The organism is Noviherbaspirillum sp. (assembly GCF_035944575.1).
Taxonomy (GTDB): domain Bacteria; phylum Pseudomonadota; class Gammaproteobacteria; order Burkholderiales; family Burkholderiaceae_D; genus Noviherbaspirillum.
In genome coordinates, this window is the sequence record NZ_DASZBA010000235.1 from 1 (window position 1) to 56,162 (window position 56,162).

The window sequence follows — 56,162 nt, forward strand, 5'->3', positions numbered from 1 at the left end:
GTAATCCGCAGGAGACCAACATGTCATCACTACCATCCCTGCGCCACCACGAACGCGGCTTCACCCTGGTCGAAATGGCCATCGTGCTGGTCATCATCGGCCTGATCCTCGGCGCGCTGTCGATCGGCAAGGACGTGCAGCGCAACGCCGAGTACCAGAAGGTCGGCAACAAATTCGTTTTTGAATGGAAGAAGGCTTACGACGGCTACTACCAGCGCACCGGCACGCTGCTCGGCGACAGCCAGGTCGCACCGACCGGCATGATCAACGGTAACGAAGCCACGATCGGCGGCGCAACCGCTTCCGCCGGCAACCTGGACGGCGCATTGCCCGGCGTACCGGCAAGCTATGCCAATACCGGGCTGCGTATCTGCAGCGGCCAGGGCTTCGCACAGAATGCCGTCGGCGCAGGCGATCCGAAGCTGGCCGCGCAAAACCTGCGCCAGCTCATGCAGCGCATCGGCATCCGCATGCCGCCCGGCCGCGGCGAAGGCAAGGAAGACCGTTACCAGTACACCGACTCCAACGGCAACATCGCCGAGCTGCAGGTGTGCTTCCAGTGGAATCCGCCGGGCACCATCAGCGGCGCCGGCAACGTGCTGGTGGTACGCGGCCTGACGCCGGATCTTGCCCGCTATCTCGACCAGATGGTGGATGGCAAACCGGACGCGCTCGAAGGACGCTTCCGCATGCAAAACAGCGCAAACAACTCCAGCGAGCCGTCGAACAACCGGCCCGGCACCGAGTGGGCTGCAAACAATACTTACGCCTCCACCGAGACCAGCGCAACGGCGACAGGCACCGGCCAGAACCGCGATGAAAACCAGGTCATGCTGGTCACCGCGCACTGGGTGATGGATCAGTGATGTCTGCGACGCTCACACATCGCGCCGGCAACGTGCTGCTGATCATCGCGGTCTGCGTGCTTGCCGCCGGCGCAGTGGCCTTCGCGTATGCCCGCTCGGCGCATGACAGTGCGCAGCGGGCGGTGCTGGCGGCCGATGCGGAGATGGCGCAGACGCGGTTGCGCCAGGCAAGGGCAGATACGAATCGCGCACTGCTTACCGCCGCCGAGAAGCTCAAGCAGCAGGCCGACGCAGCCGGCACGTCGCCGCAGGGCTGGAGCGAGCGCCATGTCAATGTGCGCCAACAGAACCTGCTGCGTACCGAAGTCAACCAGATCCTGGCCGGCACCGCGCGCCACGCCGGCCAGGTCATGAAGCTGGAGGAATTCGAGCTGTCGGTTACGCAGCCAGATGAAGGCTTGTTCGATATGCCGAAGACCACACGCCAGCCGGTGCTGCTGACACTGCGCGGCATGATGTATTTCCGCCTGGGGCAATAGGACGTATGAAACAGGATCTGATTCTTTCGCTGGACGGTCGCTGGATCAGCCGCCTCGGCGGCAACTGGCAGGCTGCCGCAACCGCGCCTTCGCTGTCCGCACCAAGCCGCATCCTCGGCGATTTCGGCGGCGTCATCGCCGGCGTGGCCGCGGTCGACGTCAAGGCCGAGTTCGCCGGTCCGGTGATCGAGAAGCGGCTGCGTTCCGAAGGCATGCTCGACGCCGAAGCACGCATCCTGCTGCATCGCATCGTCGCCTCCGGAGGCGGAAGCCGCGTGTTCTATAGCGCGATTCCGCTGTCGGCATGGCAATCCGCCTTCACCTGGCTGAAAGGCGAAGCGGCGCTGGCATTGATGTACACGCCGGAGTCGGCAATGCTGCACGCGGCGCGCAGCCACGACATCGTGGTCTTTGCCGCCGGGCGGCAGCTGCGGCTGCTGGTGTCGAACGCCGATGCGCTGATCTACCTGGCGGTGACCGCCTACTCCGAAGACGAAGACGATATGCGGACGGCGCTGGACAATCTTGCCGCCCAGCTCGCGAAGCAGTGGCCTGACCGGCCGTTGCAGCCCACGCTGCTGTGGTGCGACGTGATGGCATCGTCGGCATCCGATGTGTCGGCCCGGACCCTGGCCGCCGCGCTGAATGCGCAACTGACCCGCATGCCGGTGGAGCACGTCCAGGCGGGCGGAGATGACATATACACCGCCGCGCCGGCACTGCTGGCTTCCCTGCCGGTGACGGCGGCGCTCAATCCGCCGGTCGAGCGCGCGGCGTTTTTCGCCGAACAGGCGAAGAAGCCGCTGGCGGCCGTGATCGGCGTCGCCGGCATCGCGCTGCTTGCCGCCGCGGGCTATCTCGGCGCGGAAACCGCGCGGATGAATAACCGCGCATTCGAAACCGCCGCCCGCGCAACCACGCTGGAACAACATGCCGCCGGACTGGATGTGCCGGCGGGACAACTGCTGGTGAAGTACAACCCGACATTGAACCTGCTCGACGGCATGGCCGCCGCGCTGCGCAGCCCGGATGTGCTTAGCCTGCTCGATACGCTGCGCGGCGCCGCCGATCAGCGCGTGCGCATCATGCGTGTGCGGATGGTGGCAACCGACGGCGTTTACCGGGTCGACGGCGTGCCGGTCAGCGGTGCTTCCGGCCAGGCGCTGGCAGGCTTTGTCGCCGCCATGCGCACCGCCGGCTATCGCATCGATGCGGAAGACACCGGCGGGCAAGGCCAGCAGCCGGGTTTCTTTTCCTACCTGGTGCGGCGCGCCGAAGGAGCTCCGCAATGATCAAGTATCTCGCCGTCCTGCTGAACCTGACCGCTCTGCTGGTGCTGGGCGCGGTGGCCGTGCTGGTCGCCAGGCCGCAGCCGCAGGTGCGGCCGATGGTTGCCGAGTCTGCCGCGCCGGCGACCGACACTGCGGCTTCGTCCGCCATGACCCGCCTGCGCGACCTGCAAAACACGCTCGACCAGCTCAACCGGCTGGCATCGTCCGCCGCGCTCCCGGGCGCGCCGCTGGCGCTCGGCGTGGAACCGCCGCCGGCGCCGGTGGCCGCCGCGCCGTCCGTAGCGCGGACCGCGCCGCAAGCGGACGCCGAACCGGCGGTATCGCTCATTTATCTGTCGCAGGACATGCGCAGGGCGGTCATCAACGGCGATATGGTCGGTGTCGGCGACGAACTGTCGAATGGCATGCGCGTCGTCTCCATCGACGCCGAGCGGGTGGTGATTGAAAACCGCGGCCGCCGCATCACGCTGCAGGCCCTGCCGACCCGTCCCGTGGGCGGCGTGACGCGGCAACGGCAGGAAGGCGCAAAGTGAAGAACTGGATCGTCGCGGGCATCGCGGTATTGGTCGTGCTGGTTGCCGCGCTGGTGCTGATGCCGGACCCGCGCCAGCCCGGCATTCCCGGCGTATCCGCGCCGGCGCCGGGCCAGGGCGGTGTCCCGGCCGCGACAGACAAGGCCGGCGGCACCGGCATTTATCCCGGCAGCCAGCCGCCGACGCCACAGGCCGGCACCGGCCCGGCGGCGCCATCGGTCAACACGCCCGCTCCATGGATGAACAATTCGCAGGCATCGGGCGCGACCGTGCCGGCAGGCGGGCAGGAAAAGCAAAAACGCCTGGCTGAACTGCAGGCGCTGCAGGCCGACATCCTGCGGCAGACGCAGCAAGGCCGGCAGCCCGATGCGAAACAGGTGGACGCGACCCTGGCCAAGCTGCAGGAAATCGAAGGCGCGCCGATCGTGGCGGGTGTCAATATTCCGGCAGTGCGCAGCAACCTCGACAAGGCGCAGCAGCTGCAGCAGCTGGCGCAGGAGATGGAGCGCGAAGCCAGGAAGCCGGGTGGCCCCGACATGAACAAGCTGAAGGCACAGATGGCGCAGCTGCAGCAGCTTCAGGGACAGTTGCGCAACGATGTATCGGTCAATCAGCCCGGCATGCCGGCACCTGTGGCTGCGCCGGATGCGGGCGGAACGAAAAAATGAAGCGCTCCGGCAGTCAAGGCACATCCGCGCGCGGCTTCACCGTCACCGAAATGGCATTGACGATCGCGGTCATCGGCCTGATGGCGGCAACCGGCGCGGCCGCCTATGCGCGGCTGGCCGACCGGGCGAACCAGCAGATATCCGTGCAGGCAAGCGCGACGGTGCTGACGGAGGCGGCGATCGCCTTCGCCGCAAGCCGTTTCCGCCTGCCGTGTCCGAGCATGGACAACAGCGGCCATGAAGGCACCGGCGGCGTCTGCGCGGCCACCGATCAGGTCGGCATGTTTCCCTACCTGTCGGTCGGCTTGCCGATGCCGGCGCCCGGATCGCGTGCGCTGTACGGCGTCTATCGCAACGCCGCGGCTGACCTGGCTGCCGCGCGGGAATTTACCGGCGACCCGGCGGGTACTCCCGGCCATGCCGCACGGTCCGATTTCCTGCATGCACTGCGCACCGCGGCCACGCACGGATTATCGGATTCGCATCCTTACCTGACCGGCGACGGCGCCGCGAACGGTGCCGAAAATTGCAGCGGCGGCGCGCGCAGCAATCCGGCGTTCGTGGTTACGCTGCCCGGCGCCGATCGAGACGGCGACGGCCGCGGCTTCGACGGCATCCATCAATCATTGCCCGGCACCGGACGCTGCTTCTCAGCGCCGACCAGGGCGGCGGACAGCGGCTTTGACGACACGACCGAAGCCTTCGGCTTCTATGCGCTCCTGGCGCGACTGAATCACTAAAACACGGCGGACTTGTGGAAAATTCAATGAAAAACAACACGGTTTCTCTGACCCGGTCGGCGCTGTGCGCCATGATCGGCATGGCCCTGCTCGGCGCATGCACCACGCCCACCCAGCGCAGCCTGGAAAACATTGCGGATACCGACCGCAGGACGCTGCAGGCCATGACCGACAACCTTGCCCTGGAATCGGCGAAGCTGGCCGCCGCGCGCGAGGCATGGCTGCAGCAGATCGAGAAGCGCGACGTCGCGCCGGTCCCGGAAGCGGTGCCGCCGCAGTACGATCCGCTGGAAGACATCGTCGTCACCATCAAGCTGCAGAACGCCACGCTGCCGGCAATCCTGCATGTGCTGTCGGAGCAGTCCAAGACCAATATCCTGATCGATCCGGAAGTCATGGCGATCGACAAGCGCGCCAGCTTCTACCTGAACCGGGTGACGGCGCGGGAACTGTACCGCCACATCCTCGAAACCTTCGACCTTGCCGGCACCACCGACGGTAAAACGATCAAGATCAGCCTGCTGGAAGAGCGTTTCTTCAACATCGATTTTCTCAACTCACGCCTGAATGTCGACATCTCCGCCGGCGGCAACGTGTTCGGCTCCACGTCGTCGGCCGGCGGCGCGGGCGGCGGTGGCGGCGACGTCCTGCGCAGCAACATCTCGGTCGGCGGCGGTACCGGCAAGCAGGTCGAGCCCTATGACCAGCTCGAAGCCAGCCTCAAGGGCATCCTGTCCGCGGGCCAGCCTGGCCAGGCGGAGAAGGGCGACAAGGCGGACGCCGACGGCGGCACCGGCCGCAGCAGCTATACGCTCAACCGCTCGTCCGGCACGCTGTATGTGAAGGCGAGGCCGGCGCAGGTCAGGTCGATCGAAAAGTTGATCGACCGCAACAAGACCGCGTTGCGCCGCCAGGTGCTGATCGAAGCGCAATTGCTTGACGTGGAACTGAGCGATGCGTTCCAGTTCGGCGTCGACTGGACACTGCTGCGCAACCATGTCGCGGCGACGGTTGGCGCCGTGCCGGCCACCGCATCCGCCATGTCCGCCATCATCCCGGGCAACAGCGGCCTGCCGGCGCGGGCGATCAATTTCCCGACCCAGCCGGTCGGTTCGCCGGCCGGCCGGTCGACCGGCGTCGCCTACAGCGACAGGAATGTGTTCGCGGCGCTCAACCTGCTGCGCACCTTCGGCAATGTCAAGGTGCTGTCCAACCCGAGCATCCGGGTGCGCAACAACAGCCCCGCGCTGCTGTCGGTCGGCACCAGCAACCGCTTCATCTCGAAGTCGTCGGTGACCGTCACCAACCCCGGCGGCGGCGCGGCCACCACCACCGCCGACGTGCAGACCGATTCGGTATTCGCCGGCATCGTGGTCGGCGTGGTGCCGTTCATCAGCGATCGCGGCAACGTCGATCTGATGATCCATCCGATGCAGACCGAAGTCGATGCGGCGAGCCTGCAATTGCTCGACGTCGGCGGCGGCAATCGCGTGACCCTGCCGAAAGTGAGCTACAAGGGCATGACGACCACGCTGAATATCAAGGATGGCGACACCGTCATCCTCGGCGGCCTGATCGACCAGAATACCTCCAGCACCGACAGCGGCATGCCGGGACTGTCCGATGTGCCGGTGGTAGGTCGCGCATTCGGCGCCCAGGGGACGGCGAATCGCAGTCGCGAACTTATCATGGTGCTGAAGGTGAAACTGCTGTGAGCCTGATGCATTCCGCCATCGCGGCGCTGGACGACCAGTCGCGCGGCCCGAAGGCCACGCCACAGGCGGCAGCGCAAGCGAGCCAGCCACCCTGCATGCGCGAGGCCCGCTGGCCCTGGCTGATCGTGGTCGCGAGCACCGCGATGGCAGTGTGCGGCGCAGGCGCGGTATGGATCTCCCATACGCAAGCGAAATCCGGTCCCGTCGACGCTGCGCCGGTGTTGCCCGCGCAGTCCGCGCCCCGTTCCACAGCCCTGCAGCCGGATGTTACGCTGGCTGCGCTGACGCCGCCGGCCGTCCTTTATCCGGCGCCGGTCGAGCTGCCTGCTCCGGTGCGGGAAAACGTGCCGGTAACGGCAGCGGTGGTCGCCACGGTTGCAAAGCCGGCGGTCCAGGCCGTCACGGCGCCGGCGACGCCGCCTGCCGCACCGACTGCAGGCGCCGACGACAAGGCAGCGGCTGTCGACAGCGCCCCCGCGCAAGCCAGCCCGAAGCCGGTGGAGCGGGTGCCGGCCGGCGCAATCCAGGTCAGTGCCGCCACCGCTCCGGCCGTGGAGAATGTCGATCGCATCGCCGCCGACATACGTCAGGCCATCGACGCCGAACGCTATGACGATGCGACCCGCCTGCTGCAGCAATTGGGCAAGCAGTTGCCGCCCGAAAGTATCACCCTGCTGCGCCTGCGGGCATGGCATGCATTGCGCTCCGGCGATGCGAAGACGTCGCTCCCGCTGTATCGCAGCATCGCCGAGCGCCTGCCGGACGATGAATCGGCATCGATCAACATGGCGCTGTCGCACTGGATGCTCGGGCAAAAGGATGAAGCGCGCCGCATCGTTGCCGGACTGGCCGAGCGCCTGCCCGAATCCGACGCGGTGCGCCAGGCGTTGGCGCGGTTCGGAGACCGTTCATGAGCGCCGGCCTCGCTCCCCAGTTGCGCGCACTCGGCTTCGTGCGCAATCCCTTTCCGCAGACGCCGGATGCGGATTGCTATTTCCGCACGCCGGACATCGAGCGGCAGTTCGCCGAAGTCGAGCATTGCCTGGTCACCGGCAAGGGATTCGTGCTGCTGACGGGCGAAATCGGCACCGGCAAAAGCACCTTCCTGCGCAGCCTGATCGACAAGCTGCTCGATGCCGATTGCCGGCTCGCCTATGTGTTCAATACTTTCCTCAAGGGGCGCGACCTCCTGCTCGCGATCAACCGCGACTTCGGCCTGGAACCCGGTGTCGACATGGCCGACGATCTCGACCGGCTGAACCGATTTCTGATTGAAGCGAACGGGCGCGGGCAGGCCTGCGTGGTGCTGATCGACGACGCGCAGAACTTTGATATCGCCACGCTGGAACTCGTGCGCCTGCTGTCGAACCTGGAAACCCGCCAGCACAAGCTGCTGCAGATCGTCCTGTCCGGCCAGCCTGAACTGGCGCAGCTTCTCGCCCAGCCGTCGATCCGGCAACTCGCCAGCCGCATCGTGCAGCACGTGCAGCTCGCCCCCTTGTCGCAACAGGACTGCACGCGCTACATCGAATTCCGCATCACGCATTGTCTCGGCGACGCATCGGCCCCGATCACGATCGATGACGCCGCCTGCCGTGCCCTGTACCGGCATGCTAACGGCAATCCGCGCCGCATGCACCTGATTCTCGACCGTTGCCTGTACGGCGTCATGACACGCACCGAACGCAGCATCGATGCCGCCCTGATCGACACCGCCGCCGCCGAGGCGGGCATGTTCCCGCATCCGTCCGCACCACCGGTGCCGGTCATGCAGAGCAGGACCGTCCGTCCGTCGATGCGCACGCTGATCGCCACCGCGGTCGCCGGTTGCAGCGTGGCGCTGACAGCCTGGGCGGTGGTGCAGGCGAAGCCATCAGGCTTGAACGCACCGGCCATGCCGGCAACGGTAGCCATCGCCGGCGATAACGAAAAGTCCGCGCTGCGGGGCTGTCTCGATGCGCTCGATGCATCCGCCTGGGTGCCGGTGCTGGAAGCCGGTATCGATGGCGGCATGCAGCCCGCAACGCGCGACGCATTGCCGCACGCTCTGGCGGCACACGGACTGGCGATTGCCGCCGCACCGTCCGGAAACCGGTTAGCCACACCCCATTGCGCCTGGCGCGACCAGGCCGGCGCCTGGGTTCTCTGGCGGCCGAAGCACACGCCCTACGCATTGCAGGACGGTGCGCCGGATGCCACGCGCATGTTGCAGGCCCGACTTGCCGCAGCCGGGTTTTATCGCGATGAACTGGACGGCATGCCGGGACCACGGTCGCGCGATGCGTTGAGCCGCTACCGCGCGCACCACGGATTGCCCGCGACGCCGCTGCTCGACGGCGCGACGCTGTTGCTGCTGGAACAGGAAACGGCATCGGCGGCGAATGGCAAGGATGAATCAAGGATGACCACACGATGAACGCTCCATTAAAGCTTGATGCCATGCCGGAAGAGCAATCGCCGATGATGCTGGGCGAACGCCTCGTCGCACAGGGCAAGCTGTCCGCCGTACAACTTGAATACGCGCTGCAAAAACAGGAGGTCGAAGGCGGCCGGCTCGGGCAATTGCTGATCGCGCACGGCCTGCTGACCGAGCGCGATCTTGCGATCAACCTGGCCGAGCAGCGCGGCATCGACTTCCTGGCCGCCGACCTGGCGCAGGTTCCCGATCCGCAGCTGATGTCACTGTTCAACCGCGAGCTCTGTCTCACGCGCGGCTTCATGCCGCTGGCGCGGCGCAACGGCGCCGTCGATATCCTGCTCGGCAGCGGCGATCCCGCCGATGTGGCCGAACTGGTGCAACGCCGCTGCGGCGTGCGCGCCCACTTCTTCCAGGGCGAGTTCACCTCGGTGGCGCAGATGGTGCGGCAGGAATTCTATTTCGCCCAGCATCCGGTGCAGTCGCTGATTACCCGCGAGGTGGCGCTGCTGGCCGACGATGCCGACCGCACCCGCGGACCGGAAAAGCTGCTGGAGCACGTGCTGACGCTCGCCGTCCGCGAGCGCGCGACCGATATCCATATTGACCCTTCCGGCAGCAGCTTCCATGTGCTGTTCCGCATCGACGGCGTGCTGCGTCCGAAGTTTGCGATGCCGCAGGCACTGTCGAGGCTGCTGGTGTACATCAAGCTCACCGCCGAGATGGATATCTCGGAACAGCGCCGACCGCAGGACGGCAGCCTGCATACCACCGTGTTCGAGACGCCGTTCACGGTGCGGGTATCGTCGCTGGTATCGGAATACGGCGAACGGCTGGTGCTGCGCCTGCTGCCCGAGCGCACCGATCTCGCACGCCTCGACCAGCTCGGCTTCCGCGAGCAGGACATCGCGCTGCTGCAGAAAATCTTCGCCAAGCCGTCCGGCATGGTGCTCCTCACCGGACCGACCGGGTCGGGCAAGAGCACCACGCTGCACGCCGCCCTGCGGCTGCAGGCATTGATCGAACGGAACATCCTGACCGTCGAGGACCCGATCGAATACCGGCTGCCGACCATCTGCCAGACGCAGGTGAACCGCCGCGCCGGGTATGAATTCAGCACCGCCCTGCGGCATTTCCTGCGCCACGATCCCGACGTCATGCTGGTGGGCGAGATCCGCGACGCGGAAACCGCGCAGGCTACCGTTACCGCATCGGCCACTGGCCATCTCGTGCTGTCGACGCTGCACGTCGCAAGCGTATTCGGCGTGGTGCCGCGCCTGCTGCCGCTCGGCCTGGAAGCGCAGACCATCGCGGAAAACCTGGTGGCCGTCATCAACCAGCGCCTGGTGCGCCGCAATTGCCCCTTCTGCATCGAGCAGGTGCCCGTCACGGAAGCGCAGCAGCGCTGGCTCGGCGCGCATGCGGCCAGCCATGTCGGCAAATCCTGCGGCTGCGCGCGGTGCGGCAATACCGGCTATCTCGGGCGCCTGCCGGTGTATGAAATCCTGGTTGCCGACGATGCGCTGTGCAACGCCATCGCCGCCGGAGCATCACGGGCGGCGTTGCGCGAAGCAGCGCTGGCTTCCGGATTTGCACCGATCGCGGAAATGGCGAAGTGGCGCATCGCGCAAGGCCAGACCACCTTCGACGAAGTGGCGCGGGTGATCGGTGAAGAACCGCAACCGGGAGACGCGGCCCGATGAATACTTACGCCTACCGGGTTCTGCTGGCCAACGGCCGGGTGCGCAGCGGCGTGCTGCGCCTGATGGTGGAACGCGATCTGTCGGCCAAGCTCTGGCTGGAGCGGCATTTCAATGCCACGGTGCTGAAGCTGTACCGCTTGCCCGGCTGGTCGACCAGCGTGGCATCCGCGTTGAGCAGCTTCACCCGGCGTCGCCTCCCGGCCGCCGAGCTGAGCGGCCTGTTGCGCGACCTCGCGGTCATGACGCGCGCCGGCGTGCCGATCGTCAATGCATTGAAATCGATCGCCGAGGAAAGCGACGCCGCGCATCGGCCGGCGGCCGCGACGGCCCGCATGCTTGCCGCCGACCTTGATTCCGGCGCCTCGGTATCGGAAACCTTTGCCCGCCATCCCGACCTGTTCCCCGAATCGGTGCGCAACCTTCTCGTGATCGGCGAGGAAACCGGCACGGTGGACCGCATGCTGCTGGAAGCCGCCGAGCATATCGAGCGGCTGTCGGCGCTCAAGCGCGATGTGCGGCAGGCGCTGATCTATCCGTCGTTCGCGTTTGCATCGATCTTCCTGGTCGCGATCTTCTGGATCTACTACGTCATTCCCAACCTGGCTGAACTGTTCACCCAGATGCGGCTGAAGCTGCCAGCGCTGACGGTAATGATCCTGCAGGGATCGCGCTGGCTGCAGGCGCATGCGGCGGTGTCGCTGACGCTCCTGGTGTGCGTATTCCTCGGGATCTTTCTGCTGGTGAAACTGCATCCGCGCTCTCGCCAGGTGGCCTACAGCCTGGCACACCGGCTGCCGATCGCCCGCGTGCTGATCACCGCATCCGGCATGGCGTTCATCACCGAATACCTGTCTCTGCTCATCACCGCCGGCATCGACATTGCCCGCAGTCTCGGCGTGCTGGAGCGCTCCCTGTCGGATGAGTACTACCGCCATCGCATCGCGCAGGTGCGCATCGCCGTGGACAGGGGCGACATGCTGGGTGACGCGATGCGCCAGGTGGGCGGCTTTCCGCCGATGGCGCTGCGCATGATCAAGGTGGGCGAGGAGAGCGGTTCGCTCGACGCGCAACTCGCGCATCTGGCGGGCGAATACCGGCAGCGGCTCGCGCGCCTGATCGCTTCCTTGTCCGAAATCATCAAGCCCCTGGTGATTCTTGCCGCCGGCGCGTTCTTCATCCTGCTGGTGGTGGCGCTGCTGCTGCCGATGTATGAGCTGGTGCGCGAAGCATCGCTGGCGCCGATGCGCTAGAAGAGATGAACGGAAAACGATGCCTGCAATGATGCCGCCACGTCCGATGCTTCGTCCGCCGCAGCGCCGCGCCGGCGGTTTCTCGCTGCTGGAGCTGAGTGCCGCGATCGGATTGCTCGGCATCCTGCTGGTGGCGGGTTATCTGTTCCTCGGCGCGACGCATACCCGCGGCTTCGATGTCGACCGGCGAGCGCAACTCGCTGCCGCCGAACGGGCAGTGGCCGGGTTCGTCGAACTGCACGGCCGCCTGCCATGCCCCGATACGGCCGGCAACGGCTTTGAAAACTGCAGCGCCGGGGTGCAGAAAGGCTGGCTGCCGCATGCATCCCTGGCGCACGCCACTCCCGGACAAGCATCGCTCGGACTGGACGCGAGCGCGCCCGCGCGCGGCGCGGTGCGCATGCGCTACGTGGTGTACCGCGGTACCGGGGCCGACCTCGCGACGAGTACCGACCGGTTCAATCCGGCCAAATGGGACGGCGAGCGCCATGCATTCGGCGCGACGAACGGACTGGATTTCTGCAGCAGCCTGTCGGGCGCCGCGGCGGCAGCGGCAGACGCCGGTGCGGCCCAGATCGTGTCGGGCGGGTTTACCAACATTGCATTTGCCATCGTCGAGCACGGCCAGGATGCCGATGGCGACGGTGATCCTTTCGACGGCGCGCTGAATGGCGGAGCGACCGCGCGTGTCGAGTCGCCGGCCCGGCCGGCGGACGGCGGCTACGACGACATGGTACTGGCGCGCGGACTGGGCGAACTGTCGTCACTGCTGGCCTGCCCGGAAACCGTGCGCAGCGTCGAAACCCTGTCGCGCGCCGCCGATGTGGCTGCCGAAGTGCGTGACCAGCAGATCTGGGCGGCGGTGCTGGCAGGCGTCAACACCGGCGTATCCGCCGTCAAGTCCGGCATCTCGGCGCTGAAGATGGGTCTGGCGATCGCCGCCACCGTGACCGCTGCCGCGACCCTGTCGGCGGCGATCACTGCGTTGTCGGCGGCCATCGCCGCCTGCGCGGTGATCGTCGGCTGCGCGCTGGTGCCCAGCCTGTCGGCCGCGGTAGCGACAGGCGCCGCGGCGGTTGCGGCGGCAGCCACCTCCATCGTGCTCAACGGCGCGGCGCTTGCGGCCAATCTCACCGCGACCGGGATGAGCATCGCGGTGACCGCGAAGGCGGGCATCGCCGCCACGCCGACCACCACCGACCTGGCGAAATACCTCGCCGACATGCAGGCCGCCGCCGCGCAGGCCGACGCGAAAGCGCTCACCGCGCAGTCGGAAGCCACCACGGCACGCGCCGCGGCCAACACCGCGAAGACGGCCTACGACAACAATGTGACGACCTTGTACAACACCGCGCACAGCTACGACCGCGCCGGCAATCCGCGCGATACGTATCTCGATACCGCGCTGGCCGACTACCGTGCCTACCTGGATGCGCGGGCGACTTACGAAGCGCTCAAGGGCGCTGCCGACAATGCCCGCAAGGAAGCCAACGATACCGCCGCCGCGCTCAATGCGCCGGCATTCGAATTACCCGCCGGGCTGCCGGCGGACGTGAATACCCAGGTCACCTCGGGCGACCAGTTCAAGCAGATCCAGCAGGACATGCAGGCCAGCCTGCGTACCAAGGCGGCGGAGCTTGCCGCGGCGGCAACCGCCGCCGAACAGCGGGCCAGCGCCGCGCTCACCACGTCGAATACCGCATGGACCAAGTACAGCGCGTCGCGCGACACGGCGATCAATGCCTACAAGTACAGTTACAGCACCACGGTGGATAACAAGACCACCACGACGAATGTCGACGGCAGCGCACAGGTACGCACCGCGCTCGATAACACGACCAAGGCGTATGAGACCTATCTCGCGAGCGACCGCGCCGCCACCGAAAAGGAACGTGCCGCGACATCCACCCGCACCAGTGCGAACAATCTGCAGGCTTCGGTGACGAATTTCCAGAACGAGCTCAACAAGGTGCCCGCCGGCGGGACGACGCCTTCCGCCATTTCGGTATGGCAGGGCGCGGAAGCAATCCTGCGCCAGGCGGACCAGTCAGGAACGGTCAAATGACGCAGCAACGACATCCTCCGCGACACATGAAATACGCGATGCGCGGCCACACGCTGGTCGAACTGGCGCTGGCCATGATGATCGCCGGCCTGATCGGCCTTGCGCTCTGGCAGCTTGTGCCGCGTGTCAAAAGCCTGCCTGCGGTCGCGCGCCTGACCGCCACGCCGCTCCAGACAGCCGAACAGGCATTGCAGGGATATGTCCTCATCCACGGTCGCCTGCCGCTGCCGGCCAGCACGCCGGGCGGCGCTGAAGACGCAACGTTCGCGGGCACCACCGGCTGGCTGCCGGTGCAAACCCTCGGCATCACTCTGCGCGCACCGATCCGGTATGGCGTTTATCGCGCACCGTCAAACCTTATCCCCGAAGACGCCGACCTCGCAACGGCGAAGAACCGTTACGTGCAAATGCTGCCGCCGGGCGCTGTGTCGGCAGGGATCAACGGACTCGATTTCTGCGCGGCGCTGATCAACGCGCAACGCACGCCGGGCGCGTCGCTCACCGCCGGCACGCCCGCCGCGCCGATCGCCTACGGACTTGCCGTTGCCGGCAGCGACGGACAGTTCGCCGGCCTGAACACGACGGCGGGCCGGTTCGAAGCCGGCGGCACGCCGAAGAATGCCGCCTACGACAACGAAACCGTGACCGTGGGCGCGCCGGAATTGTTCGGCAAGCTCGGCTGCGTGAGCCGCATCGCCGCTGCCAACAGTGCCGCGCGTGCCGCCTACGCGGCGTATGACAGCGACCGGGTTGCGGCAATGATCCTGCGCTTCCGCACGTTTGCGATATCGGTGCGCGAACTCAACCTGACGCTTGCCGGTGTCGGCGTGGCGCTCGCGACGGTGGACCTGATCGATGCGGTGGCGACCACCGCGACCGCCATCGCACTCGCGGTCGAAACCGCAGGCGGACTGGCCGGCGCCATCGCCGGCGGCGCGCTTGCGATCGCTGCCGCCACCGCCTCCGAGGCCGCCGCGATCGCATCGACCGTCACCGCTACGCAGGCGCTGCAAAAGGCAAGGGAACAAGAGCTCGCGGCCCAACAGTACAAGGCGGTGAGCAGCGCCGAGGCGGCGGCTGCCGCCGCGCGGGCAACCGGCCAGGATGCGAAAGGATTGCTGCCATGAGCAATGCACCCGATATGCAGCGTGCGCGCGGATACACGCTGATCGAACTGTCGATCGGCATTGGCCTGCTGGGCCTCGTGCTGATCCTCATCTGGCGTTTCGGCTTCGTTGCCAACCAGCGCATCGCCGAAGCGGAAGCGCCGCCGGCGCTGGCCGCCGCCGAGCAGGCGTTGATGGGTTACGTCGCCGCGAATAACAGGCTGCCTTGCCCCGACATCAATAACGACGGCGTGGAGGATTGTGGCCTTATTGTTGCAGGCGAACCATGCCCGGACCTGAATGGCGACGGCGTGGCGGACTGTACCGGCCTTGCAAACCGGCTGCCGGTAGTGACGCTTGGACTTGCACGCGCCGATCTGGCGGCAGTGCGATACGGCGTCTACCGATCCTATTCAGCGAGTGCCCGATCCGATGCCGATCTTGCCGCGTCGCGCGACCGCTTCTGGCCGCTGCTGGCAGGCGGCACGCCGGTAGCGGCGGTCACCACGCCCCTCGGCCGTAGTGGCGGCATCGATTTCTGCACCGCACTGGCCAATGCCGGCGGAGCGGTCCGGAACCCCGGCCTGCTTGCCATCCGCGATGGCGGTGGCAACGTCGTGCGCAACGTCGCTTATGCGCTGGCCTTGCCCGGCACGCGTGACGCCGACGGCGACGGCAATCCGTTCGACGGCGGCAATACTGTCGCCGCCTCTTTCGCGGCGCCTTCGACAACCGTCACCGGCAACTATGACGACACCGTACGCGTCGCGGATTTCGCCCAGGTGTTCGAGCGGATCGGTTGCGCCGGCATGCTTGCCGCCGCCGGCCATGCCCATCCGAATGCAGCCAGCAGCGCCGCCATTCTGGACACCAGCATGGGCGATTACCATTACCAGCTCGAACTCGCCGCCGAAATGGCCGGTGCCAAGGTGGCCAGCGCCACCGCAGGCGTCGCCTCGGCCGCGGCCGGCGTATCCACCGCAGCGGCCACCATGCTCATCGCCGTGTCTCAGACATTGGTGTCGCAAGGTGCGCTGGCCGGCATCATCGCCGCCGGTGCGGCCGCGGTGGCGGCGAACGCGGTCGCCACCGCGGCGTCGGCGGCGACACTTGCCGTGGCAATCGCGGCCAAGGTGATCGCCGATGACCGGGTGAAGGAATTCCAGCCCATCCGTACCGAAGCGTCCGCGCTGGCGACCGAGTTGCGCACGAACGCGATCAACGCCGACCGCGCCGACATGTTCCGCTGATCACCATGTATTCCATTCGCTCATAGCGCATCCATTCCCGGACACCAAGCCATGCCATTTCTTCATCTGTCATCCGCACCAGCATCGCGCCGCCAGCGCGGTTTCACCATTGTCGAATTGTCAGTGGTACTGGTCATCATCGGGCTCATCCTGGGAACCGTCTCGATCGCGAAAGACGTGCAGCGCAATGCCGTCTACCAGCGCATCGCGAGCGACTTCGTGCAGGGCTGGGCCATCGCCTACGACCGCTTCTATGACGGCAACGGCATTGCGCCCGGAGATACCGCCGCCGCGCCGACCGGACGTGTTGCAGGCGCGGCGAATACCGCTTTGTGCGGGGCAAACCTGATTGCTACAATGCAGGCCGCCGGTATCGCCATGCCGGAAGGACGTACCGCCGGTACGCCCGACCGCTATGCTTATCTGGACAGCAACGGCAATCCGCAGGAGTTGCAGGTCTGCTTCCAGAATGTGCGCTGGAGCGAGCCGGGCGCGGCACCCGGCACCTTCGTGGTACGCCAGCGCAATGTGATGGAGCTGCGCAATCTCACACCCGCGCTGGCCAACATGCTCGACAGCCAGTTCGATACCGTGGTCGATGCGCGCTTCGGCCGCCTGCGCGAGCAGGTCCAGGCCGCGGGTACCGGCGCGGCCGGCATCGCCTGGGCCGTCGATGAACGCACGGCATTCGGTGCCGCCTTGCCTACCGCGCTGGATGAATCGCAAGTGGCGGTCATGCAGGCGTTTCTGCTGATGAGCCGCTGAGCGTTCCGGCCGCGTAGTCCGTATTGCAATAGGAATTTTTCATGACCACCGTATTGATCGTCGACGACCATCCCCTGGTACGCGGCGCACTCATGCAGCAGATCACCTCGCTGCTTCCCATGGCCAACGTGATTGCCGCCGGCAGCGCCGATCAGGCCCGCACTGCGGCACGCCAGGCAGCGAAGCTCGATCTGGTCCTGCTCGACTTCAACCTCCCCGACTCGGACGGACTGGCGCTGCTCAACGAATGGCGCACCACCCTGCCGGGCGTGCCGGTCATCGTCGTCACCGGCGAATCGCATGTCGCGCAGGCCGTACAGGATGCCGGTGCGGCGGCCTTCGTGCCGAAAAGCGCGTCCGAATCCACCTTGCGCGACGCCATCGCGCAGGCATTGCGCATTCCCGGCGCCGACGGTGCGACGAGGACGGCGCTGGACATGCTGACGCCGCGCCAGCAGGAAGTGCTGCGCGCGCTGGTGGCGGGCAAGAGCAATCTGGATATTGCAAATCACCTCGATATATCGGAACCCACCGTCAAGGTGCACCTGACGGCGATTTTCAAACTGCTCGGGGTGGTCAGCCGGACGCAGGCGGTGCTGTCGGCGCGTGCTGCGGGCTGGTAGTGGATGGAACTTCGGTAACGAGGATTGTCAATTTCTTTGCTCACGTCCTTTCCGGCCTATTGACTGCGGAAGTGTTCGATGTGGTTTCATCGCATGAGGGATGTCCCGAGCCGCTTTCGATTCGGAAACTGTGGCTGTTGAAGTGCTCTTAACCGAACCTTTTTGTCCTCGAAGCCAGGTGGCGGTCATGAAAAACAAAAAGAAAAACATCTTTTCGCTTGACCGCGACGGCGGACGGGAAAAGATCAATCGGGCGCTTTATTCCCCGCAACAGTACCGGCATGAAAACTCGCACGGACAAAAGGGGCGAGGTTGGAGCTTCATCCTTGCCGTCATTATCGGCGTGGTCCTGGGATGGGTTTTCTATCTGATTGCGTAAGGAAATGCGTACGCCGATTCTGGAGCGGTATTGGCTGCATCAGGCGGAACCTCGGTGGCTGAGATGAAAGACGGGACGATGTTCGCTTTTGTCCTGCGACGTTTATGTCCTTTCGTTTACATTTCCATCCAGACTCATCACCGGCTCCGCGAACAGCGTCGCCAGATGCGATGCCAGCAGCGCCGGCTGCAAGGGCTTGTGCAACACCAGGAGCCCGCTCGAATACGCATGCCGCAGTTGCCGGGTATCGGTTTCCCCGGTCACCAGGATCGCCGGTATGTTTTCGGCAAACTCGTCGCGCAGGCGGCTGATGGCTGCGATGCCGTCGATGACGGCTTCATGCGCGAGCTTTCCCTGCAGATGGAAATCGCTGATGATCAGATCCGGACAACGGGTGAATGTCGCCGCTTCCTCCAGCAACTCGTCGTAAGTATGGCCGCCGTGTACCTGCGCACCCCATGACGCCAACAGGGTCGTCAGCGCCCGCACGATCACCGGATCGTCATCCAGCACCACGACCAGCCTGCCACTAAGCGACAGTTCGGTTATCGCCCCCGATGCATGCGCCGACGGCAGGGCAGGCGCATCGCACAATGCCATTTCGACACTGAAGCGTGTGCCATGGCCGACGCGCGAGCTTACGTTGATGCGGTATTGGAGCAGATCGCCCAGACGTCGCACGATCGACAATCCAAGTCCCAGGCCCTGGCGGCGCACAAGGGACTGCGGCGCGAGCTGCACGAATTCCTGGAAGATGTCGCACAGCAGATGATCCGGAATGCCGGGCCCGGTATCGATCACATCGATGACAAGCCTGTCGCCGCGTTGCCGCAACGCGAACAGCACGCTGCCGCTTTCGGTATAACGGATCGCGTTCTGCAGCAGATTGCGCAGCACGCGCTCCAGAAGGGGCGCATCGGTATGCACGTAGGCTTGTTCCAGCCGGGGCGACAGGTGAAAACGCAATGCCAGTCCCTTGCCGCGTGCGATGAATTGATGCTCCGTCACGATACGGCGCGCGAAGGGTGCCAGCGCGAACGTTGTCGGCTCGGGCTGAATGACGCCTGCGTCCAGCCGCGAGATATCGAGGATCGATGAAAAAAGATCATTGGTGGAAGCCACGCAGGACTCCATGTCGGCCACGGTCTGCAAGGCCGGTGCCGGCAGCGGCATCCGGTTCAGGGACGCGAGGAACAGGCCGAGCGCATGCACCGGCTGGCGCAGGTCATGACTGGCCGCCGCCAGGAAGCGCGACTTGGCGATATTGGCCTGCTCGGCCTGCTGGGATTTCTGGCCGAGCGCCTCGGCCAGGGCCGCGTTCTGGTATTTCAGGATGATGGCGTTATTGAGCGAGCGCGACAGAATGCGGGCGAACATTAGCGCGGTGACGCCGTACAGGGCGGAAGTGAACATCAGGTAGCCACGCCACTCCAGGTCCGGCAGCGTGGACAGGCCGATGAATCCGCCGATCATGATCGGCGCGGCATAGACGACGAAGGTACGCAGGTGGATCGCATAGGAGTAGATGCCGGCGGTGACCATGCCGAGCAGCAGCAGGTCGAGCATCATGTGATGCCGGATGCTGTCCGGGACGAACATCAATATGCCGCCGAGGCCCCAGCCGCAGCCGGCGGCGAATGCGGAGATCTGGAACCACCGCATCCAGCGCGGATCGCTTTTCTGCTCTGCAGGGCAGCGCGCGAAACGCCACGACAGTACGCCGCGCGCCATTGCCACCAGCACTGTTACGCCGATCCACAACAACGACAGGTAATCCGGCACGCGGTCCCGCAGCACGGCCGCGGTCGCCAGAGTGGCGATGACCGTGCCGATGTAACCAATCGGCGCAGTCGCGTAAAGCTGGCTGATCTGGTCGGTGCGTAGCGAATTGGCAATGTCGACGTCGTTCGTATCGGTCTGCGGGGTTGCGCTGTTCATGCTGTAGAAGTCGGATGGGCGTTGCAATACGCGGAATCGAGATCCGATGTTGATGCGTTCGAATTCTTTTGTCCAGTCCGTCGCTGGCGCGACGGCGGGCGGTGCAAATCACGCAAGGCGTCTGAAATCGAAGCAGGCGCTTGATGTCAGCGCAATGGATATAAGAATGGGTAGTTCAATTAGTTGTTTTTCTCCGACACTCGATGGTGTCGATACATGGTCGTTCGTCTAACACACTCGGTTTTCGAGGAATTTAGTTGCCTAAAAATTAAGCAGTGCAGTCCGCATGCACCGCATGCTTCGGATCCCGGGATTCTTGCGCTGCCCCTTGTCGAAATCACTAAGTCTTCCGCACATGTCACCAGGGTTTGCGCGCGATCAAGCCCGCAGCATGCGGACCCAAAACCTAAGCCTGCTTTTGTAACTCAAAGTAGCTCGGAAGGAGATATGCAGGGAGAGGCAGTCCTGTCCGCACCTTGGCGTTCGTATAACTCATCCCTCCGCAAGGCTGCGTGTAGCGTGTACTTATTGGAGATAAGACGATGTTGAACAATCTGAAGGCGATCCCGGCGATGGGCCTGGTGATGTTGTTAAGTGCATGCGGAGGTGGAGGTAACGCGGATATCGGTACATCGAGTGCCGGCACCCAGACGCGTCCCACGGTATGGACAGTGGAAGGACGATACTTCAACAGTTGCGAGCTCAGTCCGGGCTGTTCGGGCAATCCCTATGCGCCATTCTTCTCTTACGTATCGGCAGCCCCGGCGAACGGCGCGACGCTGAGCGGCAAGGTGAGAATAGAACTGCGCGGGAACGAGATGGCCAATGCCGAACTCCTGCCCGCCAATGGCTACTCGCCGATCCACGCAAGTTTCAACATCACGCCGGACCGCACGCTCGCCTGGCTCGACCTTGACACGACGGCATTGCCGAACGGACCACTGAATGTGCGCGTCAGCACCTACAACGTGCCGCCCGGACAGGGAGGCGGCAATGAGATCGTTGCGATGCCGGCCCGTACATGGAACATCGACAATCCGGTCACGCCGCCTTCCGCATTCACCGCGGCGGTCGTCACCGCGCCGGCGGATGGCGCGGTCGTCAGCGGCATCACGCGGCTGGAAGTGCGCGGCAGCGGCATCGTCAATGCCGAGTTGCTGCCGGCCGACGGCTATGCGCCGCGCCTCGGCGTATTCAATGTGTCGGCCGACAAGACTGTCGCCTGGCTGGATTTCGATTCCGGTTCCTTGCCCGACGGCGTCCGGGATGTGCGGATCGCTGCTTACAATGTCGCGCCCGGACAGCGCAACGGCGCGGAGATCATTGCCATGCCCGCGCGCCGATGGCAGTTTGCCAACGGCACCGCATCGTCGGCACCTTTCACGGCGACAGTCACGATGGCACCGGCCCACGGCGCCATCGTCAGCGGGCGGATCCTGCTGGAGGTGCGCGGTACCGGCATCCGGAATGTCGAGTTGCTGCCGGCAAGCGGTTATGCGCCGCAGCTCGGCATCTTCAACATCTGGGCCGACGGGACATACGCCTATCTGCTTCTGGATACGGCCAGCCTGCCGCCCGGCATATTGAATGCGCGCATCAGCGCATTCAGCGTGCCGGCCGGACAGCCGAACGGACGCGAGATCATCGCGATGCCGGCGCGGCAATGGGATGTGAGACGGTAAGAAAGTGTGGGCAGGCCGGCGCATGATGTGCGCCGGCCGGAGAACGCGCCTAACTCAGCCAGAACCAGCCAAGCACCGCGCCGGCGCCGAGGAGCCACAGCATGTGGATGCGCGTATGCCAGACAACCAGCGTGCTGGCGGCGGTCAGCAGCCAGAGCGGCCAGTCCTCCACCGTTCCGTTGTTGGCGCCGGCCAGTACCCAGCCGGTGGACAGGATCAGCGCCACCACGATCGGCGCCATGCCCTGCTTGAATGCACGCACCGCGCGCAGCTCGCGGTTGCGGTGCCCCCATCGCGCGGCGACGTAAGTCAGCGTCGTGCTCGGCAGTAGGATGCCGAGCATCGTCACGAGTACGCCGGCCAGTCCGCTCAGCATGCCGCCGCCGTTGAGGCCGACATGCCATCCCATCAACGCGACGAACAATACATTCGGCCCTGGCGCAGCCTGGGCGATTGCGATCGATGCATTGAACTGCGCATCGGTCAGCCATTTCTGCTGCTCGACCAGGAAGCGGTGCATGTCGGGCGCGGTCGAAATCGCGCCGCCGATCGATAGCAGCGACAGCAACAGATACTGCGCGAACAGCAGCAGCCACTCATGCCAGCCGAGATGAATGGTCAGTTCGCTCATGGCTTGAGCCTGCGGTAGGCGAGAACGCAGGCGACGCTGCCGAGCACGGGGAGCACCAGCACCAGCGGCAGGCGCAGTACCGCGATCGCCACGAGACAGGCACCGCCCAGGGCGATGCATGCAGGCAAGCCGAGCACGCTCTTTTTCAGTACGACCAGCAGCTTGAAGCCGGTGGCGGAGATCATGCCGGCGACCACCGCGCCCATGCCGCGCAACGCCGCCGCCAAGTGCGGACTATCGGCATAACGTGCATAGAAAATGGCGGCCACCAACACTACGATCAAAGGTACGCACAGCATGCCGGCAAGCGCGGCCAGCGCGCCGCGCAACCCGAAGTAGCGCGCGCCCAGCATCAATGCCAGGTTGACCACATTCGGCCCCGGCATGATCTGCGCGACTGCCCATTCCTCGACGAACTCCTCCTGTGTCAGCCAGCGTTTCTTTTCCACCATCTCGCGCTGCACGATGGCAAGCACGCCGCCGAAGCCCTGCAGGGCCAGGAATGTGAAGGACAGAAAAAGATCGGTGAGCGATTCGGGGCGGGGACGCTCTTCCGCTGCGGGTTGAAGCATGAATGGGGGCGAACGAGTTGGTGGGAAGGCATCAGTTTACCGGCTTTGCCGGCGGGCGTCCGGGTCAAAGTCAGGAAGCCGTTCGCGGAACACGCCTTCCGGCATGGCAACCGGCATTCAAAAAACGCTTGACCTTCCCGCCATGGGAAGGTCCACAATGCGGTTTCATTCGATGGACCGCTTGAAGTCGCATGCTAGACTAATTCCATGACGCGCTTTTTCAAGACATTGTTGCTTTGGCTGCTGATTGCCGCTCTGCCTGTGCAAGGCATGGCCGCGGTCGTCAAGGCGTCGTGCGGGCCGCAACGTCACGATAACGCTTCAGCCAAGATGCTTTCCCATTCGCATCATCACCATACGCATGCGGCGCATCATCATGACGGCCATGGCGATGAGCATGCAGCATCGCATCCGGTAACGACCGCCGACGACATGCATGCGGCCGACGCCATGGATGGTGCAACCGATTCGGAACACGTCCACAAGAGTGCAAGTTGCAGCGCTTGCGCCTCCTGCTGCGCAGGTGCCGCCGCACCGCCCTCGATGAGGGCATGGACGCCGCCGTTCCAGCATGGCGAAACCGTACTTCTTCTCCCCGAAGTGTCATTCACCGCGTTTTTCCCGTCCGGACTTGAACGTCCACCCCGGCCTTTTTCCGCCTGATCGCCACTGAAAACGGATGGTGAGCGGCAATCGCTCGTCCGACCGGTTTTCGAATCTGCCGCGTGCCGACGCACGCCTGTTCTGTCGATTTCAAAGAGAAAAACATGTTACCCAGACAATGGCCCATGAAGGCCGCATTGATGGCCGCATTTGCTGTATTGCCTTGCACGCATTTCGCTCTCGCCGCCCCACCCGCAGCGAAACAATGGAACCCTGCCGATCCCGGTGCGCCGGCCGGTGCATTCCGCTATGAATCCGCTTTCGACAACTATCGCGCGGCGACAGCGGAGAGCCAGCCGGTGAAGGCATGGCGTTCCGCGAACGACGAAATGGGAAAACTGGGCGGGCATGCCGGGCACATGAAAGAGGCTGCCGGACAGGCAGCAACCGTAGCGCCCCGGGAAGCAAACGATGCGGCGCACGCACGGCATCGCTGAGAGGGGGCGAAATGAACTTCAACGACGACCGTTTGCGGCTCGCCGCGCTCGCCATCGCCGCGCTGATGTTGAGCGGTTGCGCCACGTTCTCGAAGGACGGCGGGATGGATGCCGTTTCGGCAATGACCTCGGAGCGCACCGGACAGGCGATGCAGCTCGCCAGGCCCGACGGCAACGCGGATGAGGCATCAGGTGCTGCCAGCCGGCAGGTGCAGGAACTGCTGATGAAGCCGCTGACGCCGGACAGCGCCGTGCAGATTGCATTGCTCAACAATAATGGATTGAAAGCATCGCTTGCCGAACTCGGCATCGCGGAAGCCGATCTGATCCAGGCCGGCCGCCTGCGCAATCCCGGCTTTTCCTTTGGCCGCTTGCGTGGCGGAGACGATGTCGAAATAGAACGCAGTGTCATGTTCGATCTCGTCGGCCTGCTGACTCTCCCGGTCAGAAGCGGGATCGAACAGCGGCGTTTCGAGCAGGCGAAGCTGCGGGCCGCATCGCAGGCCGTGCAGCTCGCGGCGGATACGCGGCGCGCCTATTTCAACGCGGTCGCCGCGCGGCAGACCGCGCAGTACATGGAACAGGTGCAAAGCGCCGCCGAAGCCGGCGCCGAACTGGGCCGGCGGATGGCAAGAGTCGGCAACTGGAGCAAGCTCGATCAGGCCAGAGAACAGATCTTCTATGCCGAAGCCACGGCGCAGGTGGCCCGCGCCCGTCACAACGCGACGGCGGCACGCGAGCAGCTCACCCGCCTGCTCGGTCTGTGGGGACAACGTGCCGCATTCACCTTGCCGGAACGTCTGCCCGACCTGCCGAAGTCGCCGCATGACATCGCCGATGCGGAACAGAAGGCGATGTCCCAGCGCCTCGATGTGCAGATGGCGAAGCAGGACGCCGCGGCCACGGCGAGCGCCTTGGGATTGAGCCGGGCGACCGGTTTCATCAACGTATTCGATGCCGGTTACATGAACAAGAGCGAGACCGGCCATGCGCGTGCGAACGGCTATGAAATCGAACTGGCGATCCCCCTCTTCGACTGGGGCGGCGCACGCACCGCGAAGGCCGAAGCGGTCTATATGCAATCGGTGCATCGCACCGCCGATACGGCGGTCCGCGCCCGCTCCCAAGTGCGGGAAGCGTATTCGGCCTACCGCACTACCTACGATCTTGCCAGGCACTACCGCGATGAAGTCGTGCCGCTGCGCAAGACAATATCCGACGAAGTGCTGCTGCGCTACAACGGCATGCTGACCGGCGTTTTCGAACTGCTGGCCGATGCGCGCGACCAGATCAACAGCGTCAACACCGCGATCGAAGCGCAGCGCGATTTCTGGATCGCCGACACCGACCTTCAGGCGGCCATCAATGGCGGCGGTGGCGAGGGTCCGCAACCGATGCGCAGTGTGGCGCCGGCAGTGAATGCCGCTGAAGAACATTAAGGAAGGAAGCAATCATGGTTTCACGCAGAGACTTTTTCATGGGTGCCGGCGCGGTTGCCGCAGTGGCCACGGGCGCGAGCCTGGTCAGCCGCGCCGGCGCGGCCACGCTGCCCGAAGCGCCGCTGATGGAGAGCCCCGGCACCCAGCCGCCGCTGGCGCCGCCAAACGGCCGTCCCTACAACCCTGTCGTCACGCTCAACGGCTGGTCGCTGCCCTGGCGGATGAACAACGGCGTCAAGGAGTTTCACCTGGTAGCGGAGCCAGTCGTACGCGAGCTCGCGCCCGGCATGAAGGCCAACCTGTGGGGCTATAACGGACAATCCCCCGGACCGACCATCGAGGTGGTCGAAGGCGACCGCGTACGCATCTTCGTCACCAACAAACTGCCCGAGCACACCAGCGTGCACTGGCACGGCCAGCGGCTGCCCAACGGCATGGACGGCGTGACCGGCCTGACGCAACCCGGTATCCCGTCCGGCAAGACCTTCGTCTATGAATTCATCGCGAAGCGGCCCGGCACCTTCATGTACCACCCGCACGCGGACGAGATGACCCAGATGGCGATGGGCATGATGGGCTTCTGGGTAACGCATCCGCGCGATCCGAATCTCATGAAGGTCGACCGTGACTTTGTCTTCCTGCTAAGTAATTACGACATCGATCCCGGGAGTTTCACGCCGAAGGTCAGCACCATGCTCGACTTCAACCTCTTCACCTTCAACAGCAGGGTGTTCCCGGGCATCGACTCGATGAACGTGCGGCAGGGCGATCGTGTGCGTATCCGCTTCGGCAACCTGACGATGACCAATCACCCCATCCACCTGCACGGCCATGAATTCGTCGTCGCCGGCACCGATGGCGGATGGACGCGCCCTGAATCGCGCTGGCCGGAAGTGACGACCGATGTCGGGGTCGGGCAGATGCGCGCGATCGAATTCGACGCCACCGAGCCTGGCGACTGGGCATTCCACTGCCACAAATCGCATCACACCATGAATGCGATGGGACACAACCTGCCGACCATGATCGGCGTCGATCACCGCGGCGTCGCCCGGCAGATCAACAAGCTGGTGCCCGATTACATGGTCATGGGCGAGCGCGGCATGGCCGACATGGGCGAGATGGAAATGCCGCTGCCGGACAACACCCTGCCGATGATGGGCGGGAAGGGACCGTTCGGCAGCGTCGAGATGGGCGGCATGTTCACCGTCGTGAAAGTGCGCAAGGACCAGAAGCCCGGCGATTACCGGGACCCGGGCTGGTACAGGCATCCCGCCGGAACAGTCGCCTATGAGTGGAAGGGCGAGGTTCCTGATGCCGCCCGCAGCAGCGCGGCCGGCGGCCAGTCGATGCCGCCCACCGGCAAACCGGCGAACGTCGACATGACCGTGCGCAAGCCGTCAGGCCATGCCGGTCACCATTGAATTTCGCAACTTTCAAGGAAACCTATGAATAACGACAAGACCGTTTCGATCAAGGCAGTCCGGCATACAACGATGCATGCCTTATCCGCGGCATCAATCCTGCTCGCTCTCTGCTACACGGCATCCACCGCATTTGCGCACACCGGAACGCAACACAATCAGCAGCAGGCAGGCGTCCCCATCTCCACCGAGGAGCATGCGTTCGGCAAGCAGGGCGATCCGAAGAAAGCCACGCGCACCATTGCGATCGACATGACCGACATGATGCGTTTCGGCCCGGCGGAGATCAAGGTCAGGGAAGGTGAAACCATTCGCTTCGTGGTAACGAACAAGGGAAAGATGATGCATGAAATGGTCATCGGCACCATGGCCGAATTGAAGGCGCACGGCGAGCTGATGAAGAAGCATCCCGGCATGGAACATGACGAGCCGTACATGGCGCACGTCGGCCCCGGCAAGAAAGCGGAAATGGTATGGCACTTCACGAAGGCGGGCGAATTCCATTACGCCTGCCTGGTTCCCGGTCATTTCGAAGCCGGGATGATCGGAAAAATCAGGGTAGTCAAAGGATGATGAAAATCGATGTCAGCAACCCGGTTCACAAGAAAAGGCCTGTCGTCCCCGCGGAGGGGTCGCAGGGGATGACAAGAATGTTGCAAGCCAACTTGAAACAAGCGCCCAGGAAAATATCCACCATGAACGTATTCGCACAACTTGCTCTTTCAACCACGCTCTTCATCGCCGTCCCCTTGAGCGCGCATGCCGCCGCCCACTCGGCGGCACCGGCTGCTGCGGCGGTCCCGATGTCCGAAGGCGAGATCCGTAAAGTCGATAAGGATGCGGGGAAAATCACCATCAGGCATGGTGATTTGAAGAACCTCGACATGCCGCCGATGACCATGGTGTTTCAGGTCACGGATCCCGCCATGCTGGACAAGGTGAAAGCGGGCGACAAGGTCGGCTTTGTCGCGGAAAAGATCGAGGGCCGGTACGCGGTCACCCAGATCGAGGTAAGGAATTAAACCCTGCACGCAGGTATCGCAGCGTTGATGTCGATGGACAGTGGTACTTGCATGCCTGTATTGCAGGAGTGCATGATTTTTCGGGGGCGATCCGCTATCGATAATTGTGGCTTGGAAGCGGCACTATTGAAGCAGGGGTTTCCACCCCAAAATAGCAGGCACGCGAGTCTCCGCCGGTGGCGCGCTCTTCATTTCCTTGCCCGGACATCAACATGCGAATCCCCCGCAGTACCGTCGTCATTTTTTCCCTGCTTGCATTGCTGCATATATATATCGGCGCGCGCATCCTGCCCGCCATGCCGGTTGCGCCTGTCGTGCAATGGCTTGGCGTCCTGTGGCTCCTGGCATCGCTGGTACTTGTGCCCGCCGGCCTGCTCGCGCCATCGATCCGCCAGCAGCCCTTGTCCGATCGCATTGCGTGGGCCGGTTTGCTGGCATTAGGTGCCTTCTCTTCACTGTTCGTGCTGACCGTGTTGCGGGACGTGCTGCTGCTGGCGGCCTTGCCGTTCGGTCTTTATGACAATGAACTGGCTGCATGGAGCGCGCTCGCGGTGCCCCTATTGGCGGGTGCGATCACGCTCGTCGGTTTCATCAATGCGCGCCGGACCGCGCGGGTGGTGAACGTGGACGTGCCGATCGCCAATCTTCCCGATGCCCTGCATGGCTTCACCATTGCCCAGATCAGCGATATCCATGTCGGCCCCACGATCAAGCATGGCTACCTCGACGCCATTGTCGACAAGGTCAACCGGCTCGACGCCGACATGGTGGCGGTTACCGGCGACTTGGTGGACGGCAGCGTCAGCCGGCTTGCGCCGCATACCGCGCCGCTGGCAAAACTGAAGGCGCGCCATGGCGCGTATTTCGTTACCGGCAACCATGAGTATTACTCGAACGCGCATGCATGGATTCCCGAACTGCGGCGGCTCGGCCTGCGGGTGCTGATGAATGAGCATGTGGTGCTGCGCCATGACGGCGCGCCCCTGGTTGTCGCCGGCGTGACCGATTTCAGCGCCCATCATTTCGACCCCTCCCACCGCAGCGATCCGCGCCGTGCGCTGGCAGGTGCGCCGTCTCAGGCGGCGGTGAAGGTATTGCTTGCGCACCAGCCCCGCAGCGCGCCGGCGGCCGCGGATGCCGGCTTCGATCTGCAGATTTCGGGCCACACCCACGGCGGGCAATTCTATCCGTGGAACCTGTTCGTCCCGATGCAGCAGCCCTTCACCGCCGGCCTGAACCGGTTGCGCCAGCTCTGGGTGTACACCAGCCGCGGCACCGGCTACTGGGGACCGCCGAAGCGCTTCGGCGCGCCGTCGGAAATCACGCACTTGCGGCTGGTGCGGGCATCCGCCTGATGCAGTCGTTCATGATTGCAGCGGGCAAAGCCGTGCTGCTATTCCTTCTTGAACAAATGCTTGTGCTCGCGGGGCTGCGAGCGAAGGTATTGCGGCGGCGCATCCACCTGCGCGCCCAGCTTCGCAGCCGCATGCCATGGCCAGCGCGGATCGTAGAGCATGCCGCGCGCCAGCGCCACCATATCGGCCTCGCCGGATGCGAGGATGCCTTCGGCCTGTTCCGGCTCGGTGATCAGGCCGACCGCGATCGTCGGTATGCCGGTCTCGTTTCTGATGCGGGAGGCGAACGGCACCTGATAGCCCGGTCCGACCGCAATTTTCTGCAGCGATGACAGCCCGCCGCTGGACACGTCGATGAAGTCGCAGCCGCGCTGCTTCAGTGCCTGTGCAAAGGCGACGGTCTGGTCGACGTCCCAGCCGCCGTCGACCCAGTCGGTGGCGGACACCCGCACGCCGAACGGCTGGTCGGGCAGCGCCGCGCGTATCGCCTCGAACACCTCCAGCGGAAAGCGCATGCGGTTTTCGAGCGAGCCGCCGTATTCGTCTTCGCGGCGATTCGAAAGCGGTGAAAGAAACTGGTGCAGCAGATAGCCATGCGCCGCATGCAATTCGAAGGCATCGATGCCGAGACGTGCCGCCCGCTTCGCAGTAGCCACAAATGCCGCGCGTACGCGCCGCAATCCTGCCTTGTCCAATGCTTCCGGCGCTTCCCCGCCGTCGGCGAACGGCAGTGCGGATGGCGCCGACCCGATCCAGCCACCCTCGTTCACCGGTACGGAATGGCCGCCTTCCCATGGCACCCGGGTGGATGCTTTCCTGCCGGCATGCGCAAGCTGGATGGCGAATGGCATCGACGAATGCCGGCGCACGGCGGACAGGACGTCGGCCAGCGCTTTCTCCGTCGCATCCGAATACAAGCCGAGATCGCCGGCGGAAATGCGTCCGCGCTCCTCGACCGCAGTGGCTTCAATGAACAGAAGGCTGGCGCCGGAAAGCGCGAGATGACCAAGATGGATCTGGTGCCAGGAAGTCGCCTGTCCGTTCTCCGCCGAGTACTGGCACATCGGCGCGACGACGATCCTGTTCTTCAATTGCAATTGTCTGAGGGAAATAGGCGAAAAGAGATGGGTCACGCGATTCAATCCTTATTGTCGAATACCGGCGCAGCGAAATGCATGCCGTGTCATTTGTCGTCATACAATGCCGCATGCCGCCGTGAAGCGGCATTGTTTTTTTCCAGCACCTTTGAAAATTTTCCATGCACGATTCACAGAAAGCCAATTTAAGCATCATTGCTTCCTACCTGCTTGCCGCCCTCGCGCTGATCATCATACTGAAGCAGGGGCTCCTCGCCGCGTTGTTTGCCGGACTGCTGGTGTCGTCGCTGGTGCACATGCTGTCGCCGGCCCTGGGCAAGAAGATCAGCGACCACCGCGCGCGAGTAATCTCGGTAGCCATTCTCGCCGCCGTCATCATCGCATTGCTGTCGGCGGCCACCTGGGCCTTGGTCGGTTTCTTTCAAAGCGACGCCGGCAACCTTGAGGTGCTGATGCAGAAGATGGCCGACATTATCGAAGCCTCGCGCGACCAGATGCCCCCATGGATGAAGGAACACGTGCCGACCAGCGCCGATGCATTGCGCGAGATGATGACCACTTGGCTGCGCGAGCATGCCGGTCTTGCGCAGGCCCTTGGACAGGAGACGGGGCGCACCATTGCCCACCTGCTGATCGGCATGGTGATCGGCGGCATGGCGGCGTTGTACGACACGACGATGCCGCCGAATTACCGGCCGCTCGCAGCGGCGCTGCATACGCGCGTGCTCGGCCTGCACAATGCATTCAGGCAGATCGTGTTCGCACAGGTCCGCATCGCCGGCATCAATGCAATCTTTACCGGCATCTACCTGGTGTTGATTCTGCCGCTGGCGGGCGTGAAGCTGCCGCTGACGAAGACCATGATCGCCATCACCTTCTTCGCCGGTCTGCTGCCGGTGGTCGGCAACCTGATCTCCAACACGGTCATCGTGGTCGTCAGCCTGTCCCACTCGCTGCATGCCGCGGTGGCCTCGCTGGTGTTCCTGATCACCATCCACAAGCTGGAATATTTTCTGAACGCAAAAATCATCGGCACGCACATCAACGCCCGTGCATGGGAGCTGCTGGCCGCGATGCTGGTGATGGAAGCCATCTTCGGCCTGCCGGGCGTGGTGGCGGCGCCGGTGTTCTACGCGTATCTGAAGCAGGAGCTGACGGATCGGGAGTTGATTTGACGGGAAGATGCAAACATTGCTTGAGCGGATCGATCGCCAGTCGACAAAAGCCTTTGCGACAGCTTCACATCAGTCTATTTCTTCTTCTGCTTAAAAGCGATATCCATAAGATTCTCTCCCCCGCTCAGGGGGAGGGCTAGGGAGAGGGGGCGTGAGGCCGGGCCATCGCATGTGCTTGCTTGGCCTCCCCTGCTCGGGACACTCCATCTCGGCCGTCCCTGCAAGTAAAAAGGCGCAATTCTGCGGCGATGTGTAACGCAACAGCACTCCTGAAGCAGGAATTACATCACGCATCACCAACCGTCACGACCACCATGCCGGTGCCGCCGCAGTTCGGGCACATCGCCTGGTCGGCCCTTTTGCCGCTGCCGTTGCATTCCGGGCAGGTGTTCTCCGCAGTCTGGAATGCGCCGGGTGCCGCTTCATCGCCGGGGTTGCGCTGCGCCGCTTCCGTGTTTGTTGGAACGGGTGAGGGATTCATTGCCATGCTCCTGCTGAATTGATCGAACGCGGGATGTCTTCCATCCCGCACGGGTTTTTCCTGCCAGCCGGCCAAACACCGGCCGGTCAGGTGTGGTCATGTGCCTTATTGCGGTGGCAGCGGCGTGTCCTGAAGCTCTGCGCTGACATGCTTCACAGGCACGTTTTTGTGCTCCTGCAGCTTTCCCTTGTGCTTCAGCACCTGCCGGTCCAGTTTGTCGACCAGTCCGTCGATTGCCGCATACAAATCTTCCGCGTAATGGTCCAGGTGGAATACCTGGCCCTTCACACGCAGGTTCACCTCCGCCCGTTGCCGCTTGTCCTTTTCGGATGGCTTCTCGACGCCAAGCACCACCGCGATATCGATGATCTGGTCGAAATGCCGTATGACCCGATCGAGTTTGGTCTCCACATACTCGCGCAATGCGGGGCTGATATCGACGTGCTGTCCACTAAGCAAAAGATTCATTAGGTTTACTCCTGTTTGCGGTTCATGGGAAAGGGTGGCGAAGCACGCAAATTCGACGCCAGCCACATTTGATAATGAGACGACGCAACCGCCTTGGGGTTCACTATTGCACGAATGAATCAGGTTTGACGACGCATAACGAATTGCGGTAATCCCCGTCCTGTTCGTTGGATCATTTGTTCAGGGAAAAATTGAAGGGCCTCCCGTGCTTTGATAATCTCGCGGGTGCGCGCTTGATGGCGCAGGCAGAGCTGTTGCTCTCGATTATTTCAGGAAGTGAACATGAAAAGCTTTCGCAGGGAACTCTGGTTCAACACGCCGACGCGCCGCGCATTCATCAACATCACCGGACAGGTCGAAGCATGCCTGGCTGAAAGCGGCGTCAGGGAAGGGCTGGTACTGGTGAACGCCATGCACATCTCGGCGTCGGTGTTCATCAACGATGACGAGCCGGGATTGCACCACGACTACGAGGTGTGGCTGGAAAAAATGGCCCCGCATGAACCCGTCAATCAGTACCGGCACAACGACACCGGCGAGGACAACGCCGATGTCCATATCAAGCGCCAGATCATGGGCCGAGAAGTGGTGGTGGCAATCACGAACGGCCGGCTCGATTTCGGGCCATGGGAACAGATCTTCTATGGCGAGTTCGACGGCAGGCGAAAAAAGAGGGTGCTCGTCAAGATCATCGGCGACTGATCCTGCTGCCTGAGCCGGATACAAACCTATCAGCAGGCTGCGGAAACGGTGCGGCGGTTCATGCGGAGAAATTCGAACCGCCGCGGTTCTATCAAACGCTGCCGTGGAGTCAGTATTGGCGCCGGTTTGCCATCATCCTGTCCACATCTTCACTCAGCATGGCGATCTCCTCCCGCAGTTGCCGGCGCTCCATCCGGCTGACGACGCCATCCGACTTGAACGCGGCTTCGAGGCGATGAAGCTGGCGTTCCTTCGCAAACAGGATGTTCGATTCACGCTGGGTAAGATGGCCGGTCCGGATGCCATGTTGTATGCGGGCGCGAATATCATGCTGCGCCCTGTCGATGCCCGGCGTGCCGCCGTGCGGCTGCGTGGTGCCATGCCTGTTGGCAAGTTTCCGCTCCACTTCCGCGTGCATGTCGTCCAGATCATCGCGCAATTGCCGGCGCTCCTGCGGTGTTGCGTTACCGTCCCGCTTCATCTGCATCTCGCGATACTGCAAGTGCCGCTCGCGCTCATACAACGCTTCCGCTTCGCGCGGAGTGATCTGACCGGAGGCGATGCCCTGCTGTATGCGCACGCGGATTTGCTGCTGCGCATTGTCGATGCCGGGCGTATGGCTGTGTTGCGCCAGCGCCGGCGCAATACCGGCGCAGCTCACGATGGCGGATGCGACAACGGAAAAGACAATGGATCTGGCTTTCATGGTTTGACACTCCTGTTGAGGTACATCCGATTGCGTCAGTAGGATGCAATCGGCCTTGCGTTAATAGCGGTAAGGATTGTTGGGGCGGCGATCGTGGCGGTTGGGTACGCCGTCCCGGTCACGGTCCCAATGGCGGTGGCGGCCGTGCCCATGACCGTGCCCATGTCGATGCGGATAAGCACCGCCGTCGGACCGCACGGTACCTGTAACGTGCACGCCTGTGTCACTGACGGGCACAGCGACGCAACCGGTTAAGAGGCCGCCGATGGCGGCCAGGGACAACATCAGCTTTTTCATCATGACTCCATCGAACGTCGTTGGTGGTAGCTGTATTACAAACGACGAAGACGAATCCGCCAATGAAAAATCGGTAAAGCGGGTTACCAGATGTATGTACCAAAATGTATATGCCATGTATCGAAATGCGTTGAATCGGCATACGGGATGGAAAATCACCCGCGCTATACTGCATGCGGCGGCCTGCTGACCTCTTCTGAAAGGAAAGACATGAACACCTCGAAAAGCAGATTCGATGTCGTGATCATCGGTGGCGGCATCATGGGTTCCTCGGTCGCGTACTTCCTGAAACAGGGCGATCCTTCGATCGAGATTGCCGTCATCGAACCGGACCCGACGTATGAATACGCATCGACGGTGCGCGCCTCCGGCGGCGCCCGGCGGCTGTTCTCCTGTCCGGAAAATATCGACATGTCGAATTTCAGCATCGACTTCATCAAGCGCTTTCCGCACGTTATGGCGGTTGGAGGAGAGCCGGCGCACATCGACTGGATCGAACAGGGCTACCTGTTCATCGTCAACGGCGATCAGGCACTGCGGGCGCTCGAAGAAAATGCGGAAATACAAACCGCGCGGGGCGCGGAGATCAGGCTCCTGGATCGTGCTGGCCTGCGTCAGCTCTTTCCTTCGATGTATGTGGACGACCTCGACGGAGCGGCATATTCGCCTCGCGACGGCTGGTGCGATCCGAGCGGCTTTCTGCAAGGGATGAGGAAGAAGGCGCGATCGCTCGGCGTCGACTTCATCCAAGCAAGGGTGAACGGATTCAAGTCATCCGATACGCTGCTCAACGGCGTTAGTCTCAGTACCGGTCATGAACTGGGCGCGGACATTCTCGTCAATGCCGCCGGCGCGTGGGCGGGACAGGTGAGTGCGATGGCGGGCATGTATCTGCCGATCAGCTCGTTGCGGCGTTTCGAGCATTTCTTCACCGGCCACCGCAAGATCGAGCCGCTTCCCTACGTCAAGGATCTGAGCCGTCTCGCATTCCGGCCGGAGGCGCACGGCTATTCCGGCGGACTGGTGAATTCGGATGAACCGCGAGGTTTCAATTTCGACGTCAATCACAAGTACTTCGACGAGGTGGTCTGGCCGGCGCTGGCCCACCGGTTTCCGACTGCGTTCGAGGGTGCGAAATGTCATCGCACATGGTCCGGCTTGTACGAGCAATGCGAGCTCGACGGCAACCCGATCATCGGCAAATGGGCCGGTCATCATGAAAACTTCTACGTCGTGGCGGGATTCTCCGGGCACGGCATGATGCACGCGCCGGCAGCCGGGCGCGGCATCGCCGAGCTGATCCGGCACGGACGCTTCGAGACGATCGACCTCGGCCGCTTCGGCTATGAACGCGTCATCCGGCATGAGCCGTATCGCGAGCGCGGCATCCTTTGACCGCGAACCCGGCGGTCAGCGCCGGATGACCCGCGAGCGCCGTACCTTCTGCTGCAGTTGCATGATGCCGTAGATCAGCGCTTCCGCCGTGGGAGGACATCCCGGCACATACACATCCACGGGAATGATACGGTCGCAGCCCCTGACGACCGAATAGGAATAGTGGTAGTAGCCGCCGCCGTTGGCGCAGGAGCCCATGGAGATCACGTACTTCGGGTCCGGCATCTGGTCGTAGACCTTGCGCAGCGCCACCGCCATTTTGTTGGTCAGCGTACCGGCCACGATCATCAGGTCGGCCTGCCGCGGGCTGGCGCGCGGCATGATGCCGAAGCGGTCCATGTCGTAACGGGATGCGGCCGCCTGCATCATTTCAACCGCACAGCAGGCCAGCCCGAACGATAGATACCAGATACTGTTGCTGCGTGCGTTTGCCAGCAGCTCTTCGGCACTGGTGAGAATATATCCGTGGTTTTCAAGCGAAGTGGATTCCATGATGCGCTCCCGTTCAATCGCGACGAGAGTAAACGGAAGCGGAAGCAAAGAATTGTATCGACACGACATCCGGCGGCATTCCGGGGTTGCCATGCCCCGGTTTTGCGATTGGTGCTAATCCAGGTATGACGCCAGTTCGTCGGGGCGAAGCTGCCAGAAGTGATAAATCGACTCGCTTGCATCCCGGGCCTTCACAAACTGCCCCGGTGTATCGCCGACGAACTGGCGAAAGTCCCGGATGAAATGCGCCTGGTCGACATAGCCCGCATCATGGGCGATGCGGGACAGCTCTCCTGTCCGGGGCACATGCTGTATCAACCTGCCAAGTGCATTGGAGAATCGCGCAAGGCGGCGGTAGTCCCGCAGCGACAGTCCGTAGTTGATCAGGAAGCGCCGTTCGAGCTGCCGTATGCTCATCGCCAGCCCGCCGGCCAGTTCGCTTGCCGGCAACAGCACGTGGTCAAGAGAAAGCTTCGGCAGAACGGATGACCGGCCGAGGCCGGCAAGCAGGCCTTCCAGCAGGAAACCCTCAATTTGTTCAATGATTTCCTCATCCCGGCGCGACTCCATGAGCCGTTCCAGAAGCACGGTCACCTTATGGCGCGGCAGGGCGTCATCGAGCGAAACCAACTGGTCGCTGAACAGGTTTGCCGGCATGCCGAGGCAACAAACCAGACCCGATGGCCGGAAAGTCACGGCAACGAATCTGCTGTCCGGCTCGACGCGGAAGATGCGGGGTCCGGAAGACGGGCCGGCAATAAATGCAACAGGCAAGCTGGATGGCGCTGCCACTGCATCGACCAGCGCGGCTCGCCCACGCAGGTAGATCACGAGCTGTACATCCGATGTCGCCGGCAGATGTACATCATGCAGCGCAAAACCACCGACCATGATGTTGCGGAGGTAGGGGCGAAGCTCTTGTCTGGGTGAAACGACTTGCCTGATCATGGTTTGGGCACCCCGGGGTGGCGCGACGCGATTGCCGGCTATCGTATCAGAGACATCGGGCGGCAATCGCCGGCACAGGGTTCAAGCAAGACCGGGCAGGGCGCACGAACAAAAACAAAATGCCGTGCAAACAAATAAATGTTGATATATATTTGAGAACTCAAACATCATTCAATATAAAAATCATGAAAACAAAGCAAACCGTTCACCTCGTCTATGGCCCGCTCGGCGCGGGAAAATCCACCCTCGCGCGGCGGCTCGCCACTGACAGGAATGCGGTCCGTTTCGCCATCGACGAGTGGATGCACAACCTGTATGGCGCAGACAAGCCCGAGCGCATCGATATGGCATGGGTGATGCCGCGCGTGCAGCGATGCGAAGCACAGATATGGCGAACCTGCAGGCAGATCCTCGATACGGGACGCGATGTCGTCCTCGACCTGGGATTGATGCGCGAGCAGGACCGCGACCGCATGCAATCCATGGTCGAAGCGGCGGGCCATGCCGCGTCATTCCGCTTCGTCGATGCCGACCGTGAAGTCCGCAAGCAGCGCATCATGCGACGCAATGCTGAAAAGGGGGACACGTACTCCTTCGAAGTCACGCCCGCCATGTTCGATGCGATGGATATGTACTTCGAGAGACCAACCGCTAAGGACATGGCGCGCACAGTCGCCGCAGCGGAGGCAGCCCATGGTTAAGACATCGAAAACGCCGGAAAGCGATGAGGCAAGCAATCCGTCGCTCGAGTTCTGCCTTCGCCTGGCCCGCGCTTATGCGGTACTGACGCGGCGGCTGGACAGCGCGTTATCGAGCATACATGGCCTGAGTTTCGGCGACTTCATGGTGTTGTATCACCTCAATCGCGCCAGCGGCACCCGCCTGCGCCGGATCGACCTTGCCGAACGGCTTGGCCTGACCGCATCGGGCGTGACGCGGACATTGCTGCCCTTGGAAAAGCTGGGGCTGGTCGCCAGGGAGCCGGACCCGCGCGATGCGCGTGTCGGCTATGCCATCCTGACGAAGGCCGGGCAAAAGCTTTACGCAGACGCACTGGTTTCCGCCGAAGCGGTCAGCCGGGACGCGACGCAGATGGTGAGCGATGCAAAGATCGACGCCTTCTCCGGTGTGCTGGGACTCCTTGCGGGTATCCATTCGACCAATCATTGACCAGGTCGCGCGGGTATCGATCGCATACGCCTGAATGCCTAAGTCTGACGATCTCGACCGGCATCTCTCGCCGGCTGATTGAAGAACAGAAAAGAAATGAATATGAAACGATCTGATCCGAGATCGCGGGACGCGCTTTTCCGCGACGGCAACTTCCGCTGGCTGTTTGCCGGCTCACTGATATCCCAACTCGGGGACCAGTTCACCCTGATTGCGCTACCGTGGCTGGCATTGAAAATGACCGGCGACACGCTGGTGCTCGGCACGGTCCTCGCGCTCCTCGGTGTTCCACGCGCACTCTTCATTCTGATTGGGGGCGCCTTCGTGGACCGTCATTCGCCCAAGCGGGTCCTGATGCTTTCCAAGTATGCCAGCACCGTACTGCTCGGCCTGCTCGCCGCGCTTACGCTGTCCGGCCATCCGGACCTGCGGTTCGTCTATGCGCTCGCCTTGGCGATCGGCGTGGCAAGCGCGTTCAGCCTGCCATCCGCCACATCCATCCTGCCGACCGTGATGCCACGCGAACTGCTGGGGCAGGCAAACGGCTTGATGATGGGCGTGCGGCAGCTGTCGACATTCGCCGGCCCCTTGCTTGCGGGCTTGCTGATTGCTGTTTTCGGTGATGCGACGGCTGCGACGCAAAGCCGGGACTACACCGGCATCGGCATCGGCATGGCCTTCGCCTTCGACGCCGCCAGCTTCGCATTCTCGGCCTGGACGCTCACCAGGGTGAGGACGCATGCCGCCGGGACGCCGTCCGCACCAGCACAAATGCAATCCATGTGGCGCTCGGTCGCCGACGGCCTGCGATACTGCTGGGGAGACAACAGTTTGCGGGTGTGCTTTTGCTACTGGGCCGCAGTCGCCTTCTTCATCACCGGGCCGATTCAGGTTGCCATGCCGGTACTTGCCAGCCATGTGGGCGGCAGCGCTTCCGCTTACGGCATGCTCGCCGGCGCCTATGGGGCCGGCACGCTGATCGGCATGGCCTTCTGCGGCATCCGGCCGGGTTTTCGCATCGGCAGCTTCGGCACCACCGTATTGATATTCGATGCGGCGGTCGGCCTGCTGTTCATGCCGCTCGGCGTCATCGGCGCGGTCTGGCATGGCGTCCTGCTTCTGCTTGCGATCGGCGCGCTCGGCGGCTTCCTGCAGGTGAACATCTTCACCTGGCTGCAGCGCTACGTCGCACCGGCCATGCTCGGACGCACCATGGCGCTCTTCATGTTCATCTTCATGGGAATCGCGCCGATGTCCTCATCGGTCACCGGATGGCTGATGCGGGACGTAACCCTGCAGCAGTTGTTCGCCGTCAGCGGCGGACTGCTGGTGGGGATTGTGTTGCTGAGCTTTGCGCTGTCGGGTATGCGCTCGGTGGTTGACGCGGGAACGGCGGCACAGGGACGGTAATGTTGCGGTGACCGGTCATGCTTGCTCCAGTCAGACGGTGAAGCCTCAAGCCCGGGCACAGCGCAGGAAGCTTCAGAAGGCCTATTTCAACCCGATGCCGGAGGTCACTGCTGTCCGGGCGGCTTCGCATTTGCCGCCTTGAGTTGCGACACCTTGCAATCCTTCTTCAGGAACAGCTCGACCAGATGATCATGGCGTGCCTGACTGTAATGCATGGATTGCTGCATCTCGATGGCTTTCTGCTGGGTCTCCATCATTTTCTTGGTCGATTCCTGGATCCCCGCCATGCGTGCGCTTGCCGCTGCCTGGGACGCGGCGCTGCCGACCAGCCCTGCCGCCATGCCCACGCCCGGAATCATGCCGAGAAGGCCGGACGCCATCGATGTCGCCTGGATGCCGCCGCCACCCATCGCTTGTTCCATCATGGCGTTGCGGGTGTCGTCGGCAGCTTGTTGCGCTGATGCCGCGGCCGCCTTTTGTTCCGCCAGCGTTTTTTCGAGGCCCTCGGCTTCTGCAAACAACTGCTGGCAGCTTAAATCGCTGTCCGTCATCTTGCGCACCCCCATGGGCGGACCGCCAAACGTGGCATTTCCCATATTGGCGGGGAGGGCGAAGTTTTCCGCATCGTCGGCGGCATCCTCCATGGCTGGAGTCTGTGCATGTGCGCTCAACAGTACAAGGCTTGCAAACAGAGCGCTTCCAACGCGCAGACCAATAATTCTTAAATGCATTGATTGCATGGCAATAATGGCAAGAAAAGTGAAGGAAGGATTTAGTGCACGATTTCGATGCTGCCAGAAATAATATAGCGATTTCCAGGCATATGCCTATCTTCCTGATCAAGGGTGGATAAGCCGGTGAAGCGCCGGGAAATGCAAGGATGAAAGGGGATGAGGAAGAAAGAACAAGGGTTCCACGCCAAGCTGCAGGGAATACGGCTTAATAAGCAATAACGCAAAACGCCAACCGGTGAAGGTTGGCGTCGTCGTTCCTGTCCGGCGTAGCGAGCCCGAATCGCCTGCAGCAGTTATGCGTAATTCCGATTGGCCGCAGTCGCTGCATTCGCTGCATTCGCTGCATTCGCCCGCGCCGCATGCAACTTCTTGTAGCTGTCGATCAGCCGGTGGTGCCTGTCGAGCCCCTCCAGTTTCATGCTGGTGGGCGTCAAGCCAAAGAAGCGTACGCTGCCGTCCACCGAGCCCAGCACCGCATCCATTCGGGGGTTGCCATACATCCGGCGGAAATTGGCCACGTAATCGTCCAGTTCGAGGTCGTCATCGAGCAGGACCTCCAGCACCACGTTCAAGGCTTGATAAAACAATTTGCGCTCGACGGTGTTGTCGTTGTACTGCAAGAAGGCGCCCACCAGTTCGTGCGCTGCCTCGAGCTGCTGCAGGGCGAGATGAATAAGCAGCTTCAGTTCGAGAACGGTCAGCTGCCCCCATTCCGTATTCTCGTCAAATTCGATGCCGATCAGCGTGGCGATGTCGGAATATTCATCGAGCTCATTGTTATTCAAACGATCAAGCAGCGCTTCCAGGCTTGCGTCGTCCAGGCGATGCAGGTTCAGAATATCTTCGCGGAACAACAGCGCCTTGTTGGTGTTATCCCAGATCAGATCTTCGACAGGATAAATTTCCGAATAGCCAGGCACCAGAATCCGGCAGGCAACAGCTCCCAGCTGGTCATACACCGCCGTGTACACCTCCTTGCCCATGTCTTCAAGGATGCCGAGCAAGGTCGCGGCCTCCTCGGCGTTGGAGTTTTCTCCCCGGCCGGAAAAATCCCACTCCACAAAATCGAAATTTGCCTTGGCGCTGAAAAAGCGCCACGACACCACGCCGCTGGAATCAATGAAGTGCTCAACAAAATTGTATGGCTCAGTCACGGCGTCACTGACAAATGTGGGCTGAGGCAAATCGTTCAGGCCCTCGAAACTGCGCCCCTGCAGCAACTCCGTCAGACTCCGTTCCAGTGCCACCTCGAAGCTTGGGTGCGCGCCGAACGAAGCAAAGACACCGCCGGTCCGCGGGTTCATCAGGGTGACGCACATCACCGGGTAGATTCCACCCAGCGACGCATCCTTCACCAATACCGGAAAGCCTTGCTCTTCCAACCCTTTGATGCCGGCCAGAATGCCGGGGTATTTCGCCAGCACGTCGTGCGGCACGTCAGGCAATGTCATCTCGCCTTCGAGAATCTCGCGTTTTACCGCGCGCTCGAAGATCTCGGACAGGCATTGCACTTGCGCTTCGGCCAGCGTATTACCGGCACTCATGCCATTGCTGACGTAGAGGTTTTCCACCAGGTTGGACGGGAAATACACCACTTCGCCGTCCGACTGCCGCATAAACGGCAGCGAACAGATACCACGCTGCGCATTTCCCGAGTTGGTATCGACCAAGTGCGAGCCACGCAGCTCGCCATCCGGATCGTAAATGGGCAGGCAGTATTCATCGAGAATTTCAGGCGGTAGCGCATCGTCAGGGCCAGGCTTGAACCAGCGTTCGTTGGGGTAATGCACAAACGCCGCATTGGCGATGTCTTCGCCCCAGAACGACCCGGCGTAGAAATGGTTGTTATTGAGCCGCTCGATGAATTCACCCAATGCCGACGCCAACGCGCTTTCCTTGGTCGCTCCCTTGCCATTGGTAAAACACATCGGCGAGTGCGCATCGCGGATATGCAGCGACCACACGTTGGGAACGATATTGCGCCACGAAGCGATTTCGATCTTCATCCCCAGGCCCGCCAACACGCCCGACATATTGGCGATGGTCTGCTCCAAGGGCAGGTCCTTGCCCACGATATAGGTGCTGGCGTCAGGAGCCGGCTTCAACGTCAGCAAGGACTGTGCATCGGCATCCAGGTTCTCTACCTCTTCAATCACGAATTCGGGCCCGGTTTGCACCACTTTCTTCACGGTGCAACGGTCGATGGAGCGCAAAATACCTTGGCGATCGTAGGCGGAAATATCCGGCGGCAACTCGACCTGAATCTTGAAAATCTGCTGGTAACGGTTTTCCGGATCAACAATATTGTTCTGCGACAGGCGAATATTCTCGGTTGGAATGTTGCGGGTTACGCAGTACAACTTGACAAAGTAAGCCGCACACAACGCGGATGAGGCCAGAAAGTAATCAAAGGGACCTGGCGCCGAGCCATCGCCCTTATAGCGGATAGGCTGGTCGGCCACCACCGTGAAATCATCGAACTTGGCTTCAAGACGGAGCTTATCGAGAAAGTTGACTTTAATTTCCATGGGAGACTTCCAAAAGTGGGGCCTAAAATAAGGGGGCGTTAATGTCCGTCGCTACGCTGTCGATTCGTCATGCATCGATGGGCAAGTGGTCGGCAGCGATACGCTTAAAAGCGAACAAGGGAAAAACTAAATCTGGTCCTGCCAAGATGGGCGGGTGGACAATTCGGTCGATCCGGCTGCCAGAGTGCGGCGGAAACATGTCCGAAAATCGACGAGGAAAACTTGTGAATGCCACTCTATCAAAAGCGTCAGCGTCTCGATGAGCAATAACTGCATTCAGAAATGCAAAAGGGCCTAGCCGAAGCTAAGCCCTTGATTTTCTTGGTGGCCCGGGGCGGAATCGAACCACCGACACAAGGATTTTCAATCCTCTGCTCTACCGACTGAGCTACCAGGCCAAGGCGCGCAAGTATAGCAAACTTGGCGGATTATGCAAGAGCCGCGTACCGGCTATTTTTTGCACAACCGCTATAATGGCCTGACTCGTCCCAATTGAAACCCTGCGCTATGCAATCGCAAAGCTCTATTTGTATCGTCGGCAATGGCGCTATCGGCAAGACGGCGGCCCTGGCTTTCGCTCAGGCCGGATTGAGCGTGACCTTGCTGTGTGCGGATTCCGCCAACAGGAATGCTGCCGATCCCGCCACCTGGGATGTGCGGGTATATGCGTTGAATCGTGTCGCCCGGGATTTGCTATCGTCCATCAAGGTCTGGGGCGCGATGGAGGCCTCGCGTATCGCGCCCGTCGACGCGATGAGCGTGTATGGCGACGATAAGGGAAGGGGCGGGCTGAGCTTGGATGCCTATGGTGCACGCGTGGAAGCGCTTGCGTGGATCGTCGAAGACCGTAATCTGAACATGGCGCTCGATACAGCGCTGAGATTCACACCGAACATTCATATCGTTACCGGTCGCGCCACGCAACTGGCCGTAGTCGGCGATATCGCGCGGCTCACATTGAATACTGGCGAAGTCCTTGATGCTGCATTGGTCATTGGCGCCGACGGCGGCCAGTCCTGGGTGCGCGGACAATGCGATATTGGCATCGATTACCGCAGTTACCACCAGCGGGCGATCGTAGCAAATTTCGAGTGTGAACAGCCGCATCATGGCGTCGCCCATCAATGGTTCACATCAACCGACGGCATCATTGCCTTGTTGCCCCTGCCCGGACAGCGTGTGTCACTGGTCTGGTCGGCGCCTGAGCCCCTGGCCGACACGCTGATGCAGGAATCGCAACAGCAATTGGCGCAGCGGCTTTCCGTTCTTCCGGGACACCGCCTGGGGCAATTAAATCCGCTTCAGCCTGAGGTGCTGAAAGCATTTCCCCTGGCACTGATCCGTCCGCATGCCATTGTTGCACCGCGCGTGGCGCTGATCGGCGATGCCGCGCATGTCGTTCACCCGTTGGCCGGGCAGGGCATGAACCTCGGTTTTGCCGATGTTGCCACTTTGCTCAATACCGTCACCGGCCGCGAAACGTCGCGGGATTGCGGTGACGAACGTGTACTGAGCCGCTATGCCCGCGCGCGAAAGGAAGATATTCTGCTGATGCAGATCGCCACAGACGGCCTGGAACGATTGTTCGGCGCGAACTTCGAGCCGGTCCGCATCGTGCGGAACCTGGGATTGAACCTGGTGAATAAGCTGCCGGTCATAAAAAGACGCCTGATTTCCCAGGCACTCGGGAAGACATTCTGAAAATCGAAATGGAAAGATGATGAAAGCAATGCACATGGCGGCCGCCGCCTTATTTGCCCTGACCGCGATGACCGCCTCCGCGCAAACGGCACAGGAAGCGGCGATCCGGAAAATGGTGGAGTCGCGCCTGGGGGAGGGTGTCAAGGTCGACTCGATCACCAAGACGCCGTATTCCGGTTTGTACGAGGTGCGCATCGGTTCCGACATCGTCTACACCGATGCCAAGGCGGAATACCTGTTCGTCGGCCGGGTGATCGACGCCAAGACCATGCAGGATTACACCAAGGCAAGAGTCGACGAGATCTCGAAGATCAAGTTCTCCGATCTGCCTTTCGAGTCCGCGCTGAAGATGGTCAAGGGCGATGGCAAGCGCGTGATCGCGGTGTTCGAAGATCCGAACTGCGGTTACTGCAAGCGCTTCCGGCAGACGCTCAACGAGATGGATAACGTGACGGTCTATACCTTCATGTACAACATTCTTTCCGAAGATTCCGCGGTGAAATCCAAGAACATCTGGTGCTCCGCCGATCGCATGAAAGCCTGGGACGATTGGATGTTGAACGGCAAGGCCGCTCCGCAGGCACCGGAAAGCTGCACCACTCCCAATGAGAAAATTTTCGCTCTCGGGCGCAAGATGAAGGTCACCGGCACACCGACAGTCTTCTTCAAGGACGGCACGCGCATTCCCGGTGCGGTCGATCTGAAAACGATCGAAGCGAAACTTGCGTCGATCAAGTAGTAGTCATATTCGTTGACCTGGCCGCACGCAGGGGCGGCCGGTAGTCGAAACGATCTGGGGCGAACAATAACGACAACCGATTCCGGAGACATGCATGTTCAACGCAATTCTGCTCAATAAAAAAGACGACGGCGCAACCGATGCGCAGCTGACGCAAATCGACGAAGCGCAATTGCCGGAAGACGGCGATGTGACTGTCAGGGTCGATTACTCCACCATCAATTTCAAGGACGGGCTTGCCATCACCGGCAGGTCGCCCGTGGTGCGCAAATGGCCGATGGTGCCGGGTATCGACGGCAGCGGCGAGGTCATTGCGTCCTCACATCCGGACTGGAAAGCCGGCGATACCTTCATCCTCAACGGATGGGGTGTGGGAGAAACCCATATGGGCTGCCTCGCCCAGCAGGCGAAGCTGAAAGGGGACTGGCTCATTCCAAGGCCCGGCAACATGTCCGCGCGCACCGCGATGGCGATCGGCACCGCCGGCTATACGGCGATGCTGTGCGCGATGGCGTTGCAGGAACAGGGAGTCACCAAGGACAGCGGCGAAATTCTGGTCACCGGCGCATCGGGCGGCGTCGGCAGCGTGGCCATCGCGATCCTGTCCGGCTGGGGATACCGTGTGGTGGCATCGACCGGCAAGCTGACGGAAAAGGATTACCTTATTTCTCTCGGCGCGGCTGACGTCATTGACCGCAACGAGTTGTCGGCTCCCGGCAAGCCCCTGCAGAAAGAGCGATGGGCAGGCGTCGTCGATTCGGTCGGTTCGCATACCTTGGTCAATGCCGTTGCCCAGACCCGTTACGGCGGGACGGTGACGGCATGCGGTCTTGCCCAAGGACTGGACTTTCCGGCATCGGTCGCGCCCTTCATTCTACGTGGCGTGAAATTAATCGGCATCGATAGCGTGATGGCGCCGAAGGCAAAGCGGCTCGCGGCGTGGCAAAAGCTCGCAAGCGATCTGGACGTGCAAAAGCTGGAGCGCATCACGCAGGAGATCCCCCTGTCGGAAGCAATCGCCAGGGCACCGGACATATTGGCCGGCAAGGTGCGGGGCCGGTTGGTGGTCAACGTCAACGCCTGAGGCCGCCTATAGTGGCGGCGGAATTCAATACCGGGAAAGTCGTTCCCATCGGCGTCGCCGGCATCCTGCTTGCAGCCGGCAGGGGGCGGCGCTTCGATCCCGAAGGCATCCATAACAAATTGTTGCAGCCGCTTTCCGGCGGCGAACCGGTGGTTGCGCTTGCCGCGAAAAATCTGTGCTCCGTGATTCCACGTGTGTTCGCGATCGTACGGCCAGGCGCCGACGATGTCGCAGAGTGCCTGCGACGTCTCGGTTGTCAGGTCGGCGAGTGCCGAACCGCGGACGATGGCATGGCGGCTTCGCTTGCCTGCGGACTTTCTCTGGTCCCGGATGCCAACGGCTGGGTCATCTCCCTCGGTGACATGCCCTATGTCCAGCCAGCCACGATTGCAGCGCTGGTTGATGCGCTTGCCGACGGAGCGGATATCGCCGTTCCTGTATTCGAGGCGCGACGCGGTAACCCGGTAGCATTCAGTCGCCGCCATTTGCCCCGCTTGCTGGCATTGAAAGGCGATAAGGGTGCGCGCGACCTGTTGCGTGATTACCCGGTCGTTGAAGTGAGTACGGAAGATCCCGGTATTCACGACGACATCGACACTGTGGCAGATATCGCCCGTCGCCACTCGATCATGCGGCGCAGCGGCTGAACCCGCTGGTTCATTCCCGCTACACTATACGCTTTGCAACTGGCGCTGGCCGCTTCCACGGCTGGCATATCAAGCATGGTCCCAACCACTCCTCGTTCATGAACCCGCACTTCATCAGCAAGCGATTCGCCCATGCGCTGAGCCTGGCGGGGCTGCTGCCCTTCGTCGGCCTGGCGCTGGCCTGCTGGGTGGTGCACCCGGACTGGCTGGGCTCGTTCATCAAGGGGCAGCTTGCCTACGGCATTGCGATCCTTTCATTTCTCGGCGGTATCCACTGGGGTGCTGCGATGTCATCGCAAGGTTTGTCCGCCGGGCAGACCAACCGGGCCTTGCTCTGGAGCGTGGTGCCCTCCCTGATTGCCTGGTTTGCCACGATGATGGGGGGGTACGGTTTCGCGATGCTGATGATCGGCTTTGTCGCCGCCTACCAGGTTGATAAGCGATTGTTTGCCTGGTACGGAATGCCGCAATGGTTCTTGCCGTTGCGCTTGTTGCTGACCTGCGTTGTGGTGGCCATGCTGGCACTGACCGTCGTCGCTGCCAATTTTAGAGGATAGGATGAAAAACACTGTTGAATACACGATTGTCCCGATTGATCCGGCTGCCCATTTGTTCGGTGTCAGCCTGACCGTGAAAGCCCCGGCCGCGGAAGGCCAGCTGTTTTCGCTGCCGGCCTGGATTCCAGGCAGCTACATGATCCGGGAATTTGCGCGCAACATCGTGCGCATCCAGGCGCAATCCGGCGGCAGGAAAATTGCGCTCGAAAAACTGGACAAGCATACCTGGCGGGCCGCTCCCACTGATGGACCGGTGGTTCTGCATTACGAGGTGTATGCATGGGATCTGTCGGTACGTGCCGCGCACCTCGACCAGACGCATGGATTCTTCAACGGCACCAGTGTTTTTCTTCGCGTGCACGGCATGGAAGACGTGCCGCACATCGTCGATATCCAGCGTCCCGCCGGCCCGGCGTACGAAAGCTGGCGCGTCGCCACCGCGTTGCGCGAACTGAAGGCCAGGCGCTACGGATTCGGCCTCTATGCCGCCGACAATTACGACGAACTGATCGATCATCCGGTTGAAATGGGATCGTTCGCATTGGCCACCTTCACCGCCCATGGCGTACCGCACGATATCGTGATTACCGGCCAAGTGCCCAAGCTCGATATGGCCCGACTTGCAGCGGATCTGAAAAAGGTTTGCGAAGCGCAGATTGCATTGTTCGAGCCGAAGACCAGGCGTGCGCCGATGGAGCGCTATGTGTTCATGACGCTGGCGGTGGGCGATGGCTATGGCGGGCTGGAGCATCGCGCATCAACGGCATTGATCTGTTCCCGCAATGATTTGCCTGTCCAGGGACAGAAGGAGATGAGCGACGGCTACCGTACCTTCCTCGGCTTGTGCAGCCATGAGTATTTTCATACCTGGAACGTCAAGCGCATCAAGCCGGCGGCCTTTGCACCGTATAACCTCAACAGCGAAACCTACACGCCGTTGCTGTGGCTGTTCGAAGGTTTCACCAGCTACTACGACGACCTGATGCTGGTGCGCAGCGGCCTGATCGATGAGCAGCAGTATTGCAAGCTGGTTGCGAAGACCGCGAACAGCGTACTGCGCGGCAGCGGGCGAACCAAGCAAAGCGTGGCCGAGTCCAGCTTCGATGCCTGGGTCAAGTACTACCGGCAGGACGAGAATGCACCAAATTCGGTGGTCAGTTATTACGCCAAGGGTTCGCTGGTGGCATTGGCGTTCGACCTCACCATCCGTGAAGGAACGGGCGGCAAGAGGTCGCTGGACGACGTCATGCTTGCGTTGTGGCAGCGATATGGAAAGGACTTCTTCGAGGGGCGGAAAGAAGGGTTCGGCATCTCGGAATCCGAGGTAGAAGCATTATTTGACGAGATTGCCGGGCTGAAGCTGCGAAAGCTGTTCGAGCGGTACGTTCGCGGCACCGAAGACATTCCGCTGGACAAGCTGCTCGCACCTTTCGGCATCACGGCCACCGACAACCGAAAGAATGCCAAGCCGGGTTTAGGTACACGCACCACCCGCGAAGCGAATGACTGCAAGCTCGCCAATGTGTATGAAGGCGGCCCTGCGCATCGCGCCGGCCTGTCCGCAGGCGACCTTCTCGTGGCGGTGGATGGGTTGCGCGTCACGCCGACCAACCTCGACGGATTGCTGTCACGCTACGCCATCGGAGACGTGGTGACGGTCCACGTGTTCCGGCGGGATGAACTGATGAGTTTTGCCGTGACGCTTGCGCCGGACGATGCGCCGCAGGTGAAGTTCGAAATTCTACCCAAGCCGGCACTCGCGGTACGCAAACGGGATGCGTGGCTGAAATAAGCCTTGTGTTTCCCATCCGCAAAATGCGCCGTTGATAACGGTTACCGCATTTTGTGGAGCATCCTTTCATTGTCATTCCTCTTCCTATTCATTTCCTGCTGTGGAATCGCGTGGCATGTTCTTTGCGACGAAGCGACTTTCAGCATATTGGTGAAGGTCGGCGGCTGCGATCAAAGGCAGCATATACAAAGCTTTGTTACTTTTACCAGCGAACGCAAGGAAAGACCAATGAGCGAATCATTCAAGAAAGGCGACAAGGTTCAGTGGAAATCGGCGCAGGGAACAGTGCATGGAACAGTGATAAGAAAATTGACTGAACCGACCGATATCAAGGGGCATCATGTCAACGCATCATCTGACGATCCGCAATATCTCGTCTCAAGCGACAAGACCGGTGCCGAAGCTGCTCATAAGCCGGATGCGCTGAAAAAGCTCCACTGAATTCGTTTCTAAAAGGAATGCATGATGCAGAAAACCAATAACTTTGCCCAACGTGCACTGATTTCCGGAACTGTGGCGGGTGTTGCGACTGCGCTGGCTGCTTCGATGGCCGGCAAGCGCCAGAGCGGATCATATGCCGCACCATTGAATGCAACCAGCCACATCGTCTGGGGTGACCAGGCTGCCTTGCAGAATGCGGCGACCATGAAGTACACCGCCACCGGATTTCTGCTGAATCATGCAGCCACCACCATGTGGGCGGCGGTCTATGAAAAGTGGTTTGCGGGTACGAATTCAGGAGTGCGCTGGCCGAAGCCGGTAGCCAAACCACTGATGGGTGCCGCATTGGTTGCCGCCGGTGCGTACATCACCGATTACCACCTGATCCCAAGGCGGTTTACGCCGGGCTTCGAAAAGCGTGTGTCCGGCAAAGCGCTGGCGATCATCTTCGGTGCGCTGGCGCTCGGTCTCGCGGCGCGCGGATTGGCGAGCGACACTGCATAAGCAATGTCGCCGCAATTCCGGATGAATTAAAAAAACAATCGCTTCAGTTCTGCGCCGGGATCAGGCTGGCGCATGAAAGCTTCGCCCACAAGGAATGCGTGCACGTCCGCGTCGCGCATCCTTTTTACATCGTCTTTATTGGCGATGCCGGATTCGGTGATGACGAGCTTCTCGTCGGGAATGCGCGGCAGCAGATCGAGCGTGGTCTGCAACGATGTCTCGAATGTGCGCAGGTTGCGGTTGTTGATGCCGAGCATGGCGGTTTTCAAGCGCAGCGCCGCGGTCAGTTCGTCCGCATCATGTACTTCGACCAGCACACCCATGCCCAGCGAATGAGCGCAGTCTTCGAGTTCAGCCATCAGCCCATGATCGAGCGCTGACACGATCAGCAAAATGCAGTCGGCGCCCCAAGACCGTGCCTCGTAAATCTGGTACGGGTCGACGATGAAGTCCTTGCGCAGTACAGGGATGGAGCAGGCGGCGCGGGCCTGCTTCAGGTAGTCCGGCGCCCCCTGGAAGAACTGTACGTCGGTGAGTACGGACAGGCATGCGGCGCCGCTGTTGGCGTAACTGGCGGCTATGTCGGCCGGGCGGAAGTCCGGCCGCAATATGCCTTTCGACGGCGAGGCTTTCTTGACCTCCGCGATCACGCCTGCATGGCCTGCGGCAATCTTGCCGCGCAGGCTTGCTTCGAATCCACGCAATGCCTGCCGTGCCTCCGTGTCAGCCTCCACGTCCCGCCGCAGGCTTGCAAGATCGCGCTGTTTCTTGGCCGCCGCGACTTCTTCCGCTTTGACGTCGAGTATTTTGTTCAGAATGTCCGACATGATCGATCAGGCGGAAGCGCCGAGTTGTTGGGTGACTTGCACGAATTGTTCAAGCTTGGAACGCGCCGCGCCGGAAGCCAGCACCGCGCGCGCTTTCAGTAATCCGTCGCCGATGGTGGTTGCGATGCCCGCCGCATACAACGCCGTGCCCGCGTTCAGTACGACGATGTCGCGCACCGGTCCCGGCGTATCGTTCAGGGCTTCGATGATCTTTTCCTTCGATTCGGCGGACCCGGCGACTTTCAGATTCCGGCTCGCGACCATTTGCAGGCCGAAGTCCTCCGGATGAATCTCATACTCTCGGATTTCGCCGTCAACGAGTTCGCCGACCATGGTGGCGGCACCCAACGATACTTCATCCATGTTGTCCCGTCCCCACACCACGAGCGCGTGCTGCGCGCCGAGGCGCTGGAGCACACGGATCTGGATGCCGACCAGATCCGGATGGAATACACCCATCAGGATATTCGGTGCGCCGGCCGGGTTGGTCAGGGGGCCGAGAATGTTGAAAATCGTGCGGACGCCCAGCTCCTTGCGCACTGGTGCGGCATGTTTCATGGCCGCGTGATGATTCGGCGCGAACATGAAGCCGATGCCGGTGCGTTCGATCGATTCGGCGACGTGCTCCGGTTTCAGATTGATATTCGCGCCCAGCGCTTCCAGCACGTCGGCGCTGCCTGACGACGAGGAAACGCTACGGCCGCCATGCTTGGCGACGCGGGCGCCGGCGGCTGCGGCGACGAACATCGAGGCGGTTGAGATATTGAAGGTATGCGCACCATCGCCGCCGGTGCCAACGATATCGAGCAGGTTGCTGGTGTCGGCCAGCGGCACCTTCGTGGCAAATTCCCGCATGACCTGCGCCGCGGCGGCAATCTCGCCGATGGTTTCCTTCTTGACGCGCAATCCCATCGTCAGCGCAGCAATCATGACCGGCGACATTTCACCGCCCATGATTTTCCGGAACAGCGACAGCATCTCGTCGTGGAAGATTTCCCGATGCTCGATGCAGCGGAGGAGGGCTTGTTGTGGCGTGATCGGCATAAAAGTGTTCCGTTAGACGAGGGCTCAACCGGCCAGGAAGTTTTTCAGTAATGCGTGGCCGTGCTCCGAGAGAATCGATTCGGGATGGAATTGCACGCCCTGCACGTCGAATTCCTTGTGGCGCACACCCATAATCTCGCCGTCTTCGGTCCATGCCGTTACTTCCAGGCAGTCCGGCAGCGACTCGCGCTCGATCGCCAGCGAATGGTAGCGGATGATGGTGTAGGGGCTCGGCAGCTGCTTGAACACGCCAGCGCCGGTATGTTCAATCACCGACGTCTTGCCATGCATGACCTGCTTGGCGCGCACCACCTTGCCGCCAAAAGCCGCGCCGATGCTCTGATGGCCGAGACAGACACCGAGTATCGGCGTCTTGCCGGCGAAGTGCTGCAGCACCGGTACGGACACGCCTGCTTCATGCGGCGTGCAAGGACCAGGCGAAATGCAGATGCGGTCCGGCTTCATCGCTTCGATCTGCTCCAGCGTGATCTCGTCGTTGCGGAACGTGCGCACGTCTTCGCCGAGTTCGCCGAAATACTGCACCAGGTTATAGGTGAAGGAGTCGTAGTTATCAATCATCAGCAGCATGTCAGAGCTCCCCATCCAGGCCGTCTTGCACTTGCTCGGCGGCGCGCAACACCGCGCGCGCCTTGTTTTCGGTTTCCTGCCATTCCATTTCCGGCACCGAGTCGGCAACAATGCCGGCCGCCGCCTGCACATGCAGCATGCCGTCCTTGATCACACCGGTGCGGATGGCGATCGCCAGATCCATCTCGCCGCCGAACGACAGATAGCCGCAGGCGCCGCCGTAAATGCCGCGCTTGGTCGGTTCCAATTCATCAATGAGTTCCATGGCACGCACCTTCGGTGCACCGGACAGCGTGCCGGCAGGGAAAGTCGCCTTCAATACATCGAGGTTGGACAAGCCGGGCTTGAGCAAGCCTTCAACATTGGAAACGATGTGCTGCACATGCGAGTACTTTTCGATGACCAGCTTGTCGGTCACCTTGACGCTGCCGGTATCGGCGATGCGGCCGATGTCGTTGCGCGCCAGGTCGATAAGCATCACATGCTCGGCAACTTCCTTGGGGTCGGCCAGCAGTTCCCTGGCCAGTTCCGCATCCCGCTCCGGTGTCGCACCACGCGGCCGGGTCCCGGCGAGAGGGCGGATCGTCACCTTCCGGTTGCCATCGCTCAGGGTTTCATTGCGCACCAGAATTTCCGGCGACGCGCCGACAATCTGCATGTCACCGAAATTGTAGAAATACATATATGGCGAAGGATTCAGCGATCGCAATGCCCGGTACAGGGACAGCGGTGAATCGACGTACGGCTTCTTGATGCGCTGCCCGATCTGCACCTGCATCAGGTCGCCGGCCATGATGTATTCCTTGGCGCGCGCCACTGCGGCCAGATAGGCCTCCTTGCCGAATTCACGGATCGAGTCGGTGCGCACCGACGCCGAAGTCACCGGCGCATCGACCGCCCGTCGCAGCATGGCGCGCAGATCCTTCAATCGCTGGCGTGCTTTCGAATAGGCTTCGGGCTGGGAAGGATCGGCATACACGATGAGATAGAGCTTGCCGGAGAGATTGTCGATGACCGCCAGTTCTTCGGTCAGAAGCAGCTGGATGTCAGGCAAGCCGAGATCGTCTTTCGGCGCCGTATGCGCCAGGCGCTTTTCGATGTGACGTACCGCGTCGTAGCCGAAGTAACCGGCGAGCCCGCCGCAAAACCGCGGCATCCCGGGCCGAAGCGCAACCTTGAAACGGGACTGGAATTGCGCAATGAATTCAAGCGGGTTGCCTTCAGCCGTTTCGATCACCTCGCCGTTCTTCAGCACCTCGATACGGCTGCCGAAGCTACGCATGAGTGTGGAGGCAGGCAGGCCGATAAATGAATAGCGGCCGAAACGCTCGCCGCCGACCACGGACTCAAGCAGGAACGTATTCCTGCCTGCATTCTGGGTCTGGGCCAGTTTCAGGTACAGCGTAAGGGGAGTTTCGAGATCGGCAAAGGCTTCGGCGATCAGCGGAATACGGTTGTAGCCTTGCGTGGCCAGCGATTTGAATTCGAGTTCAGTCATGTTTCTCTCCGGGCGCTATTGTAGAACGAGCGGCAATAGCAGGGGGTAGTCAAAAAACGTTGCCGGACCGGCAATGGCGGTCGGCGGTCAATCGGGATTATTCAGCCCAGGATTGCCAGCGTCGCCACAGCCAGGCCTCAAAGGCGCCGGGCGATGTCAGATCACGTTTTTTGTCGAGAAACATAACGATAGGATTATGCGGAAATCAGGTTGGCTGCTTCCAGCAGCGTCGAAACTATACCATCCGAATCAACTTCATGTATAGATTGGCCATGGTTGTACCCGTACGGCACGGCCAGCACCCTGCACCCGGCCGCTCGTGCCGCTTGCGCGTCATTTGACGAGTCGCCGATGGCGACCGTCTGGTGCGGCTGCAAATCGAAGTCCCTGCAAACCTGCTGGAACGGATAGGGATCCGGTTTTTTCCTCGGAAGAGAATCGCCGCCATACACCACGTCAAAAAAGTGACGCAACGCCGTTTTTTCCAGAAGCGGCACAGCAAAGGCAATCGGCTTATTCGTCACGCATGCGAGACGCAGGCCCTTGGCCTTCAATGCTGCCAGACCTGCCTCTACGTCGGGATACTTCGTCGAATAATCACCATTGATCTCATGATAATGGCGAAGATAAGCGTCGAGAGCCTGAGGGAAATGCTCTTCCACGCCAGCGGGATCGAAATCAACGCCAAGGACGCGTCGAATCAGGTTTTCCGTACCCTTGCCCACAAAATCGGTAATGGTCACGATGTTCAGCGGAGGGAGGCGAAGGTCGACCCGCATCCGGTTCACAGCAACATGAAAATCCGGAGCGGTATGCAGCATGGTGCCGTCCAGATCGATGATCGCGGCGCGAATGCCCGTCAATACAATGCGGTCAGGTGCATTCATACTTGCGCAAGCTGCTGCCGCATGGCATCGATCACCGTCTTGTAATCGGGCTTGCCGAAGATTGCCGATCCTGCCACGAACGTGTCGGCGCCCGCGCGGGCCGCTTCTGCAATATTTTCGATTTTGATCCCACCATCGACCTCGAGCATGATGTCGCGGCCGGATTCGTCGATACGCCTCTTCACTGCGGCGATTTTCCTCAATGCCTCGGGAATGAATGACTGGCCGCCGAAGCCGGGATTGACCGACATGATCAGGACGATATCAATCTTGTCCATCACGTGGTCCAGATAATGCAACGGCGTGGCTGGGTTGAACACCAGTCCGGCCTTGCAGCCGTTATCGCGGATCAGTTGCAATGTGCGGTCGATATGTTCCGATGCTTCTGGATGAAATGTGATGATATTCGCACCCGCCTTGGCGAAATCCGGCACGATCCTGTCCACCGGCTTCACCATCAGATGGACGTCGATTGGCACCTGGACATGCGGGCGAATCGCTTCGCATACCAAGGGGCCGATCGTGAGGTTGGGGACGTAATGATTATCCATCACGTCGAAATGGATGATATCCGCGCCTGCCGTGACGACATTGCGGACTTCTTCACCGAGGCGGGCAAAGTCGGCGGACAGGATGCTGGGAGCGATACGATAGTCGGACATGGGAAATTGCAATAATGAAGAACGGGTATTTTACCCGGTTGAGCACACTGAAAGTCTTGCGCCCCTGCAGGATTTCGGGTCGAATGTCTGCCTTGAAGCGATCGACCGCATGAAACATCAGGAATTTACATGGCTGCTTACGAGTTTACCGTCTCCGTCAAGACCCGATATCTGGCTGAGCAATCCGAGCCGGAGCGCTCAAATTATGTTTTTGCCTACACCGTAACAATAAAAAATACCGGGCGGATTGCAGCCCAACTTATTTCCCGGCATTGGGTAATTATTGACGGCAACAACCGGGTGGAAGAAGTTCGGGGCCTTGGCGTAACCGGGCATCAGCCTCTGCTTCAGCCAGGAGAGCAATTCGAATACACCAGCGGTACATCGCTGGCCACACCGGATGGGTCAATGGCGGGTAAATATTTTTGTGTCGCCGAGGATGGCCAGCAATTCGATGCCGAGATCCCCGAGTTCATATTGACCCTGCCGCGGACACTGCATTAGATTCAATGCTGTGCATCATCCTTCGGAGGCTGTTTTTCCTGCGGCGGCGACTCGGGTTTTCGTCCTGAGAA

Annotated in this window: 58 protein-coding genes and 1 tRNA gene; 40 read left to right on the forward strand and 19 right to left on the reverse strand. The window is 61.9% G+C overall.

Annotation, left to right across the window (positions count from 1 at the left end; translation table 11 throughout):
- Positions 1-74: 74 nt before the first annotated feature.
- The 17 genes from VGU61_RS18615 (at position 75) to VGU61_RS18695 (ending at position 17,850) form a co-directional block, all read left to right on the forward strand.
- The gene (locus tag VGU61_RS18615; protein ID WP_326860815.1) at positions 75-866 is read left to right on the forward strand and encodes a prepilin-type cleavage/methylation domain-containing protein; all 792 of its coding nucleotides are present in this window, start codon (positions 75-77) and stop codon (positions 864-866) included.
- Positions 866-1,345, forward strand: a complete 480-nt coding sequence (locus VGU61_RS18620) for a hypothetical protein (RefSeq protein WP_326860745.1) — start codon at positions 866-868, stop codon at positions 1,343-1,345. Before VGU61_RS18615 ends, VGU61_RS18620 begins: the two co-directional genes overlap by 1 nt.
- Before the next feature lie 5 nt (positions 1,346-1,350).
- A complete protein-coding gene (locus tag VGU61_RS18625) occupies positions 1,351-2,637 on the forward strand; it encodes a hypothetical protein (protein WP_326860747.1) in 1,287 nt (428 codons plus the stop codon).
- The gene (locus VGU61_RS18630; RefSeq protein ID WP_326860748.1) at positions 2,634-3,170 is read left to right on the forward strand and encodes a general secretion pathway protein GspB; all 537 of its coding nucleotides are present in this window, start codon (positions 2,634-2,636) and stop codon (positions 3,168-3,170) included. The genes VGU61_RS18625 and VGU61_RS18630 overlap by 4 nt, the downstream gene beginning before the upstream one ends.
- Entirely contained in the window at positions 3,167-3,838 is a 672-nt protein-coding gene (locus tag VGU61_RS18635; RefSeq protein WP_326860749.1) for a hypothetical protein, read from the forward strand. The genes VGU61_RS18630 and VGU61_RS18635 overlap by 4 nt, the downstream gene beginning before the upstream one ends.
- Entirely contained in the window at positions 3,835-4,578 is a 744-nt protein-coding gene (locus VGU61_RS18640) for a prepilin-type N-terminal cleavage/methylation domain-containing protein (protein WP_326860750.1), read from the forward strand. The genes VGU61_RS18635 and VGU61_RS18640 overlap by 4 nt, the downstream gene beginning before the upstream one ends.
- A 26-nt stretch (positions 4,579-4,604) precedes the next feature.
- Positions 4,605-6,293, forward strand: coding sequence for a pilus (MSHA type) biogenesis protein MshL (gene mshL, locus VGU61_RS18645; RefSeq protein ID WP_326860751.1), 1,689 nt, complete (start codon positions 4,605-4,607; stop codon positions 6,291-6,293).
- A 5-nt stretch (positions 6,294-6,298) separates the two neighbouring features.
- Positions 6,299-7,207 carry a tetratricopeptide repeat protein gene (locus VGU61_RS18650; RefSeq protein ID WP_326860817.1) on the forward strand — a complete coding sequence of 303 codons (909 nt, stop codon included), beginning with the start codon at positions 6,299-6,301 and terminating at the stop codon, positions 7,205-7,207.
- Positions 7,204-8,709 (forward strand): AAA family ATPase, encoded by a 1,506-nt coding sequence (locus tag VGU61_RS18655; RefSeq protein WP_326860753.1) that lies wholly within the window; start codon positions 7,204-7,206, stop codon positions 8,707-8,709. Before VGU61_RS18650 ends, VGU61_RS18655 begins: the two co-directional genes overlap by 4 nt.
- Entirely contained in the window at positions 8,706-10,412 is a 1,707-nt protein-coding gene (locus VGU61_RS18660; protein ID WP_326860755.1) for a GspE/PulE family protein, read from the forward strand. Before VGU61_RS18655 ends, VGU61_RS18660 begins: the two co-directional genes overlap by 4 nt.
- Entirely contained in the window at positions 10,409-11,662 is a 1,254-nt protein-coding gene (locus tag VGU61_RS18665) for a type II secretion system F family protein (RefSeq protein WP_326860756.1), read from the forward strand. The genes VGU61_RS18660 and VGU61_RS18665 overlap by 4 nt, the downstream gene beginning before the upstream one ends.
- Positions 11,663-11,681: 19 nt before the next feature.
- The gene (locus VGU61_RS18670; RefSeq protein WP_326860757.1) at positions 11,682-13,727 is read left to right on the forward strand and encodes a prepilin-type N-terminal cleavage/methylation domain-containing protein; all 2,046 of its coding nucleotides are present in this window, start codon (positions 11,682-11,684) and stop codon (positions 13,725-13,727) included.
- Entirely contained in the window at positions 13,724-14,854 is a 1,131-nt protein-coding gene (locus VGU61_RS18675; protein WP_326860758.1) for a hypothetical protein, read from the forward strand. Before VGU61_RS18670 ends, VGU61_RS18675 begins: the two co-directional genes overlap by 4 nt.
- Positions 14,851-16,083, forward strand: a complete 1,233-nt coding sequence (locus VGU61_RS18680; protein ID WP_326860759.1) for a hypothetical protein — start codon at positions 14,851-14,853, stop codon at positions 16,081-16,083. The genes VGU61_RS18675 and VGU61_RS18680 overlap by 4 nt, the downstream gene beginning before the upstream one ends.
- A 51-nt stretch (positions 16,084-16,134) precedes the next feature.
- Entirely contained in the window at positions 16,135-16,848 is a 714-nt protein-coding gene (locus tag VGU61_RS18685; RefSeq protein ID WP_326860760.1) for a prepilin-type N-terminal cleavage/methylation domain-containing protein, read from the forward strand.
- A 41-nt stretch (positions 16,849-16,889) separates the two neighbouring features.
- Complete coding sequence (locus tag VGU61_RS18690) at positions 16,890-17,471, forward strand: response regulator transcription factor (RefSeq protein ID WP_326860761.1); 582 nt, start codon at positions 16,890-16,892, stop codon at positions 17,469-17,471.
- A 130-nt stretch (positions 17,472-17,601) separates the two neighbouring features.
- Positions 17,602-17,850: a hypothetical protein gene (locus VGU61_RS18695; RefSeq protein WP_326860762.1), complete on the forward strand. Its 249-nt coding sequence runs from the start codon at positions 17,602-17,604 to the stop codon at positions 17,848-17,850.
- 102 nt (positions 17,851-17,952) lie between these two features.
- Here VGU61_RS18695 and VGU61_RS18700 read toward each other — a convergent pair whose 3' ends face one another.
- Positions 17,953-19,788, reverse strand: a complete 1,836-nt coding sequence (locus VGU61_RS18700; RefSeq protein ID WP_326860763.1) for a hybrid sensor histidine kinase/response regulator — start codon at positions 19,786-19,788, stop codon at positions 17,953-17,955.
- Between the two features lie 542 nt (positions 19,789-20,330).
- On the opposite strand from VGU61_RS18700, the gene VGU61_RS18705 reads away from it, so the two are divergent.
- A complete protein-coding gene (locus VGU61_RS18705; RefSeq protein WP_326860764.1) occupies positions 20,331-21,470 on the forward strand; it encodes a hypothetical protein in 1,140 nt (379 codons plus the stop codon).
- 49 nt (positions 21,471-21,519) lie between these two features.
- Here VGU61_RS18705 and VGU61_RS18710 read toward each other — a convergent pair whose 3' ends face one another.
- Complete coding sequence (locus tag VGU61_RS18710) at positions 21,520-22,101, reverse strand: chromate transporter (RefSeq protein WP_326860765.1); 582 nt, start codon at positions 22,099-22,101, stop codon at positions 21,520-21,522.
- Positions 22,098-22,673 carry a chromate transporter gene (locus VGU61_RS18715; RefSeq protein ID WP_326860766.1) on the reverse strand — a complete coding sequence of 192 codons (576 nt, stop codon included), beginning with the start codon at positions 22,671-22,673 and terminating at the stop codon, positions 22,098-22,100. The genes VGU61_RS18710 and VGU61_RS18715 overlap by 4 nt, the downstream gene beginning before the upstream one ends.
- A 207-nt stretch (positions 22,674-22,880) precedes the next feature.
- Between VGU61_RS18715 and VGU61_RS18720 the strand changes: the two genes are divergently transcribed.
- From VGU61_RS18720 to VGU61_RS18750, 7 genes are all read left to right on the forward strand, one after another.
- On the forward strand, positions 22,881-23,336 hold the full coding sequence (locus VGU61_RS18720) for a hypothetical protein (RefSeq protein ID WP_326860767.1): 456 nt from the start codon (positions 22,881-22,883) through the stop codon (positions 23,334-23,336).
- A 104-nt stretch (positions 23,337-23,440) separates the two neighbouring features.
- Positions 23,441-23,773, forward strand: a complete 333-nt coding sequence (locus VGU61_RS18725; protein ID WP_326860768.1) for a hypothetical protein — start codon at positions 23,441-23,443, stop codon at positions 23,771-23,773.
- Positions 23,774-23,784: 11 nt separating this feature from the next.
- The gene (locus VGU61_RS18730) at positions 23,785-25,212 is read left to right on the forward strand and encodes a TolC family protein (RefSeq protein WP_326860769.1); all 1,428 of its coding nucleotides are present in this window, start codon (positions 23,785-23,787) and stop codon (positions 25,210-25,212) included.
- A 14-nt stretch (positions 25,213-25,226) separates the two neighbouring features.
- Positions 25,227-26,636 carry a copper oxidase gene (locus tag VGU61_RS18735; protein WP_326860770.1) on the forward strand — a complete coding sequence of 470 codons (1,410 nt, stop codon included), beginning with the start codon at positions 25,227-25,229 and terminating at the stop codon, positions 26,634-26,636.
- A 24-nt stretch (positions 26,637-26,660) separates the two neighbouring features.
- On the forward strand, positions 26,661-27,209 hold the full coding sequence (locus tag VGU61_RS18740) for a cupredoxin family protein (RefSeq protein WP_326860772.1): 549 nt from the start codon (positions 26,661-26,663) through the stop codon (positions 27,207-27,209).
- Positions 27,210-27,331: 122 nt separating this feature from the next.
- Positions 27,332-27,658 (forward strand): copper-binding protein, encoded by a 327-nt coding sequence (locus tag VGU61_RS18745; RefSeq protein ID WP_326860773.1) that lies wholly within the window; start codon positions 27,332-27,334, stop codon positions 27,656-27,658.
- Positions 27,659-27,870: 212 nt separating this feature from the next.
- Positions 27,871-29,013, forward strand: coding sequence for a metallophosphoesterase (locus tag VGU61_RS18750; protein ID WP_326860775.1), 1,143 nt, complete (start codon positions 27,871-27,873; stop codon positions 29,011-29,013).
- 38 nt (positions 29,014-29,051) lie between these two features.
- Here the strand turns inward: VGU61_RS18750 and VGU61_RS18755 are convergent, their stop codons facing one another.
- Entirely contained in the window at positions 29,052-30,146 is a 1,095-nt protein-coding gene (locus tag VGU61_RS18755) for an NADH:flavin oxidoreductase/NADH oxidase (RefSeq protein WP_326860777.1), read from the reverse strand.
- 125 nt (positions 30,147-30,271) lie between these two features.
- Here VGU61_RS18755 and VGU61_RS18760 point away from each other — a divergent pair, with 125 nt between their 5' ends.
- Positions 30,272-31,285 (forward strand): hypothetical protein, encoded by a 1,014-nt coding sequence (locus tag VGU61_RS18760; RefSeq protein WP_326860779.1) that lies wholly within the window; start codon positions 30,272-30,274, stop codon positions 31,283-31,285.
- Between the two features lie 286 nt (positions 31,286-31,571).
- On the opposite strand, the gene VGU61_RS18765 is transcribed toward VGU61_RS18760, so the two are convergent.
- Together VGU61_RS18765 and hpf are read right to left on the reverse strand one after the other, a co-directional pair.
- Positions 31,572-31,766, reverse strand: coding sequence for a hypothetical protein (locus VGU61_RS18765; protein WP_326860780.1), 195 nt, complete (start codon positions 31,764-31,766; stop codon positions 31,572-31,574).
- Positions 31,767-31,871: 105 nt separating this feature from the next.
- The gene (gene hpf, locus VGU61_RS18770; protein WP_326860781.1) at positions 31,872-32,234 is read right to left on the reverse strand and encodes a ribosome hibernation-promoting factor, HPF/YfiA family; all 363 of its coding nucleotides are present in this window, start codon (positions 32,232-32,234) and stop codon (positions 31,872-31,874) included.
- Positions 32,235-32,516: 282 nt separating this feature from the next.
- Between hpf and VGU61_RS18775 the strand changes: the two genes are divergently transcribed.
- Positions 32,517-32,936, forward strand: a complete 420-nt coding sequence (locus VGU61_RS18775) for a secondary thiamine-phosphate synthase enzyme YjbQ (RefSeq protein ID WP_326860783.1) — start codon at positions 32,517-32,519, stop codon at positions 32,934-32,936.
- Between the two features lie 109 nt (positions 32,937-33,045).
- Here VGU61_RS18775 and VGU61_RS18780 read toward each other — a convergent pair whose 3' ends face one another.
- Together VGU61_RS18780 and VGU61_RS18785 are read right to left on the reverse strand one after the other, a co-directional pair.
- A complete protein-coding gene (locus tag VGU61_RS18780; RefSeq protein WP_326860784.1) occupies positions 33,046-33,642 on the reverse strand; it encodes a hypothetical protein in 597 nt (198 codons plus the stop codon).
- 60 nt (positions 33,643-33,702) lie between these two features.
- Complete coding sequence (locus tag VGU61_RS18785; RefSeq protein ID WP_326860785.1) at positions 33,703-33,939, reverse strand: hypothetical protein; 237 nt, start codon at positions 33,937-33,939, stop codon at positions 33,703-33,705.
- A 210-nt stretch (positions 33,940-34,149) separates the two neighbouring features.
- Between VGU61_RS18785 and VGU61_RS18790 the strand changes: the two genes are divergently transcribed.
- A complete protein-coding gene (locus tag VGU61_RS18790; RefSeq protein WP_326860787.1) occupies positions 34,150-35,334 on the forward strand; it encodes an FAD-dependent oxidoreductase in 1,185 nt (394 codons plus the stop codon).
- A 15-nt stretch (positions 35,335-35,349) separates the two neighbouring features.
- Here the strand turns inward: VGU61_RS18790 and VGU61_RS18795 are convergent, their stop codons facing one another.
- Both VGU61_RS18795 and VGU61_RS18800 read right to left on the reverse strand, forming a co-directional pair.
- Positions 35,350-35,826, reverse strand: a complete 477-nt coding sequence (locus tag VGU61_RS18795; protein ID WP_326860788.1) for an NADH-quinone oxidoreductase subunit B family protein — start codon at positions 35,824-35,826, stop codon at positions 35,350-35,352.
- 114 nt (positions 35,827-35,940) lie between these two features.
- Positions 35,941-36,774 carry a helix-turn-helix domain-containing protein gene (locus VGU61_RS18800; RefSeq protein ID WP_326860789.1) on the reverse strand — a complete coding sequence of 278 codons (834 nt, stop codon included), beginning with the start codon at positions 36,772-36,774 and terminating at the stop codon, positions 35,941-35,943.
- A gap of 185 nt (positions 36,775-36,959) precedes the next feature.
- Between VGU61_RS18800 and VGU61_RS18805 the strand changes: the two genes are divergently transcribed.
- The 3 genes from VGU61_RS18805 to VGU61_RS18815 all read left to right on the forward strand — a co-directional run bounded on the left by VGU61_RS18805 (position 36,960) and on the right by VGU61_RS18815 (position 39,354).
- A complete protein-coding gene (locus tag VGU61_RS18805; RefSeq protein ID WP_326860790.1) occupies positions 36,960-37,475 on the forward strand; it encodes an ATP-binding protein in 516 nt (171 codons plus the stop codon).
- Complete coding sequence (locus VGU61_RS18810; protein ID WP_326860791.1) at positions 37,468-37,944, forward strand: MarR family winged helix-turn-helix transcriptional regulator; 477 nt, start codon at positions 37,468-37,470, stop codon at positions 37,942-37,944. Before VGU61_RS18805 ends, VGU61_RS18810 begins: the two co-directional genes overlap by 8 nt.
- A gap of 102 nt (positions 37,945-38,046) precedes the next feature.
- Positions 38,047-39,354, forward strand: a complete 1,308-nt coding sequence (locus VGU61_RS18815) for an MFS transporter (RefSeq protein WP_326860792.1) — start codon at positions 38,047-38,049, stop codon at positions 39,352-39,354.
- 104 nt (positions 39,355-39,458) lie between these two features.
- Here VGU61_RS18815 and VGU61_RS18820 read toward each other — a convergent pair whose 3' ends face one another.
- The 3 genes from VGU61_RS18820 to VGU61_RS18830 all read right to left on the reverse strand — a co-directional run bounded on the left by VGU61_RS18820 (position 39,459) and on the right by VGU61_RS18830 (position 43,014).
- Complete coding sequence (locus VGU61_RS18820; RefSeq protein ID WP_326860793.1) at positions 39,459-39,998, reverse strand: hypothetical protein; 540 nt, start codon at positions 39,996-39,998, stop codon at positions 39,459-39,461.
- 383 nt (positions 39,999-40,381) lie between these two features.
- Positions 40,382-42,616, reverse strand: a complete 2,235-nt coding sequence (locus VGU61_RS18825; protein ID WP_326860794.1) for an OsmC domain/YcaO domain-containing protein — start codon at positions 42,614-42,616, stop codon at positions 40,382-40,384.
- 322 nt (positions 42,617-42,938) lie between these two features.
- Positions 42,939-43,014: transfer RNA gene (locus VGU61_RS18830), tRNA-Phe, on the reverse strand.
- A gap of 109 nt (positions 43,015-43,123) precedes the next feature.
- Between VGU61_RS18830 and VGU61_RS18835 the strand changes: the two genes are divergently transcribed.
- The 8 genes from VGU61_RS18835 to VGU61_RS18870 all read left to right on the forward strand — a co-directional run bounded on the left by VGU61_RS18835 (position 43,124) and on the right by VGU61_RS18870 (position 50,081).
- Positions 43,124-44,317: a UbiH/UbiF family hydroxylase gene (locus VGU61_RS18835; RefSeq protein ID WP_326860795.1), complete on the forward strand. Its 1,194-nt coding sequence runs from the start codon at positions 43,124-43,126 to the stop codon at positions 44,315-44,317.
- A 19-nt stretch (positions 44,318-44,336) separates the two neighbouring features.
- Complete coding sequence (locus tag VGU61_RS18840; protein ID WP_326860796.1) at positions 44,337-45,056, forward strand: DsbC family protein; 720 nt, start codon at positions 44,337-44,339, stop codon at positions 45,054-45,056.
- 94 nt (positions 45,057-45,150) lie between these two features.
- Positions 45,151-46,140: an MDR family oxidoreductase gene (locus tag VGU61_RS18845; RefSeq protein WP_326860797.1), complete on the forward strand. Its 990-nt coding sequence runs from the start codon at positions 45,151-45,153 to the stop codon at positions 46,138-46,140.
- Between the two features lie 11 nt (positions 46,141-46,151).
- Positions 46,152-46,787, forward strand: a complete 636-nt coding sequence (locus tag VGU61_RS18850) for a nucleotidyltransferase family protein (protein ID WP_326860798.1) — start codon at positions 46,152-46,154, stop codon at positions 46,785-46,787.
- Between the two features lie 98 nt (positions 46,788-46,885).
- Entirely contained in the window at positions 46,886-47,344 is a 459-nt protein-coding gene (locus tag VGU61_RS18855; RefSeq protein ID WP_326860799.1) for a DUF3429 domain-containing protein, read from the forward strand.
- Position 47,345: 1 nt separating this feature from the next.
- On the forward strand, positions 47,346-49,136 hold the full coding sequence (locus VGU61_RS18860; RefSeq protein WP_326860800.1) for a M61 family metallopeptidase: 1,791 nt from the start codon (positions 47,346-47,348) through the stop codon (positions 49,134-49,136).
- 69 nt (positions 49,137-49,205) lie between these two features.
- Positions 49,206-49,577: a DUF2945 domain-containing protein gene (locus tag VGU61_RS18865; protein WP_326860801.1), complete on the forward strand. Its 372-nt coding sequence runs from the start codon at positions 49,206-49,208 to the stop codon at positions 49,575-49,577.
- Between the two features lie 24 nt (positions 49,578-49,601).
- The gene (locus VGU61_RS18870; RefSeq protein WP_326860802.1) at positions 49,602-50,081 is read left to right on the forward strand and encodes a hypothetical protein; all 480 of its coding nucleotides are present in this window, start codon (positions 49,602-49,604) and stop codon (positions 50,079-50,081) included.
- A 26-nt stretch (positions 50,082-50,107) separates the two neighbouring features.
- Here the strand turns inward: VGU61_RS18870 and trpC are convergent, their stop codons facing one another.
- From trpC to rpe, 6 genes are all read right to left on the reverse strand, one after another.
- Complete coding sequence (gene trpC / locus VGU61_RS18875) at positions 50,108-50,908, reverse strand: indole-3-glycerol phosphate synthase TrpC (protein WP_326860803.1); 801 nt, start codon at positions 50,906-50,908, stop codon at positions 50,108-50,110.
- A gap of 6 nt (positions 50,909-50,914) precedes the next feature.
- Positions 50,915-51,952, reverse strand: a complete 1,038-nt coding sequence (trpD, locus tag VGU61_RS18880; protein ID WP_326860804.1) for an anthranilate phosphoribosyltransferase — start codon at positions 51,950-51,952, stop codon at positions 50,915-50,917.
- Positions 51,953-51,976: 24 nt separating this feature from the next.
- A complete protein-coding gene (locus VGU61_RS18885) occupies positions 51,977-52,540 on the reverse strand; it encodes an aminodeoxychorismate/anthranilate synthase component II (RefSeq protein ID WP_326860805.1) in 564 nt (187 codons plus the stop codon).
- Between the two features lies 1 nt (position 52,541).
- On the reverse strand, positions 52,542-54,038 hold the full coding sequence (trpE, locus tag VGU61_RS18890) for an anthranilate synthase component I (protein ID WP_326860807.1): 1,497 nt from the start codon (positions 54,036-54,038) through the stop codon (positions 52,542-52,544).
- A gap of 194 nt (positions 54,039-54,232) precedes the next feature.
- Entirely contained in the window at positions 54,233-54,925 is a 693-nt protein-coding gene (locus tag VGU61_RS18895) for a phosphoglycolate phosphatase (RefSeq protein WP_326860808.1), read from the reverse strand.
- Positions 54,922-55,587 (reverse strand): ribulose-phosphate 3-epimerase, encoded by a 666-nt coding sequence (gene rpe / locus VGU61_RS18900; protein WP_326860809.1) that lies wholly within the window; start codon positions 55,585-55,587, stop codon positions 54,922-54,924. Before rpe ends, VGU61_RS18895 begins: the two co-directional genes overlap by 4 nt.
- A gap of 129 nt (positions 55,588-55,716) precedes the next feature.
- Between rpe and apaG the strand changes: the two genes are divergently transcribed.
- Entirely contained in the window at positions 55,717-56,091 is a 375-nt protein-coding gene (apaG, locus tag VGU61_RS18905) for a Co2+/Mg2+ efflux protein ApaG (protein WP_326860811.1), read from the forward strand.
- Positions 56,092-56,162: the final 71 nt, after the last annotated feature.

Excerpts from the sequence above, each read along its gene's own strand:
- VGU61_RS18870 (WP_326860802.1), top strand. The coding sequence starts at position 49,602 with ATGCAGAAAACCAATAACTTTGCCCAACGTGCACTGATTTCCGGAACT.
- VGU61_RS18620 (WP_326860745.1), top strand. The coding sequence starts at position 866 with ATGTCTGCGACGCTCACACATCGCGCCGGCAACGTGCTGCTGATCATC.
- VGU61_RS18670 (WP_326860757.1), top strand. The coding sequence starts at position 11,682 with ATGCCTGCAATGATGCCGCCACGTCCGATGCTTCGTCCGCCGCAGCGC.
- VGU61_RS18800 (WP_326860789.1), bottom strand. The coding sequence starts at position 36,774 with ATGATCAGGCAAGTCGTTTCACCCAGACAAGAGCTTCGCCCCTACCTC.
- VGU61_RS18760 (WP_326860779.1), top strand. The coding sequence starts at position 30,272 with ATGCACGATTCACAGAAAGCCAATTTAAGCATCATTGCTTCCTACCTG.
- VGU61_RS18700 (WP_326860763.1), bottom strand. The coding sequence starts at position 19,788 with ATGAACAGCGCAACCCCGCAGACCGATACGAACGACGTCGACATTGCC.
- hpf (WP_326860781.1), bottom strand. The coding sequence starts at position 32,234 with ATGAATCTTTTGCTTAGTGGACAGCACGTCGATATCAGCCCCGCATTG.
- VGU61_RS18745 (WP_326860773.1), top strand. The coding sequence starts at position 27,332 with ATGAACGTATTCGCACAACTTGCTCTTTCAACCACGCTCTTCATCGCC.
- VGU61_RS18785 (WP_326860785.1), bottom strand. The coding sequence starts at position 33,939 with ATGAAAAAGCTGATGTTGTCCCTGGCCGCCATCGGCGGCCTCTTAACC.
- VGU61_RS18750 (WP_326860775.1), top strand. The coding sequence starts at position 27,871 with ATGCGAATCCCCCGCAGTACCGTCGTCATTTTTTCCCTGCTTGCATTG.
- VGU61_RS18815 (WP_326860792.1), top strand. The coding sequence starts at position 38,047 with ATGAAACGATCTGATCCGAGATCGCGGGACGCGCTTTTCCGCGACGGC.
- VGU61_RS18705 (WP_326860764.1), top strand. The coding sequence starts at position 20,331 with ATGTTGAACAATCTGAAGGCGATCCCGGCGATGGGCCTGGTGATGTTG.
- VGU61_RS18655 (WP_326860753.1), top strand. The coding sequence starts at position 7,204 with ATGAGCGCCGGCCTCGCTCCCCAGTTGCGCGCACTCGGCTTCGTGCGC.
- VGU61_RS18895 (WP_326860808.1), bottom strand. The coding sequence starts at position 54,925 with ATGAATGCACCTGACCGCATTGTATTGACGGGCATTCGCGCCGCGATC.
- VGU61_RS18810 (WP_326860791.1), top strand. The coding sequence starts at position 37,468 with ATGGTTAAGACATCGAAAACGCCGGAAAGCGATGAGGCAAGCAATCCG.
- VGU61_RS18795 (WP_326860788.1), bottom strand. The coding sequence starts at position 35,826 with ATGGAATCCACTTCGCTTGAAAACCACGGATATATTCTCACCAGTGCC.
- apaG (WP_326860811.1), top strand. The coding sequence starts at position 55,717 with ATGGCTGCTTACGAGTTTACCGTCTCCGTCAAGACCCGATATCTGGCT.
- VGU61_RS18855 (WP_326860799.1), top strand. The coding sequence starts at position 46,886 with ATGAACCCGCACTTCATCAGCAAGCGATTCGCCCATGCGCTGAGCCTG.
- rpe (WP_326860809.1), bottom strand. The coding sequence starts at position 55,587 with ATGTCCGACTATCGTATCGCTCCCAGCATCCTGTCCGCCGACTTTGCC.
- VGU61_RS18790 (WP_326860787.1), top strand. The coding sequence starts at position 34,150 with ATGAACACCTCGAAAAGCAGATTCGATGTCGTGATCATCGGTGGCGGC.
- VGU61_RS18840 (WP_326860796.1), top strand. The coding sequence starts at position 44,337 with ATGAAAGCAATGCACATGGCGGCCGCCGCCTTATTTGCCCTGACCGCG.
- VGU61_RS18685 (WP_326860760.1), top strand. The coding sequence starts at position 16,135 with ATGCCATTTCTTCATCTGTCATCCGCACCAGCATCGCGCCGCCAGCGC.
- VGU61_RS18625 (WP_326860747.1), top strand. The coding sequence starts at position 1,351 with ATGAAACAGGATCTGATTCTTTCGCTGGACGGTCGCTGGATCAGCCGC.
- VGU61_RS18680 (WP_326860759.1), top strand. The coding sequence starts at position 14,851 with ATGAGCAATGCACCCGATATGCAGCGTGCGCGCGGATACACGCTGATC.
- VGU61_RS18715 (WP_326860766.1), bottom strand. The coding sequence starts at position 22,673 with ATGCTTCAACCCGCAGCGGAAGAGCGTCCCCGCCCCGAATCGCTCACC.
- VGU61_RS18675 (WP_326860758.1), top strand. The coding sequence starts at position 13,724 with ATGACGCAGCAACGACATCCTCCGCGACACATGAAATACGCGATGCGC.
- mshL (WP_326860751.1), top strand. The coding sequence starts at position 4,605 with ATGAAAAACAACACGGTTTCTCTGACCCGGTCGGCGCTGTGCGCCATG.
- VGU61_RS18615 (WP_326860815.1), top strand. The coding sequence starts at position 75 with ATGGCCATCGTGCTGGTCATCATCGGCCTGATCCTCGGCGCGCTGTCG.
- VGU61_RS18780 (WP_326860784.1), bottom strand. The coding sequence starts at position 33,642 with ATGAAAGCCAGATCCATTGTCTTTTCCGTTGTCGCATCCGCCATCGTG.
- trpE (WP_326860807.1), bottom strand. The coding sequence starts at position 54,038 with ATGACTGAACTCGAATTCAAATCGCTGGCCACGCAAGGCTACAACCGT.
- VGU61_RS18690 (WP_326860761.1), top strand. The coding sequence starts at position 16,890 with ATGACCACCGTATTGATCGTCGACGACCATCCCCTGGTACGCGGCGCA.
- VGU61_RS18845 (WP_326860797.1), top strand. The coding sequence starts at position 45,151 with ATGTTCAACGCAATTCTGCTCAATAAAAAAGACGACGGCGCAACCGAT.
- VGU61_RS18710 (WP_326860765.1), bottom strand. The coding sequence starts at position 22,101 with ATGAGCGAACTGACCATTCATCTCGGCTGGCATGAGTGGCTGCTGCTG.
- VGU61_RS18720 (WP_326860767.1), top strand. The coding sequence starts at position 22,881 with ATGACGCGCTTTTTCAAGACATTGTTGCTTTGGCTGCTGATTGCCGCT.
- VGU61_RS18725 (WP_326860768.1), top strand. The coding sequence starts at position 23,441 with ATGTTACCCAGACAATGGCCCATGAAGGCCGCATTGATGGCCGCATTT.
- VGU61_RS18650 (WP_326860817.1), top strand. The coding sequence starts at position 6,299 with ATGCATTCCGCCATCGCGGCGCTGGACGACCAGTCGCGCGGCCCGAAG.
- VGU61_RS18825 (WP_326860794.1), bottom strand. The coding sequence starts at position 42,616 with ATGGAAATTAAAGTCAACTTTCTCGATAAGCTCCGTCTTGAAGCCAAG.
- VGU61_RS18640 (WP_326860750.1), top strand. The coding sequence starts at position 3,835 with ATGAAGCGCTCCGGCAGTCAAGGCACATCCGCGCGCGGCTTCACCGTC.
- VGU61_RS18735 (WP_326860770.1), top strand. The coding sequence starts at position 25,227 with ATGGTTTCACGCAGAGACTTTTTCATGGGTGCCGGCGCGGTTGCCGCA.
- VGU61_RS18805 (WP_326860790.1), top strand. The coding sequence starts at position 36,960 with ATGAAAACAAAGCAAACCGTTCACCTCGTCTATGGCCCGCTCGGCGCG.
- VGU61_RS18820 (WP_326860793.1), bottom strand. The coding sequence starts at position 39,998 with ATGGAGGATGCCGCCGACGATGCGGAAAACTTCGCCCTCCCCGCCAAT.
- trpD (WP_326860804.1), bottom strand. The coding sequence starts at position 51,952 with ATGCCGATCACGCCACAACAAGCCCTCCTCCGCTGCATCGAGCATCGG.
- VGU61_RS18885 (WP_326860805.1), bottom strand. The coding sequence starts at position 52,540 with ATGCTGCTGATGATTGATAACTACGACTCCTTCACCTATAACCTGGTG.
- VGU61_RS18765 (WP_326860780.1), bottom strand. The coding sequence starts at position 31,766 with ATGAATCCCTCACCCGTTCCAACAAACACGGAAGCGGCGCAGCGCAAC.
- VGU61_RS18775 (WP_326860783.1), top strand. The coding sequence starts at position 32,517 with ATGAAAAGCTTTCGCAGGGAACTCTGGTTCAACACGCCGACGCGCCGC.
- VGU61_RS18630 (WP_326860748.1), top strand. The coding sequence starts at position 2,634 with ATGATCAAGTATCTCGCCGTCCTGCTGAACCTGACCGCTCTGCTGGTG.
- trpC (WP_326860803.1), bottom strand. The coding sequence starts at position 50,908 with ATGTCGGACATTCTGAACAAAATACTCGACGTCAAAGCGGAAGAAGTC.
- VGU61_RS18665 (WP_326860756.1), top strand. The coding sequence starts at position 10,409 with ATGAATACTTACGCCTACCGGGTTCTGCTGGCCAACGGCCGGGTGCGC.
- VGU61_RS18860 (WP_326860800.1), top strand. The coding sequence starts at position 47,346 with ATGAAAAACACTGTTGAATACACGATTGTCCCGATTGATCCGGCTGCC.
- VGU61_RS18740 (WP_326860772.1), top strand. The coding sequence starts at position 26,661 with ATGAATAACGACAAGACCGTTTCGATCAAGGCAGTCCGGCATACAACG.
- VGU61_RS18835 (WP_326860795.1), top strand. The coding sequence starts at position 43,124 with ATGCAATCGCAAAGCTCTATTTGTATCGTCGGCAATGGCGCTATCGGC.
- VGU61_RS18660 (WP_326860755.1), top strand. The coding sequence starts at position 8,706 with ATGAACGCTCCATTAAAGCTTGATGCCATGCCGGAAGAGCAATCGCCG.
- VGU61_RS18730 (WP_326860769.1), top strand. The coding sequence starts at position 23,785 with ATGAACTTCAACGACGACCGTTTGCGGCTCGCCGCGCTCGCCATCGCC.